This is a genomic window from Rathayibacter festucae DSM 15932 (assembly GCF_004011135.1).
GTDB classification, from domain to species: Bacteria; Actinomycetota; Actinomycetes; order Actinomycetales; family Microbacteriaceae; genus Rathayibacter; species Rathayibacter festucae.
In genome coordinates this window covers 1,125,243-1,182,449 of record NZ_CP028137.1, presented here as the reverse complement: position 1 = coordinate 1,182,449, position 57,207 = coordinate 1,125,243, and the positions used below count along the sequence as shown (strand labels likewise).

Here is a 57,207-nt window from a genome sequence, read left to right as displayed (position 1 = left end):
TCTGGCGCTCCTTCGGTGCCGAGGTGTCGATCGTCGAGGCGCTCCCCCACCTCGTGCCGAACGAGGACGAGAGCGTCAGCAAGCAGTTCGAGCGCGCCTTCCGCAAGCGCGGCATCTCCTTCACCCTCGGCTCGCGCGTCACCGGCGTCGTCCAGACCGACGACGGCGTCTCGGTCTCGCTCGAGAGCGGGGCGAGCGTCGAGGGCGACCTCCTCCTCGTCGCGGTCGGCCGCGGCCCGGTCACCGCGGGGCTCGGCCTCGAGGAGATCGGCGTCACGCTCGACCGCGGCTACGTGATCACCGACGAGCGCCTGCAGACCTCGGTCCCCGGCGTCTACGCCGTCGGCGACATCGTCCCCGGCCTCCAGCTCGCCCACCGCAGCTTCCAGCAGGGGATCTTCGTCGCCGAGGAGATCGCCGGCCTGAAGCCGCAGACGGTGGCCGACCTCAACATCCCGAAGGTCACTTACAGCGACCCCGAGGTGGCGTCCGTCGGTCTGACCGAGGCGCGGGCCGTCGCCGAGTACGGCGCCGACCGCGTCGCGAGCTACGACTACGGTCTCGGCGGCAACGCGAAGAGCACGATCATCGGCACCGCCGGCTCCGTCAAGGTCGTGCGCGTCGTCGACGGGCCCGTCGTCGGCGTGCACATGATCGGCGCCCGCGTCGGCGAGCTGATCGGCGAGGCCCAGCTCATCGTGAACTGGGAGGCGCACCCCGAGGACGTCGCCCCCTTCGTGCACGCGCACCCGACCCAGAACGAGGCGCTCGGCGAGGCGCACCTCGCGCTGGCGGGGAAGCCGCTGCACGCCCTCTAGGACCATCGCGGGACGGCGACCGGCCGTTCCCGCCTCACTAAACTGAAACCACGTACACAAGCGTCTTAAGGAGACAGGCTCATGAGCGAATCCGTCAGCCTCCCGGCACTCGGAGAGAGTGTCACGGAAGGAACGGTCACCCGCTGGCTGAAGAACGTCGGCGACCGCGTCGAGGTCGACGAGCCGCTGCTCGAGGTCTCGACCGACAAGGTCGACACCGAGATCCCTTCGCCCGTCGCCGGTGTCATCGAGGAGATCCTCGTCCAGGAGGACGAGACCGTCGAGGTCGGCGCCGAGCTGGTGCGCATCGGCGACGGCTCCGGAGCCGCGTCCGCGCCCGAGGCCCCCGCCGAGGAGCCGGCCGCCGAGGAGTCGCCCGAGGCCGAGGCCGCCGAGACCGAGCCGACCGACGAGGCCACCCCGTCCGTCGACGCGGAGACCGAGGAGGAGGCTCCGGCCCCCGCCGAGCCCGAGCCGGCCCCCGCCGCCGAGAAGCCCGCCGCTCCGGAGGCGTCCGCCCCCGCTCCGTCGGTCCCGGCTCCCGCCGCCGCCCCGGCCCCCGCTGCCGCCGCCCCCGCGCCGGCCGCGACCCCCGAGCCCACCGACTCGAACCCCGGCTACGTCACCCCGCTGGTGCGCAAGCTCGCCGGCGAGAACGGCATCGACCTCTCCACCCTCACCGGCACCGGTGTCGGCGGGCGCATCCGCAAGCAGGACGTGCTCGACGCCGTCGAGGCCGCCAAGTCGGCTCCCGCCCCGGTCTCGGCTCCGGCCGCCGCCGCTGCGAAGGCCGCTCGCACGCCGCTCGAGACCTCGCCCCTGCGCGGCACGACGCAGCCGATGACCCGCCTGCGCAAGGTGCTCGCGCAGCGCGCCGTCGAGTCGATGCAGTCGACCGCCCAGCTCACCTCGGTCGTCGAGGTCGACGTCACCGCCGTCGCCCGCTTCCGCGACTCGGTCAAGAAGACCTTCAACGAGAAGACCGGCGCCAAGCTGTCCTTCCTGCCGTTCTTCGCCCTCGCGGCCGCCGAGGCCCTCAAGGCCTACCCGGTGATCAACTCGACGCTCGACGGCGACTCGATCGTCTACCCGGACCACGAGAACATCAGCATCGCGGTCGACACCGAGCGCGGACTGCTCACGCCGGTCCTGAAGAACGCGTCGGAGCTCACCCTCGCCCAGATCGCCAGCACCATCGGCGACCTCGCGGAGCGCACCCGCAACAACAAGCTCAAGCCCGACGAGCTGGCCGGCGGCACCTTCACCCTGACGAACACCGGCTCGCGCGGTGCGCTGTTCGACACGCCCGTCGTGTTCCTGCCGCAGACCGCGATCCTCGGCACCGGCATCGTCACGAAGAAGCCTGCCGTCGTGCAGGTCGACGGCAGCGACGCGATCGCGATCCGCTCGACCGTGTTCCTCGCCCTCTCCTACGACCACCGCACGGTCGACGGCGCCGACGCGGCCCGCTTCCTGGTGGCCATCAAGGAGCGCCTCGAGGAGGGCTCGTTCGAGAACGACCTCGGCATCTGACGCCGCCACGCTGACGCGCCGCACTAGCGGCCGCCGTCGGTGAAGACGTCGCGGAGAAGCCATGCGGCCTCCGTCCTGATCATCAGGACGGAGGCCGTCGTCGTTCCCGGATCCGGACCGACGGCGACCACGGCGGAGGCGCCGTTCACGTCCACGCGCACCGCGGTGACGGCGGAGGCCGGCGTGCGGAGCGCGGCGAAGGCGGAGCCCCCGTCGACGCGGATCGGCGAGTCGGGGGTGGTCAGCGCCTCCGCGCAGGCGCTGTCCGAGCCTCCGCAGTGCCGGGCCGCCGCGAGCAGGGCCGTCGCCGCCTCCTCCGCCCCGAGCTCCGCGCCGGGCGGCCGCACCGTCGGTGGCGCGGCGCTCGGCGTCGCCGGTGCCGGTGGCCGTGCCGGCGTCGCCACGGCCGTCACCGGCGGTGGCGGTGTCGGTGTCGCTCCCGCGGTCGCCGGCGCGGTCGCGGCCGCCGGTGCCGGTCTCGTCGGCGCGACAGGACTCGGCGCCGGGGTCCGCGTCGACGGCACCGGCGCCGATGCCCGAGTCGACGCGGCCGTCTCCGCTCCCGTGCTCCGATCGGGGCCGAGACCCGTCATCACCAGCGCGCCGACGAGGACGACGGCCGCGGTCACGAGGGGGCCGCGGCGGCGGACCGCCGCCGTGCGCACCCGATCGCGCCAGCCGTCCAGCGGATGCGTCCGGCGGTGTCGTGCAGGCGGGCTCTCGACGACCCCGGTCGGCCGCTCCCGGCCCGCCGCCGTCTCGGGCCGCTGCGCCGCGCGGAGCGGCAGCGGCGCCGCGGAGCGGTAGAGGAGCGCCTCCAGCGCCGCGAGGTCGTCGTCGTCCCGCGGGCTCCCCCGCCAGGCGGGGCAGCTCCGACGGCAGCGTCCGAGGAGCCCGATCACCGCGGCCACGACCTCGGCCTCGGTCGATCCCGTCGGCGCCTCGGTGAGCAGCAGCACCGGACGCCCCTCCTCCGTCAGCCCGATCGCCTCCGCACCGGGGAGCGGGTGGACTCCCGCGGCCGCCGCGTCCCGCAGGGCGCCGACGACCGGGGCGAGGAGGGTGACGACGACCCCCGGCGGCAGCACCGCACCGGACTCGAGCACCTGCTCGAGGGTCGAGACGACGGCCGGGGTCGTGAGGAGGACGGCTCCGTCGGCGTGCACCCCGACGTCGACGAGGCGCTGCCGATGCTCGTGGGGACCGAGCCGCTCGATCCCCGCCCGCAGCGCGCCCTCCGCCCGCTCCCGCGAGAGCAGAAGAGCGTTCAGGAGCCGGCCGTCGTCGTCGCGGACGACCGGCCCGAGCGCTCCGGAGCCCACCACGGCGTGACCGGCGATCCCCTCGAGCGGCCGTCCGCCGCTCCGTTCGCTGTCGCCGCTCGCTGCCATGCTCCGAGAGTGCCGCTCGAGCCGGCTCGCCGGGGCGGCGGAGGTCTGATCGGTGGACGGATCGGCCGTCCTGTCGCTGGGGAGGAGGGGAGGTCCGGCGGATCCACTCGGATCGGTCTCCCCCACCGGGTCGGCTCGGTATCCTGGAGCAATGGCACGCAGCACGGAACCGTCGACGAAGGCGGTCAAGGAACCAGGACGTCTCAAGCAGATGTGGCAGGTGTTCCAGATGACCCGCCGCTACGACAGCAGCGCGGTCTGGATCATCCTGCTGGCGCTGCTGGTCCCGATCCTGATCGGGATCCTCCTCGGTGTCCTCCTCGGCGACGGCAACGGCTTCGTCATCGCGCTCTGGATCGTCGTCGGAGTGATGGCCGGACTCGTCGCCGGCCTCGCTGTCCTCTCCCGCCGCGCCGAGCGCGCCGCCTACGGGCAGATCGCCGGGCAGCCGGGCGCCGTGGGCGCCGTCCTGCGCAGCGGTCTCCGCGGCACCTGGACCGGCGGCGAGATGCCGGTCGCCGTCAACGGCAAGACGCAGGACGCGGTCTACCGCGCCGTCGGCCGCGGCGGTGTCGTGCTGATCGCGGAGGGGCCGACCGGCCGCACCAAGCGCATGCTCGAGGACGAGCGCCGCAAGGTGACCCGCATCCTCCCCAACGTCCCCGTCACCTTCGTGAACGTCGGCCCCGACGAGGGCGCCGTCCCGCTGCACAAGGTCCCCCGGGCCCTCGCGAAGACGAAGAAGGTGCTGACCAAGGCGGAGGTGCTCGCCGTCAAGAACCGCCTCGCCTCGCTGAACACCTCGCTGCCGATCCCCAAGGGCGTCGACCCCTTCAAGGTGCGGCCGCAGCGCTCCCGCTGACGCGCGGGACGAGCACACGAACGGGCCGGTCGGGATCACTCCCGCCGGCCCGTTCGTCGTTCCCGGACGACGGCCCGATCAATAGCGGACGAGCACCGTGCCGGCGACCTTGTCGTGGAAGCCGCGCTGGTCCGAGTCCCAGACGAGGGCGGGGACGAGCACGGCGAGGAGCACCGACCGCACCAGCGGACGCCAGACGCCGACCCAGCCGCCGCCGAGGCGGACGACGCGCAGACCCAGCAGCCGGTGGCCGATGCTCCCGCCGATGGTCGGGATGAAGACCGCCTGCAGCACCACGAAGAGGACGATGCTCGCCCAGCGGTCGTAGCCGAAGAAGACGAAGGACAGCAGCGCGACGATCGCGAAGTCGACGGCGAGGGCGGCGAAGCGGCGACCGGGCCGGGCGATCGACATCCGGCCGGTCTCGGGGAGCCCGAGCCGCTCCCCCGGCCGCGTGCTCGGGGCGACGTCGGCGAAGGTCCTGCGCTCGGGTGCTGGCATCCTCCGATGGTACCCGCGCAGCCCGCGCGCCCGCCGGGAGCGGAGGCCGGCGGCGACCCGCTCGGCGGGACCCCGTGTAACACGCCCGAAACACGAGGGACACGGCGGGGTAACCGCCGGTGACTACTGTGGAACGGCTGCGTCTGCAGCCACCCGTTACGCCATTGGAGACCTTTGCATGTTTAAAGATTCTTCCGAGGTGCTCAAGTTCATCAAGGACACGGACGTCAAGTTCCTCGACATCCGGTTCACCGATCTCCCCGGTGTCCAGCAGCACTTCAACATCCCCGCCTCGACGGTCGACGAGGAGTTCTTCTCCGTCGGCCAGCTCTTCGACGGGTCCTCGATCCGCGGATTCGCGAACATCCACGAATCGGACATGCAGCTGATCCCTGACGTGACCACCGCCTACGTGGACCCGTTCCGCGTCGAGCGCACGCTGATCATCGTCTTCGACATCTACAACCCGCGCAACGGCGAGATCTACTCGAAGGACCCGCGTCAGGTCGCCAAGAAGGCCGAGAAGTACCTCGCGTCGACCGGCATCGCCGACACCGCGTTCTTCGCCCCCGAGGCCGAGTTCTACATCTTCGACGACGTGCGCTACGAGGTCACCCAGAACTCCGCGTTCCACTCCGTCGACTCCGTCGAGGGCGCCTGGAACTCGGGCCGCGTCGAAGAGGGCGGCAACCTCGGCAACAAGACCCCCTACAAGGGCGGCTACTTCCCGGTCAGCCCGGTCGACAAGCAGGCCGACCTCCGCGACGACATCTGCCTCAAGCTGATCGACGCCGGCCTCATCCTCGAGCGCTCGCACCACGAGGTGGGCACCGGCGGCCAGGCGGAGATCAACTACCGCTTCGACACGATGGTCCACTCCGCGGACGACATCCTGAAGTTCAAGTACATCGTCAAGAACACGGCCGAGCAGTGGGGCAAGACGGCCACGTTCATGCCGAAGCCCCTCTTCGGCGACAACGGCTCGGGCATGCACACCCACCAGTCGCTCTGGAACGACGGCAAGCCCCTGTTCTACGACGAGAACGGCTACGGCGGACTCTCCGACGTCGCGCGCTGGTACATCGGCGGCCTGCTCAAGCACGCCCCCGCCGTCCTCGCGTTCACGAACCCGACGGTCAACTCGTACCACCGCCTGATCCCGGGCTTCGAGGCGCCGGTCAACCTGGTCTACTCGGCCGGCAACCGCTCCGCGTCGATCCGCATCCCGATCACCGGCACGAACCCGAAGGCCAAGCGCATCGAGTTCCGCGCGCCCGACGCCTCGGGCAACCCGTACCTCGCGTTCGCCGCGCAGCTGATGGCGGGCCTCGACGGCATCAAGAACCGCATCGAGCCGCACGAGCCCGTCGACAAGGACCTGTACGAGCTGCCCCCGGAGGAGGCCAAGCTCATCCCGCAGGTCCCCGCCTCGCTCGAGGAGGCCCTCGCCGCCCTCGAGGCCGACCACGACTTCCTGCTCCAGGGCGGCGTGTTCACCCAGGAGCTCATCGAGACCTGGATCGACTACAAGCGCGAGAAGGAGATCAAGCCCCTCGCGCAGCGCCCGCACCCCTTCGAGTTCGAGCTGTACTACGGCGTCTGATCCGACGCACCGCAGGGCTCGCGCACTGCACGAAGGGCCGTTCCTCTCCGGAGGAGCGGCCCTTCCGCGTTCCCGGCCCGTTCCGCGGGCGTCAGCGGTAGGTGGGCGCGTCGACCTCGACCGGGCCGTAGAAGCGGCGCTCGAAGACGGCGCGGGCCCGGCGGGTGACGCCGAGGTAGTCGTCCTCGAGCTGCGTGGCCGAATCGGCGGGGTACTCCAGGAGCCGCGCCACGCCGTCCAGCTGGCGGCGGTCGGCCGGCAGCACGTCGGCGGTGCGGTCGGTGAACAGGGTCATCGCCGAGCGCACCCGCGACGCGAGGAGCCAGGCCGCGCGCAGGCGCTCGGCGTCGGGCGGCGAGATCAGCTCCGCCTCCTCCGCCACGCTCAGCGCGGTCAGCGTCGAGGTGGTCCGCAGCGCGGGGATCGTCCGCGCGTGCTGGAGCTGCAGCAGCTGCACCAGCCACTCGACGTCGCTCAGCGAGCCGCGGCCGAGCTTGAGGTGGCGCTTCGGGTCGGCGCCCTGCGGCAGCCGCTCGCTCTCGACGCGGGCCTTGATCCGCTTCACCTCGCGGATGTCGCGGTCCGAGATCGCCGCGGGGTAGCGGACGCCGTCGGCCAGCTCCTCGAAGGCGGCGATCAGCGCCGCATCGCCGGCCACCCCTCGAGCGCGCAGCAGTGCCTGCGCCTCCCACGTCAGAGACCAGCGAGCGTAGTAGGCGCGGTAGGAGTCGAGGGAGCGCACCAGCGGACCGTTCTTGCCCTCGGGGCGCAGATCGGCGTCGAGGTCGAGCGGCAGGCGCGAGTCCTCGGTGAGGCGGACGAGCTCGGCGACCAGGAACTGCGCGTAGAGCTGCGCCTCATGCGGGTCCGCCTCGCCCGGTCGCTGCACGTACATCACGTCCGCGTCGGAGCCGAAGCCCAGCTCCGCTCCCCCGTAGCGCCCCATGCCGATCACGGCGAACTCCGCGGCGGATCCGCGGCGACCGGTGCTCGAGCGGCGGACGGCCGCGAGCACGCCGCCCAGGAGCGCGGAGATGATGTCGGAGAGGCTCGTCGCGATCTCCTCGATGGTGCTGAGGCCGAGGACGCCGCCCATCGCGGTGCGGAGCACCTCCCGGCGGCGCATGCCCCGCAGCGCCGTGGCGACGGCCTCGGGGGTGTCGTGGCGCGCGAGGACCGCGCGAACCTCCTCGGCCAGCCCCTCGGCACTGCGCGGCCGCAGCGCGTCGTCGTCCTCGAGCCAGGCCGCCGACTCCGGGATGCGGTCGAGGAGCTCGCCGACGAAGCGCGAGCCGGAGAGGACCGTCGTCAGGCGCTTCGCGGCCCCGGAGGAGTCGCGCAGCATCCGGAGGAACCAGGGCGTGCCGCCGAGGGTGTCGCTGAGGCGCCGGAAGGCGAGGAGCCCGTAGTCGGGGTCCGCGCCGTCCGCGAACCACTGCAGCATCACGGGGACGAGGTGGCGCTGGATGCTCGCGCGCCGCGAGACGCCCGAGGTCATCGCGGCGATGTGGCCGAGGGCGCCTCGCGCGTCGGCGAAGCCGATGGCCGCCAGCCGGGCCTCGGCCTGACCGGTCGACAGCTCGATCCCGCCGTCGGGCAGCGCCGCCACCGCGGAGAGCAGCGGGCGGTAGAACAGCCGCTCGTGCAGCCCGCGCACCCGGTGCTTGATGGAGTTCCAGACGACCAGCAGCTCCTCGGCGCTGCGGGCGAGTCCGCTCGCCCGCGCCAGGGTCCGCAGCTCGTGCTCGTCCCGCGGCATCAGATGGGTGCGCCGGAGCCGCCGCAGCTGGAGCCGGTGCTCGAGCAGGCGCAGCGCCCGGTAGTCCTGCGCGAACTCCTCCGCCGCCGCGCGGCCGATGTAGCCGCGGTCGGCGAGAGCACCGAGGGCCAGCAGCGTGCCGGGCATGTGGATCTCGTCGTCGGTCTGGCCGTGCACGAGCTGGAGCAGCTGGACCGTGAACTCGATGTCGCGCAGCCCGCCCGGCCCGAGCTTGATCTGGTAATGCACGTCGTTCTGGGGGATGTTCTCGGTGACGCGCTCGCGCATCCGCTGCACCGACTCGACGAAGTTCTCCCGCGACGCGCTCGACCAGACCTTCGGCGCGACGGCGTCGACGTAGGCGCGGCCGAGCTCGAGGTCGCCCGCGAGCGGGCGGGCCTTCAGCAGGGCCTGGAACTCCCAGCTCTTCGCCCAGCGGTCGTAGTAGGTGATGTGCGACTCCAGGGTCCGCACGAGCGCGCCCTGCTTGCCCTCCGGCCGCAGGTTGGGGTCGACCTCCCAGAGCTCCGGCTCGAGCGCGAGCGCGGAGGTGCCGCGCATCAGCAGGACGGCGAGCCGGGTCGCGATGTCGATCGCGCGGGCGTTCGAGAGACCGCGCTCAGGGTCGCCCTCGGCCACGAAGATGACGTCGACGTCGCTGACGTAGTTGAGCTCGGAGGCGCCGGCCTTGCCCATCCCGATGACCGCGAAACGGGTCGCCACGACCTCCTCGCGGGAGAAGCGACCGGGACCGGACCCCGCGATCAGGTCGGCTCGCGCCACCGCGAGCGACGCCTCCAGGGCCGCCCCCGCCAGGTCGGCGAGGGTCCGGGCGACCCTATCGATCGCCGCGACAGGATCCGCCTGGCCGAGATCGTGCACGACGACGCGTGTGAGCAGTCGGCGGTAGCGGACCCGCAGGGCCGTCCAGCCGTCCTCCTCGTGCAGCGCCGCGACGCCGTCGACGGCGCCGACCGAGTCGAGCAGCTCCTGCTTGAGCTCACCGCGACCCGGAAGAACGCGGACCGGCTCGAGGAAGCCGGCGAGCTCGTCGGGCCGGCGCTGCAGGAAGTCCGCGAGACCGGAGGACGCCCCCAGCACGAGCAGCAGGCGCGTGATCGCGGCGTCGTCCGCGAGGACGGCGTCCATCCGGTTGCGGTGGCTGCGCAGCAGATCGAGCAGCGCGCCGAGCGCCGCATCCGGATCGGCCACCGACGCGAACGCCGGGACGACCGACTCGAGCGACCGGCCCGCGAGCTCCTCCGCCTCCGCGAGCCGTGCCCCGGTCTCGCCGAGGGCGGCGAAACCGAGGCGGGCGACCTCGCTCAGCGTGCGTTCGCGGGGCATGGCGGGAGGGGTCAGAGCATCTCGAGGTTGCTGCGCAGCTCGTACGGGGTGACCTGGGCGCGGTACTCGGCCCAGTCCTTCCGCTTGTTGAGCAGCACGAAGTTGAACACCTGCTCGCCGAGGGTCTCGGCGACGAGCTCCGACTCCTCCATCAGCGAGATCGCGCGGTCGAGGCTCGCCGGCAGCGGGCTGTAGCCCAGGGCGCGGCGCTCGGCGTCCGACAGCGTCCAGACGTTGTCCTCGGCCTCGGCGGGGAGCTCGTAGCCCTCCTCGATGCCCTTGAGTCCCGCGGCCAGCAGCAGCGAGTAGGCGAGGTAGGGGTTGGCTGCCGAGTCGAGCGCGCGGTACTCGATGCGCGAGGACTGGCCCTTGTTGGGCTTGTACAGTGGCACGCGGACGAGCGCGGAGCGGTTGTTGTGGCCCCAGGACACGTAGCTGGGCGCCTCGTCGCCGCCCCAGAGGCGCTTGTACGAGTTGACGAACTGGTTCGTCACCGCGGTGATCTCGGGGGCGTGCTTGAGCAGACCGGCGATGAACTGGCGGCCGAGCTTGGACAGCTGGTACTGCGCGCCCTGCTCGTAGAACACGTTCATGTCGCCCTCGAAGAGCGAGAGGTGCGTGTGCATGCCCGAGCCGGGGTGGCCGGAGAGCGGCTTGGGCATGAAGGTCGCGTAGACGCCCTGCTCGATCGCCACCTCCTTGATGACCGTGCGGAAGGTCATGATGTTGTCGGCCGTGGTCAGCGCGTCCGCGTAGCGGAGGTCGATCTCGTTCTGGCCGGGTCCCGCCTCGTGGTGGCTGAACTCGACCGAGATGCCGAGGTCCTCGAGCATGCGGACCGAGCGGCGGCGGAAGTCGTGCGCCGTGCCGCCGGGGACGTTGTCGAAGTAGCCGGCGGAGTCGACGGGCTCCGGCCCCTCGGCGCCGAACGTCGACGACTTCAGCAGGTAGAACTCGATCTCGGGATGCGTGTAGAACGTGAAGCCGCGCTCGGCCGCCTTCGCGAGCGTGCGCTTGAGCACGTTCCGCGGGTCGGCGACGGCGGGCTGGCCGTCGGGAGTGGTGATGTCGCAGAACATCCGCGCCGTCGGATCGATCTCGCCGCGCCACGGCAGGATCTGGAAGGTCGACGGGTCCGGGTGCGCGAGGACGTCGGCCTCGAACGAGCGGGTGAGTCCCTCGATGGCCGAGCCGTCGAAGCCGAGACCCTCGGCGAACGCCCCCTCGACCTCGGCCGGAGCGATCGCGACCGACTTGAGCGTGCCGACGACGTCCGTGAACCAGAGGCGAACGAATTTGATCCCTCGCTCTTCAATGGTGCGAAGAACGAAGTCCCGTTGCTTGTCCATCAAGGCCCTTCCTGTTTCGCTCCCAGGCTAGTGGCTCCGCCCCTCCCCTGCTGGGCGCCCGGCCGTTCCCCGCGGAGCCCCGACAGGGCGCGGATAGACTCGACCGCATGTCAGCGCAGCCCGTGAAACGCGTGAGAACCCGCCACTTCCAGACCGCGAAGGACTCGGGGGTGCGGATCACCGGGCTCACCAGCTACGACGTGCTCACGGCCCGCATCTTCGACCAGGCGGGCATCGACTTCCTGCTCGTGGGCGACTCCGCCGGCAACACGGTGCTGGGCTACGACACGACCCTGCCGGTCACCGTGGACGAGCTGATCCCGCTGGCCCGGGCCGTCGCGGGCGCCGTCGAGCGCGCGTTCGTCGTCGCCGACCTGCCCTTCGGCTCCTACGAGTCGGGCGCGGACGACGCGCTGCACACCGCCTTCCGCTTCATGAAGGAGACGCACGCGCACGCCGTGAAGCTCGAGGGCGGCGTCCGCTCCGCGGAGCAGATCCGGCGGATCGTCGAGGCCGGCATCCCGGTGATGGCGCACATCGGCTTCACCCCGCAGAGCGAGCACGGCCTCGGCGGGCACATGATCCAGGGCCGCGGCGAGGGGATCGAGCAGCTGCTCGCCGACGCCCGCGCCGTCCAGGACGCCGGCGCGTTCGCCGTCGTGCTCGAGATGGTGCCGAGCGAGGCCGCCCGCCGGGTCACCGAGGAGCTGAGCATCCCGACGATCGGCGTCGGTGCCGGCCCGCACGTGGACGGTCAGCTGCTGGTGTGGACGGACTTCGCCGGGCTGACCACCGGCCGCGTGCCGCGCTTCGTCAAGCAGTACGCCGACCTGCGTGGTGTCCTCACCGGCGCGGTGACCGCGTTCCGCGAGGACGTCGAGGCCGGCGCGTACCCCGGAGCCGAGCACAGCTACGAGTAGCGGGGCGCGACGCGGTTCAGCGCGGGATCAGCGATCCTCCGCGTCCTCCTCGTCCCAGCGGCGGGTGTTCTCGCGCATCTTCTCGAGGGCGTGGGACGCCTCCTCGCGGGACGAGTAGGGGCCCGCGCGGTCGACGGACGGGGACTGGAAGCCCTGCTCCACCGCACCGGACTTGAGGTTGTACCACCAGCTGTTCGCATCACCGTCAGACATGTCGCGATCCTACGCCGGGGCCGGTCGCCGGTCGCTCCCCCTCGCGCCTCGCTAGCATGGCCGGTATGACTGCTGCTGCGACCGCGATCGGAATCGACATCGGAGGGACCGGCATCAAGGGGGCGTACGTCGACCTCGGCGAGGGCGCCCTCCTCAGCGACCGGATGAAGGTCGCCACTCCCGAGGGCGGACGCCCGAAGGACATCGTCGCCACGGTGCAGCAGATCCTGGGCATGCTCCCGGACGCACCGGCCGACACCCCCGTGGGGATCTGCTTCCCGGCCGCCGTGGTGCACGGGCGCACCATGTCCGCCGCGAACGTCTCGGACGAGTGGATCGGCCTCGAGGCCGAGAAGATGTTCGAGGACGCCATCGGCCGCGACATCTTCTTCGTGAACGACGCCGACGCCGCCGGGTACGCCGAATCGCGCTTCGGCGCGGCGAAGGACAAGAAGGGCCTGGTCCTGATGACCACGCTCGGCACCGGCATCGGCACCGCGCAGATCTACGACGGCGTCCTCATCCCCAACGCCGAGCTCGGCCACCTCGAGATCCACGGCGGCGACTACGAGAAGAAGGCGTCCTTCGCCGCGAAGGAGCGGGACGACCTGGACTACAAGCACTGGGCCAAGCGCCTGCAGCGCTACTACTCCCACCTCGAGGCGCTCCTCTGGCCGGACCTGATCATCGTCGGCGGTGGCATCTCCAAGCACCACGAGGAGTTCCTGCCCCTGCTCGACCTGCGCACCCCGATCGTGCCGGCCGCCCTGCGCAACAACGCGGGCATCCTCGGCGCCGCGGCCCTGGCAGGCGGCGGCGTCCGCCGCTGAGGCGGTGTCCTCTCCCGCGGCGGTCCCCGCCCGCCGCGGCGCAGTCGGCCTCGACAGGTGGCTGCGTTCCGCAGGGCGTGTCGCCTTCGGCTACGACGAAACGCTGGCACGCGTTTCGCCGGTGAGCCTCGCTTCGCGAGAGCCGTCTGCAGGGCCGGCGCCTCTGACGCCCGCCCCCTCCATGCTGGTCGAGTAGCCGCGCAGCGGCGTATCGAGACCCACGTCACCGAACGGTGGCCACACGCCCGCGTCCAGCCGGGGCGGATCTCGATACGCCCTCTCCGAGGGCTACTCGATCAGCATGAGTGCGGCGCTCCCTCCGGCATGAGTGCGGCGCCCCCTCCGGCATGAGTGCGGCGCCCCCTCCCGAGTGAGTAGCGCGGCACCCCGTCCCGCCTACACAAGGCCGCCTCCCTCTTGCTGGTCGAGTAGCCGCGCAGCGGCGTATCGAGACCCACATCACCGAACGGCGGCCCCAAGCACTCGTCCAGCAGGGGCGGATCTCGATACGCCCTCTGCGAGGGCTACTCGATCAGCCTGCGCGCGAGGACGGCGCTCGTCAGGAGCATGCGGAAGCAACGCCGAGGCGAGCCGGAGAAACGCGTGCCAGCGTTTCTCCGGAGCCGGACGCGAGACGCTCTGCGGAACGCGACCACGCACCCGGGCCGACCGCGGCGCGGCGGGCGGGGACCGCCGCGCAAAGGGGCGCAGCCGGCCACGAGACGCGAAAGGCCCCGCGGTGCGGGGCCTTTCGTGGCGAAGGGGCAGGCTAATACGCCGGGTTCTGTTCACGCCGCGCCTCTCGGCGGGCGCTGGACGGCCATCTCTCTCGGGGGCACGTCGCCGTGACCCTCCAGCGGTCTACCCGAGGACCCGACGAGCAGCCGCATCGTCCTCTGTCTGACCTTGCTCCGGGCGAGGTTTACCGAGCGGACCGGATCACTCCGGCCCCTGGTGGTCTCTTACACCACCGTTTCACCCTTACCGCGGACCGGGGCCCGTGGCGGTCTGTTCTCTGTGGCACTGTCTCGCGGGTCGCCCCGGGTGGGTGTTACCCACCGCCCTGCTCTGCGGAGCCCGGACGTTCCTCGGCGCCGGAGCTCTCACCCCGGCGACGCGACCGTCTTGCCGGCCCGTTCGCGCGTCCAGTGTACGGGCCGGGTCAGGCGAGCGTCGACTCGTCGCCACGGACGAGGATGCAGCCGCTGTCGGGGCAGAGCACGACCTGATCGGGCGCGGTGGTGCGGATCCAGGCGAGGTCGGACTCGGTGAGAGCGACGCCGCTCCCCTCCGACACCTTGCCGCGCAGGAGCGCCGCGCCGACGCCGTAGCGGGCGCGCTGCTTCTCGTAGAGCTCCACCAGGTCGGCCGGGATCCTCTCGACGAGCGAGGCGCGGTCACGGGCGAGCGCCTCCTGCTTGCCGGCGAGCTTCTCCGCCTGGGCGTCGCGCTCCTCGGCGAGGGTCGCGATGCCGGCGACGACCTCGTCGCGCTCGGCCTGGGCGGCGGCGACCTCGGCCTCGATGCCCTCGATCCGCTCCATCAGCGTCAGCTCGATGTCCTCGAGGTCGCCGCGGCGCTTGACCAGCGAGGTGATCTCTCCCTCGAGTGCGGCGATGTCCTTCGCGGACGAGGCGGTCTGCAGGCGGTCGCGGTCGCGGGCGAGGCGCTTGTCGACGACCTCGACGTCGGACTCGATGCGGCCGAGCTCGGTGCGGGCGTCCTCCAGCCGGCCGTTGCGCTCCGCGAGGGTGCGGCGGGTCTCGTTGTCGCGGGTCTGCATCGCCTTGATCGCCGCGATCTGCGGCAGGGTGGCGACGGCGTGACGGAGCTGGTTGCCCCTCGTGTCGAGACTCTGCAGAGTCAGGAGCTCTCGCTGGTCGGCGGGGCTGGCAATCACGTCGCGGTCCTCGTTCCCGGCACGGAGGGTGGGCGTGCCGGCTCCATTCTCGCGCGCTCGCGGAGCGTCAGTGGACGATCGCGAAATCCCAGGGGTCGGTGCGGGTCTCGCTGACGTCGACGACGACCCCGGGAAGCGCGGTGCGAAGAGCGGTCGCGGCGACGTCGAGCCAGAGCCACTCGCTCGCCCAGTGCGAGACGTCGAGGAGCGCCGGGCCGGTGCCGTGGCGGGCCTTCTCGCGCGCCTCCGACGCCGGGTGGTGCCGGAGGTCGGCCGTGATGTAGACGTCGCTCGTGCGGACGGCGGGGCTGTCGAGGAGGGAGTCCCCGGCTCCGCCGCAGAGCGAGACCCGGCGGACGGGCGCCTCGTAGTCACCGGCGGCACGGACTCCCCCGGCGGTCGCGGGCAGCAGCTCGGCCACGGCGCGGGCCAGGCGGCCGAGCGTGACCTCCTCGGCGAGGTCGCCGACGCGACCGAGGCCGACCGACGGGTCCTCGCCGGGGACCAGCGGCGTCGTGCCGGTGAGTCCGAGCCGCGTCGCGATCACGTCGGAGACGCCGTCCGCGACGATGTCCGCGTTGGTGTGCGCGGAGACGAGCGCGCAGCCGTGCCGGATCAGCTCAGCGAGCAGGCGGCCCTTGTAGCCGTCCTCCGCGATCGAGGTGACCCCGCGGAGCAGGAGCGGGTGGTGGGCCAGGAGGAGCTGGTAGCCGCCGTCGACGGCCTCGGAGACGGTGTCGGCGACGACGTCGACCGCGAGGAGGATCCGCTCGACCTGCGCGGCCGGGTCACCGGTGACGAGACCGGGAGCGTCCCAGTCCTCCGCGGCCCCCTCGGGCCAGAGACGGTCGATGACGGCGTGGACGTCGCGCAGCGTGGGCATGCGTCCAGGGTAGGGCCGCCGCTCCCCCGCCGGAGTGCACCTCAGTGCGCGTGGTCGGTCTCGACGGCGCGGATGGCGGCGTCGGAGCTGCCGACCTCGTCGTCGAGGTCCGCGGCGAGGAAGTCCTCCGACTCCGGGAGGCGCACGGTGAGCCCGGCGTACTGCTCGACCGCCAGCTCGCCGCTCAGCCCGGACGCTGCGAGGACGTGGCCGCCGACGGAGCCGCTCGAGTCGACGAAGTGGGTGTGCAGCCCGGCGACGCTGATCCCCTGGAACGGCTTGGGGCCGTAGAAGCCGACGATCGTGCCCTCGACGTCGCTCAGGTGCACCTCGCGCTGGTCGCGCATCGCGTCCGCCAGGCGGAGGTACGGCTTCACCTGGGCGATCGGCTGCCGCAGCGTCAGGTGCTCGACGCGGCCGCGGAGACGGACGCCGACGAACACGTTCGGGCTCGGCACGGTCCGCCGCACCGCCGTCAGCAGGGCGTCGAGCGACGGCACCGCCTCGACCGTCTCCGTGCTGTCCGGAGCGAACCGGGCCAGCTCGGCGAAGGCGATCGTGTCCTCCGGCTCGAGGACGACGACCGAGCCGTCGCCGCGGAACAGCCGGTGCACGCCGTCGAGCACGACCAGCTCGCCCTCCATGTGGTCGCCGCAGCCCAGTCCGAAGTCGCCGGCCTCGTCCGCCTCGGCGCGCGTGACGACGCCGTCGAACAGACCCGCCAGCAGTGCGTCGACGATGGAGAACTGGGTGATGAGGCCGCGCGGCGCGGTCGGAGTCGGCATCCCGCCATTCTGGCGGAGCACTCAGCTCTCCAGCGCCAGCCGGTACCGCTCGCGCGAAGTGCGGAAAGAGAGAAGCCCCGCGCTTCCGGAGAAGTGCGGGGCTCTCTGTCTTGCTGTGGATCCGAGGGGATTCGAACCCCTGACCCCCTGCATGCCATGCAGGTGCGCTACCAGCTGCGCCACGGACCCTTGGTGCGCTTCTCGGACTCGAGGTACCGGCCTTGCGGCCCGCTCCTCCGCCCGGCGGAAGCAACTCGAATAAACTACAACACGAAATGCCTGGAGTGAAATCGAGCGGCGACGCCGGGCGTGTTCCTCAGTTCGAGGAGGCTGCGGAGTCGGCGGGGACGGCGTTCGCCACCGTGATCGGGACGACCGGGCAGTCCTTCCAGAGGCGCTCCAGCGAGTAGTACATCCGGTCCTCCTCGTGGAAGACGTGGACGACGAGGTCGCCGAAGTCGAGCAAGATCCAGCGGCCCTCGGCGCGGCCCTCGCGGCGCAGGAGCTTGGCTCCGGACTCGTTGAGGCGGTCCTCCACCGCGTTGGCGATGGCGACGACGTTGCGCTCGGAGCGCCCCGTCACCAGGAAGAAGATGTCGACGAGCGGCAGCGGTCCCGAGACGTCTAGTGCGACGAGGTCCTCCCCGCCCTTGGAGTCGGCGGCGGTGGCCGCGAGGTCGAGCAGGGCGCGGGCGGAAGCGGTCGCAGTCATGAAGCCTTCAGTGTCGGTGGTGGATCAGAAGATGTTGAGGACGAAGCCGCCGATGAACAGCGCGATCGAGGCGACCAGCAGCACGGCGGCGGTGATGGCCAGCACGACGGGGACGCTGACGGCGCGGCGCTTCTGCGGGGCGATCATCGCGGTGCCCGCGGCGTGCGTGGAGACGGCGCTCGACGCCCGGACGGGCTCCGAGTCGGAGGCGGGCTGCTCGCGGTCGATGCGGTCGACGTAGCGGTCGACATCAGGCGAGTCGTAGAGGTTGGGGTGCTGACCGGTGGAGCCGAGGCTGCGCGGCAGGTCGAAGGAGCCCGTGACGAGCACCTCCCCCGTGTCCGTGCGGACCGGAGACGCGTCGCCCGCGGTCGGCAGGATCAGGGCGTTCGTCGTGGTGACGGCGCCCGTCGCGGCGACTCCGCTCGCGATGAGGGAGTCGAAGGAGGCGTCGACCTCCTCCTTGGACTTGCTGTCGAGCTCGTCGGTGATGGCCAGGTGCTCGATCGGCGGGTGGAAGCTGCCGGTGATCTCGGTGGCCTTCTCGTCCGCGATGTCGAGCGTGCCGACGGTGGCGAAGAGGGCGGTGTTCAGCTTGGGCTGCTCGGGCTCGTCGACCGGCTGCTCGGACTCGTCGGCCGGCTGCTCGGCAGCGGACGTCTCGGCAGCGGGCTCCTCGGGAGCGGACTCCTCGGGAGCGGACTCCTCGACGGGGGCGTCGGGCTCGGCCTTCGCCGGATCCTGCGCGGCGTCGGCGGGCGCGGCCTCGGGGGTCGCGGCGACCTGCTCCGCCTGCTGCTGGGCGAGCAGCGCGCGGAGCTCGCGGCGGGTGAGCGTGCTGCGGTCGACGCCCTCGGGCAGCACGACCTCGATCGCGGAGGTGCTCAGCTCGGGCTCGACGGCGGGGGTCGGCGCGACGACGGGGACGCGCAGGGCCTGGGTCGCGGTGAGGACGGGCATCTCGCCCGCGGCGGTGACGGACGCGGTCGCGGCGCGGCGGGAGGTCGTCGGTGCGGCGGCGGGCGCGGCGCCGGCCGCGGCTCGCTCGCGCTCGCGGATCTCGCGCCGGGTGAGCGGCGCGCCCTCGTGCTGAACTGTCATGGCGTGCTCCGATACAGGTGGTGCTTCGAGATGTACTGGACGACACCGTCGGGAACCAGATACCAGACCGGATCACCCCGGTTCACGCGGCTCCGACAGTCCGTCGAGGAAATCGCTAGCGCCGGAATTTCCAACAAGGATACGTCCTGAGCCGGCAATCCCGAAACGGACAGGGCGTGACCCGGCCGGCTGACGGCGACGAAGTGCGCCAGCTCCCAGAGCTCGTCGTAGTCCTTCCAGCTCAGGATCTGCTCGACGGCGTCGGCTCCCGTGATGAAGAACAGCTCGGCGTCGGGGTGCGCGAGGTGGATGTCGCGGAGCGTGTCGATGGTGTACGTCGTGCCGACGCGGTCGATGTCGACGCGGCTGACGGTGAAGCGCGGGTTGGACGCGGTCGCGATGACCGTCATCAGATAGCGGTGCTCCGGCGGCGTGACCGTCTTCTTGTGCCACGGCCGGCCGGTCGGCACGAAGACGACCTCGTCGAGGTCGAAGGACTGCGCCACCTCGGAGGCGGCGACGAGGTGCCCGTGATGGATCGGGTCGAAGGTGCCACCCATCACGCCGATGCGCGGACGCCGCGGGTCTCCGCTCGCGGCGGACGTCACGATCGGAGGGCCGCCGGACTAGTGGCCGTGGCCGTGGGAGTCGTGCGAGCCGGCACCGGTCTTGTGCGAGTGGCGGTTGGCGACGTCGCGGTAGCTCCACGTGACGAAGCCGAGCGCGGTGAAGGCGACGACGGCGATCAGCCCGTAGACGATGGTCGGCATCGGCAGCTCGGTGTGCGCTGCTTCAGCGAGGACGGTCGTCACGAGGGACATGCGGTGCTCCTTGGAATCGGGATCGCCCACTCAGGGCGTCGTCGAGTCTACCCGGACACCGCCGCGAGCCGGGTGCGGCGCTACGAGCGGACCTGACCGGACCCGCGCAGCAGCCACTTCGTGCTCGTCAGCTCGGGCAGTCCCATCGGGCCGCGGGCGTGCAGCTTCTGCGTCGAGATGCCGACCTCCGCTCCGAAGCCGAACTCGCCGCCGTCGGTGAAGCGGGTGGACGCGTTCACCATCACCACCGCGGAGTCGACCTCGGCGAGGAAGCGCTCGGCGCTGCGCAGGTCGTTCGTGACGATCGACTCGGTGTGGTGGGTGGAGTAGCGGGCGATGTGGTCCATCGCCGCGTCGAGATCGTCGACGACGGCGACCGCGATGTCGAGAGAGTAGTACTCGGCCGTCCAGTCCTCCTCGGTCGCGGGCACCGCATCGGCGATGATCGCGCGGACCCGCTCGTCGCCGTGCACGGTCACTCCGGCGGCGGCGAGGCGGCCGAGGACGGGCGGCAGGAGGCGATCGGCGGCGTCGCGGTGCACGAGCAGCGTCTCGAGCGCGTTGCAGGTGCTCGGGCGCTGGGTCTTGGCGTTGTGCACGATGTCGACGGCCCACTGCTCGTCGGCGCTGGCGTCGAGGAAGACGTGCACCACTCCGGCGCCCGTCTCGATCACCGGCACGGTCGACTCGGTCACGACCGACTCGATCAGGCCGGCGCTGCCGCGGGGCACGAGCACGTCGACGTAGCCGCGGGCGCGCATCAGAGCCTTGGCGCCCTCGCGGCCGAAGTCGTCGACCGTCTGGATCAGCTCGGCGGGCAGGCCGACGGAGGCGACCGCCTCCTGCAGCAGCTCGACGAGGACGCGGTTGGTGTTCTCGGCCGCGCTGCCGCCGCGGAGGATCACGGCGTTGCCGCTCTTCAGCGCGAGGGCGGCGATGTCGATCGTGACATTGGGGCGCGCCTCGTAGATGGCGCCGACGACGCCGAAGGGCACGCGCACCTGGGTGAGCGAGGCGCCGTTGGGCAGGTTCGAGCCGCGGACCGTCTGGCCCACCGGGTCGACGAGACCGGCGACCGCGACCACGGCGTCCGCGAGGGAGCCGAGGCGCGCCTCGTCGAGGCGGAGGCGGTCCTGCAGACCGGTGCTCATGCCGTTCTCCCGGCCGTTCGCGAGGTCGAGCTCGTTGGCCGGGACGATCCGCTCGACGGACCCGCGGACGGCGTCGGCGATCGCGAGCAGGGCGCGGTTCTTGAGGTCGGTCGTCGCGCTGCGCAGCGACCGCGAGGCCGTGCGGGAGGCGGCGAACCGCTCGGTCAGGACGGAGCTGTCGAGGGTCGTCTGCGGCATCCGGCCAGTGTATTCGCCGACGGCCCCTCGCCGAGGGCGGTGCCGAGGAGTCAGACCTCCTCGGCGTCGCCCACCAGGTCGTCCTCGTCGGAGACGCGCCAGACGCCGCCCTGACGCTCGCGATCGAGCTCGGCGCGGGCGGCCGCCTTGGCGTCCATCCGCTCGAGGTAGTTGTCGCGGCGCTCGGCGCGGGTCTTGCGGTTGTTCTCCTCGAGCCGGAGGTCGGTGCCGCGCGGGGCGGTGATCAGCTCCGCCGTCGAGGTGAGCGTGGGCTCCCAGTCGAAGACGACGCCGTCGCCCGGGCCGATGACCACGGTGGAGCCGGCGACGGCCCCGGCCGAGAAGAGGCCGTTCTCGACGCCGAGCTTCGCGAGGCGGTCGGCGAGGAAGCCGACGGCCTCGTCGTTGGTGAAGTCGGTCTGCGCGACCCAGCGCTGCGGCTTGGTGCCGAGCACGCGGTAGACGTTGCCGTAGGAGCCGCCCTCGACGCGGATCTCGTAGTCCTTCTCGTCGACGGCGCGCGGGCGGATCGTGATCCGCTCGACCTTGGGCTCGGCCGCGAGGGCGAGACGGTGCTGCTCCACGATCTCGCCGAGGGCGAAGGTCAGCTGGCGCAGTCCCGAGTGGGAGACGGTCGAGATCTCGAAGACGCGGTAGCCGCGGGCCTCGAGGTCGGCGCGGACGAAGTCGGCGAGCTCCTGGGCCTCCGGCACGTCGACCTTGTTCAGGGCGATCAGCTGCGGGCGCTCGAGGAGCGGCACCTGGCCGTCGCCGACCGGGTACGCGGCCAGCTCGCCGAGGATGATGTCGAGGTCGGTCAGCGGGTCGCGGCCCGGCTCGAGCGTGGCGCAGTCGAGCACGTGCACGAGAGCGGTGCAGCGCTCGACGTGGCGGAGGAACTCCAGGCCCAGGCCCTTGCCCTCGCTCGCCCCCTCGATCAGGCCGGGGACGTCGGCGACGGTGTAGCGCGACTCCCCCGCCTGGACGACGCCGAGGTTGGGGGCGAGGGTGGTGAACGGGTAGTCGGCGATCTTCGGCTTCGCTGCCGAGATGGCCGCGACGAGGCTGGACTTGCCGGCAGAGGGGAAGCCCACGAGCGCGACGTCGGCGACGGTCTTCAGCTCGAGGACGACGTCGCCCTCCCAGCCGGGAGTGCCGAGCAGGGCGAAGCCGGGCGCCTTGCGCTTGGTGGTCGCGAGCGAGGCGTTGCCGAGGCCGCCCTGGCCGCCGGGGGCGATGACGAAGCGGAGCCCCGGCTCGTCCATGTCGAGCAGCTCCTCGCCCGTGGGCGACTTGACGACGGTCCCGACCGGGACCATCAGCTCGAGGAGGTCGCCGTTGCCGCCGGCGCGGTGGTCGCCCATCCCGGGGCCGCCGTTGGCCGAGGAGCGGTGCGGGTGCCGGTGGAAGGCGAGCAGCGTGGTGGTCTGCGCATCGGCGACGAGGACGATGTCGCCGCCGTGACCGCCGTTGCCGCCGTCGGGGCCGGCCAGCGGCTTGAACTTCTCGCGGCGGACGGAGACGCAGCCGTTGCCGCCGTGCCCGGCGCGCAGGTGCAGCGTGACGTTGTCGACGAAGGTGACCATGGTGTGTTCCGTCCGATGGGGAGGTGGCGGCGTCGGAGTGTCCGACGCCGGGTGCCGAGGTGCGCGGCGCTCACGAGCACGGGGCTCGCGGTGAGGGTGCCGCAGCAACGCGCAAGGGGCGAGCCGAAGCCCGCCCCTTGCGTCCTGTGCCTGCTCGGCCGAGGAGAGCTGCCTAAGCGGCGGCCACCACGATGTTGACGACCTTGCGGCCGCCCTTCTGGCCGAACTCGACCGCACCGGCCGAGAGGGCGAACAGGGTGTCGTCGCCGCCACGACCGACGTTGACGCCGGGGTGGAAGTGGGTGCCGCGCTGGCGGACGATGATCTCGCCCGCGCTGACGACCTGACCGCCGAAGCGCTTCACGCCGAGACGCTGCGCGTTCGAGTCGCGACCGTTGCGGGTGGAGCTTGCGCCCTTCTTGTGTGCCATTTCTCATCTCCTCGAGACCGGGGGGCCGCAGCCCCGTGCTGATGCTCTGCGGAGCGATGGCTCCCGCCGCAGATCAGCGAAGTGTGGGTGTTACTTGATGCCCGTGACCTTGACGCGCGTGAGGTCCTGACGGTGCCCCTGGCGCTTCTTGTACCCGGTCTTGTTCTTGAACTTCTGGATGATGATCTTCGGACCGCGGAGCTCCTCGAGCACCTCGGCCGTGACCGACACCTTCTCGAGCGCCGCGGCGTCCGAGGTGATGGAGTCCCCGTCGACGAGGAGCACGGCAGCCAGCTGCACGGTGCCGTTCTCGTCGGCCTTGATGCGGTCCATCGTCACGATGGTGCCGACCTCGACCTTCTCCTGCCGGCCACCGGCGCGCACAACTGCGTAAACCACTTCTCGTACCTGTTTTCTCATCTGGACGGCGCGTGAGCGCTGTCCGGGGCTTGTAAGGACGGGGTCGGACCCCGGTCTTCCCGGTCGTACCCGTCTCTCGTACGAGACGAGGGGACCGGCACCGCGGCTCGCATCCCGTGAGGGACCGAGCGGCAACGGAAATCTGCGTGAGCACATGGATCGCGCCACACCAACGGTCAAGAGTACGGGATCCGTGCTCCCCGGTCAAACGCGCACCACCCCGGAGGGGATGCCGCCCGACCGACGACCCCGTCACGATAGTGCAGGCCGCGCCGCGGATCGGGCAGGCGCGCCGCCTACGATCGACGGATGGCGATCCTCCTCGACGCGGCGCGCTGGCCCGCCCACGACACGCTCTGGGCCCACCTCGTCAGCGACTCCTCCCTGGAGGAGCTGCACGCCTTCGCGCGCCGCGTCGGGCTGCCGGAGCGCGGCTTCGACCTCGACCACTACGACGTGCCCGCCGCGCGTCGCGAGGAGCTGCTGGCGGCGGGTGCCGTGCCCGTGGGCAGCCGCGAGCTGGTCGAGCGGCTCCGCGACAGCGGCCTGCGGGTGAAGGGCCGGGACCGGGACGCGGAGAGGGCCCGGCGCCGGCTCTCGCCGGGCACCGGGCCCCACTGATCGTCGCTGGTCGCGCTACTGCGCGCGGCGCGGCGTCTGCTCGGGCACGACCGCGATCCCGGTGAGCGCCGCCGTGGTGACCCGACGGCTCTTGGCGCGGCCCTGGCCGGGCTGCTTGGGTGCGGGCAGCGCGTCCAGGACGGAGTCGAGCAGGTGCTCGGCGACGGCGCTGGGCACCCGGCGCTCGGTCACGACCGGAGCGGGCGGGATCGGGATGTCGAGGATCGGGACCACCGGGGCCTGGGCCGCAGGAGCCTCGGCCGCGACGGGCTGAGCCGCGGGCTCCTGCGCTGCGGGCTCCTGGGCCGTCTCGCGGGCGGCGGGAGCGGACTCCTGCTGCTCGCCGGACTCCGGCGTCTCCTGGCGCGGCTCGCGGTCGCGGCCCCGGCGACGGCGCTCGCCCCGGGCGGGACGCTCGCGGCGGCCGGACGACTCGCCCTGACGCTCCGCGGACTGCTCGCCCGACTGCTCGGCGGACGAGTCGGCCTGCTGCTCGGCCGGCTGCGTCTCCGCGGTGGTCGTGGCCTCGTCGACGAGGGCGACGGCCTCCTCCGCGGCGTGCCGGACGGCGGCCGGGTGGATCGTGCTCGCGGCGATCTGCGCGAGCGCGTTCTTGGCGTCGTCGGTGATGGCGTGGGTGCTGACCGGCTTGGAGCCGTTCTGCGCGCCGGCGCCGTTCTGGGCGCTGTAGCCGTTCTGACCGGCCGAGCCGCTGCGGCCGTTCGAGGGCTGCTCGCCGGCCGGCTTGCCGCCGCGGCGGCGCTCCTGCTGCGGAGCAGCGGTCGAGCGGTGCTTGACCACGGGGTCGTGCTGGACGATGACGCCGCGGCCCGCGCAGACCTCGCAGTTCTCGCTGAAGGTCTCGAGGAGGCCGAGGCCGAGCTTCTTGCGGGTCATCTGCACGAGGCCGAGCGAGGTGACCTCGGCGACCTGGTGCTTGGTCCGGTCGCGGCTCAGGCACTCGACCAGGCGCCGGAGCACGAGATCGCGGTTGGACTCGAGCACCATGTCGATGAAGTCGACGACGATGATGCCGCCGATGTCGCGCAGCCGGAGCTGGCGGACGATCTCCTCGGCGGCCTCGAGGTTGTTCTTGGTGACCGTCTCCTCGAGGTTGCCGCCGGAGCCGACGAACTTGCCGGTGTTCACGTCGACGACCGTCATGGCCTCGGTGCGGTCGATCACGAGCGAGCCGCCGCTGGGCAGCCAGACCTTGCGCTCGAGGGCCTTCTCGATCTGCTCGGTGATGCGGAACTCGTCGAACGCGTCCTGCTCGCCGGAGTAGACCTGCACTCGCTCGAGCAGGTCGGGGGCGACCTGGCTGAGGTAGAGCTCGATGGTCTCGCGGGCGTCGTCGCCGGCGATCACCATCTTCTCGAAGTCCTCGTTGAAGACGTCGCGGACGATCTTGATCAGCAGGTCGGGCTCGCTGTGCAGCAGCGCCGGCGCCTGGCCGGTCGCGGCCTTGGTGCTGAGCGCGGTCCACTGCGCGGTGAGGCGCTCGACGTCGACCGTGAGCTGCTCCTCCGTGGCGCCCTCGGCGGCCGTGCGGACGATGACGCCCACGTTCTCGGGGAGGACCTCCTTGAGGATCTTCTTGAGGCGCGCGCGCTCCGTGTCCGGGAGCTTGCGCGAGATGCCGTTCATCGAGCCGTTGGGCACGTAGACGAGGTAGCGGCCCGGCAGCGAGATCTGGCTGGTCAGGCGCGCGCCCTTGTGGCCGACCGGGTCCTTGGTGACCTGGACGAGCACGCGGTCGCCGGGCTTGAGCGCGAGCTCGATGCGGCGGGGACCGCCGGCGTTGTTCGCGGCGTCCCAGTCGACCTCGCCGGAGTAGAGCACGGCGTTGCGGCCGCGCCCGATGTCGACGAAGGCCGCCTCCATGCTGGGCAGGACGTTCTGCACGCGGCCGAGGTAGACGTTGCCGATCAGCGACGCCTCCTGCGAGCGGGCGACGTAGTGCTCGGCGAGGACGCCGTCCTCGAGCACGCCGATGCGGATGCTGTCCTCCTTGGAGCGAACGACCATGACGCGGTCGACGGCCTCCCGGCGGGCGAGGAACTCGGACTCGGTGACGACCGTGCGGCGTCGGCCGGCGTCGCGGCCGTCGCGGCGGCGCTGCTTCTTGGCCTCCAGGCGGGTCGAGCCCTTGATGCGCTGCGGCTCGGTGATGAGCTCCGGCTCGCGCGCCTCGCGGGGCTCGCGCTGCTCGCGCGGCTGACGGACCCGGACGACGGTGTTCTCGGGGTCGTCGGAGCCGCCGCGGTCGCTCTCGCCGCTGCGGCGACGCGAGCGGCGGCGGACGGAGCCCTGCTCCTCCTCCGGCTCGTCGCGCTCCTCGCGGACGCCGAGCGGCGCGCCTCGGGGCGGCAGCGGGGTCAGCTGGACGTAGTCGGGCAGGATCGGCGCCTGGAAGAGCAGCGACGTGCTCGGCAGCGGCGGGCGGCGGGGAGCGGACTCCTCCGTCGCGGACTGCTCGGCGTCGGCCGGCGACTCCGGGCCGGCGGTGAAGAAGGCGGCGCCGGTCGAGGCCGGCCCTTCCGTCTCGCCGGGCTCGGCGCTCGCGTCCGGCGCGGTGGTCTGCTCGGTGTCCTGGGCTGCCGTGTCCGGGGCGGCGGTGTCCGACCCGTTCTGCTCGGCGTCGTTCGTGTCGATGATCGTTTCCCCTGTCGCTGATGCGCTCGATCCGGCCCGTCGGTTCGTCCGACGGCCACCGAAGAGGCGACTGATCTTCCTGGCCCCGCTGCGGGGCTCGTCGCGGTCCGGTTCGGATCCGCCCGTGCTGTTGTCTTCCACCATTCCTGGTGCACTCCTCGGCCGGGTCGTGCGCCGCGCCGTCGACCCGGATGCTGTTCTCGAGCGACGGGCCTCGGCCCGCCGCGAATCCTTCCGCTCCCCCGGTCCCGTCGCTCACGTGGCGCAGGACTCCGGTTGCAGCTTCTCCTCGGAACTGACTATCCGACACGTGGAGATGCGTCGCGCTCATTCGCGGAACGCTGTCGATCTCCTGTGGCCCGGTGCTCGCCCGGTAAACCTTCTTCGCGTCGGTGCGGGATCTTCCGGGCCGACGGCTCCGATTATCGCACGCATTCCCAGAGCCGCCGATTCACCGCGTGCCATAATCCCCCGGTGTCCAGCGATCCCGAGGTGCCGAGCGCCCCCACCCAGCAGCGTCCGGTCCTCTTCGCGGTGCTACTGATCGTTCTCGGCGTGGTCGGCTGGATCGCCGCGTTCACGCTGACGCTCGACAAGTTCACGTCGCTCAGCGGATCGTCGGAGGCCCTCGGCTGCGACTTCAGCCTGCTCGTGCAGTGCAGTGCCAACCTGAAGTCGGCGCAGGGCGCGATCTTCGGCTTCCCGAACCCGCTGATCGGCGTCGCGGCGTGGATCGCGCCGATCGTCGTCGGTGCCGGGCTGCTCGCGGGGGCGCGCTTCGACCGCTGGTTCTGGGCGCTGTTCAACCTCGGCTTCGTCTTCGCGCTCGCCTTCGTCGGCTGGCTGATCGCGACGAGCATCTTCGCCCTCGGGACGCTCTGCCCCTGGTGCATGCTCACCTGGGCCGTCGTCATCCCCGGCTTCTGGCTGGTGACCCTCCGCAACCTCCGCGAGGGCGTGTTCCCGGTCCCCGCCGCGGTCCGCCGCTTCGCCGGCGCCGCGTACGGCTGGGTGCCGTTCATCACCATCGTCTGCTACCTGGCGATCGCCGTGATGGCCCAGGTGCGACTCGACGTGCTGTCCTACCTCTGACGCTGCCGGGCTGACGGCCACGGCGCCCCCCGGAGGCGGAGGATCTCGATACGCCCGCTCCGCGGGCTACTCGATCAGCATGGTCGCCGACCGGCGCACTGCCGACAGCATGCGTGGGGGCCATCGCGCTGCCGACAGCATGCTTGGGGGCCAGGCAGCGGGGCGCGCCCTTCCATGCTGGTCGAGTAGCCGCGCAGCGGCGTATCGAGACCCACCGTCGTCAGGACGGGAGCCTGCAGACCCGCCTGCTGACCCCGGTGGATCTCGATACGCCCGCTGCGCGGGCTACTCGATCAGCATGTGCGCTCCCGTCCCCACCTGAGAGGACCAGCCCGCTCGGGCAGCTCTCGCCGAAGGACCTGAGCACGCGGGCGACCGCCTCGGAGGCGCATCCGGGAAAGCGCGTGTCAGCGCTTTCCCGTCGCCGAGCGCAGGACGCTCTGCGGAACGCGCCATTCACGAAAGCCGACTGCGGCGTCGCGGATTACCGCGGCGCAAGACGGCACAGGGCGGTTCGCCTCTCAGGCGAACCAGAGCGCGAGCTCGCGCTCTGCGGATTCGGCACCGTCGCTGCCGTGCACGAGGTTCTGCTGGACCTTGAGGCCCCAGTCGCGGCCGAGGTCGCCGCGGATGGTGCCGGGAGCGGCGGTGGTGGGGTCGGTCGTGCCGGCGAGGGATCGGAAGCCCTCGATGACGCGGTCGCCGGCGATGCGGAGGGCGACGATGGGGCCGCTCTCCATGAACTCGACGAGGGGCTCGTAGAACGGCTTGCCCTCGTGCTCGGCGTAGTGGGCGGCGAGCAGCTCGCGGTCGGCCTCGACGAGCTTGATGTCGACGAGCGAGTAGCCCTTCGCCTCGATGCGGCGAAGGATCTCGCCGGTGAGGTTGCGGGCGACGCCGTCGGGCTTGACGAGGACGAGGGTCTCCTGGATGGCCATGGTTCAGCGGTCTCCTTAGGTGGGGGTGGGGTCGGTGGGCCCGTCCGCCGCGCGGCGGTCCTGGGTGTCGAGCTTGGTGCCGGTGACCATGCAGTAGGTCCACAGGGCGACGAACGCCGCGCCGATGACGAACATGATCGGCACCAGGACACCGGTGGCCACGATAACGAACTGGAGGACCCAGCCGATCCGGAAGCCGACGGGCCGGTTCAGCAGGCCGAGCGTCGCGACGAGGGCGAGGCAGACGACCGCTCCCCCGACCAGGACGATCACCGGATCGGCGGCCTTCAGCCCGAAGGCGACGAGCGTCGCGAGGAAGACGATGACGGCCTCGAAGCCGAGGACGATCGAGCCGAGGCTCTCGCGGACCGTCCGGTTCCGGCGCGGGCGGCCGGCCCTCACGCGCCGAGCCAGTTCTCGTCGCGCGCGACCGTCATCGTCCGTCCGACGAGGGTGATCGATCCGGTCACGAGCAGGGCGCCCTTGTCCGTGCGGGCGGCGAGGAGGCGGCCTGCGGTGAGCGCGCCGTCCGGGTCCTCGGCGACGCGGACCGACTCCGCGGGGAACACGGTGCGCGCGAGGGCGGCGAGCTCCTCGGCCGGGACTCCGCGCTCGCTCGGGGCGGTGGTGACGATGAGCTCGTCGACGACCGGCAGGAGCGCGCGCAGGATGCCCTCCGCGTCCTTCTCGGCGAGGACGCCGAGGACCGCGGTGACGCGGTCGAAGTCGAAGTAGCGCTCGATCGCGGCGGCGAGCGAGGCGGCGCCGTGCGGGTTGTGCGCCGCATCGACGACCGTGCGCGGTGACTGGCCGACGATCTGGAGGCGCCCGGGCGAGGTCGCCGCGGCGAAGCCCTCGTCGAGGACGTTCCCGGTCAGCTCCTGCGTGCCGCCGCCGAGGAACGTCTCGACCGCGGCGATCGCGACCGCCGCGTTCTCGGCCTGGTGGTCGCCGAAGAACGGCAGCAGCAGCTGCTCGTAGCGGGTGACGAGACCGCGGACGGAGACGAGCTGGCCGCCCACGGCGACCGTGGTCGACTCGACGTCGAAGTCGGCGCCCTCGAACACGATCGTCGACTCGGTCAGCTCGGACGCCTGCCGCAGCACCGCCTCCGCCTCGGGGGTCTGCTTCGCCGACACCACGGCGGCAGCGGGCTTCACGATGCCGGACTTGGTGCGGGCGATCTCCTCGATCGTCGCTCCGAGCTGCCGGGTGTGGTCGAGCGCGATCGGCGTGAAGACCGCGACCTGCGCGTCCGCGACGTTCGTCGAGTCCCACTCGCCGCCCATGCCGACCTCGATCACCGCGACGTCGACCGGGGCGTCCGCGAAGGCGGCGTAGGCCAGCACGGTGAGCGCCTCGAAGAACGAGAGCGTGCTCTCGCCCCGGCCGACGAGCTCGGCGTCGGTCATGGTGAGGTAGGGCTCGACGTCGAGCCAGTTCGTGGCGAGGCTGAGGTCGGAGATCGGCGCGCCGTCGATGACGATCCGCTCGTTGAAGCGCTCGAGGTGCGGGCTGGTGAAGAGGCCGACCCGCAGCCCGTGGGCGCGGAGCAGGCTCTCGATCATCCGGCTGGTCGAGGTCTTGCCGTTGGTGCCGGCGACCTGGATGACGGGGTAGGCCTGCTGCGGGTCGCCCATGTAGTCGACGGCGCGCCGCGTCGGCGCGAGCCGCGGGCGGGGGCTCGCCTCGCCGAGCCGCTTCAGCAGCTTCGCGTAGACGGTGTCGGCCGCCTCACGCGCGAGCCGGGCGTCCTCCTCGGAGTAGCGGTCCTTGTCAGACATCGGAGGCCTCCACCTTCTCGACGCGGATGATGGCGGTGCCGGCGGGCCCGAAGGCGATCGCACCCTCGCCGCCCTCCAGCGCCGTGGTGAGCGCGGCGAACCCGAAGCCGGTCGCGAGGGTCTCCTCGGCGATCCAGAGCGCGTGCGGCTCGAGGGCCGCCATGCTCATCTCGTCGAGGACGATCTCGAGCTCGATGCGGTCGCTGACCTCGAATCCGGCCGCCTTGCGGGCGTCCTGCACGGCGCGGATCAGGTCGCGGGCCAGGCCCTCGGCCTCCAGCTCCGGCGTGGTCGCCGTGTCGAGCAGCACGAAGCCGCCGCGCGGCAGCAGCGCGATCGCGCGGTCGTCGGCACCCGAGCCGCCGACCTCCAGAGTCAGCTCGTACTCGCCCTCGACCAGCTCGACGCCGCCGGCGGTGACGACACCGTCGGTCTCGCTCCAGTCGCCGGCCTTCGCGGCCTTGATGACGGTCTGCACGCCCTTGCCGAGGCGGGGGCCCGCGGCGCGCGCGTTGACGGAGAGGCGCGAGGTGACGCCGTAGTCGGCGGCGCTGGACTCGACCAGCGGGACCAGCGACACCTCCTTGACGTTCAGCTCGTCGCGCAGGATCGCCTCGAACGGCGCCAGCTCGGCGGCGTCGTCGACGACGACCGTGAGCCGCGCGAGCGGCAGGCGGACCCGGAGGCCGGCCTGCTTGCGCAGCGACAGCGCGGTGGAGGAGATGCCGCGGACGGCGTCCATCGCGTGCACGAGCGACTCGTCGACCGGGAACTCGGCGGCGTCGGGCCAGTCGGCCAGGTGCACGCTCCGCCCGCCGGTCAGGCCCTGCCAGATCTCCTCGGTCATCAGCGGGAGCAGCGGCGCGGCGACCCGGCAGACGGTCTCGAGCACGGTGAAGAGCGTGTCGAACGCCTCCGTGCCGCGGCCCTCGGCGTCGACGCCCTGCCAGAAGCGGTCGCGCGAGCGGCGGACGTACCAGTTGGTCAGCACGTCGGCGAAGTCGCGCAGCGCGGCCGCCGCGAGGGTCGAGTCGAGCGCCTCGAGGTGGCCGGTGACGGTCTCGATCAGATCGTGCGTCTTGGCCAGCAGGTAGCGGTCGAGCACGTCCTCGGAGTCGGTGCGGCGGGTCGCGCTGTAGCCCTCGCCCGCGGCGTCGACGGACGCGTTGGCGTAGAGCGAGAAGAAGTACCAGGTGTTCCAGAGCGGCAGCAGCACCTGGCGCACGCCCTCGCGGATCCCCTCCTCGGTGACGACGAGGTTGCCGCCGCGCAGCACCGGGCTCGACATCAGGAACCAGCGCATGGCGTCGGAGCCGTCGCGGTCGAAGACCTCGGCGACGTCCGGGTAGTTGCGCAGCGACTTGGACATCTTCTGCCCGTCGTTGCCGAGCACGATGCCGTGGCTGACCACGTTGCGGAAGGCCGGCCGGTCGAAGAGCGCGGTCGAGAGCACGTGCAGTGTGTAGAACCAGCCACGGGTCTGCCCGATGTACTCGACGATGAAGTCGGCCGGGTTGTGCGAGTCGAACCAGTCCGAGTTCTCGAACGGGTAGTGCACCTGCGCGAACGGCATCGAGCCGGAGTCGAACCAGACGTCGAGCACGTCGCTGATGCGGCGCATCGTCGAGCGGCCGGTCGGGTCGTCGGGGTTCGGGCGGGTGAGCTCGTCGATGTACGGGCGGTGCAGGTCCTCCGGGCGCACGCCGAAGTCGCGCTCGAGCTCGTCGAGCGAGCCGTAGACGTCGATGCGCGGGTAGTCGGGGTCGTCGCTCTTCCAGACCGGGATCGGCGAGCCGAAGTAGCGGTTGCGGCTGATGGACCAGTCGCGCGCGCCGGAGAGCCACTTGCCGAACTGGCCGTCCTTGACGTTCTCGGGGACCCAGGTGATCTCCTGGTTCAGCTCCTCCATCCGGTCGCGGATCGCGGTGACGCGGACGAACCAGCTCGAGACGGCCTTGTAGATCAGCGGGTTGCGGCAGCGCCAGCAGTGCGGGTAGCTGTGCTCGTAGCTGGCCTGGCGGAGCAGGCGGTGCTGCGCCTTCAGGAGCTGCGTCAGCGGCTTGTTGGCCTCGAAGACCTGCAGGCCGGCGACCTCGCTGATCTGCGGCAGGAAGCGGCCGCCGTCGTCGACGGAGATGATGACGGGGATGCCCGCCGCCTCGCAGACCTTCTGGTCGTCCTCGCCGTAGGCCGGCGCCTGGTGCACGATGCCGGTGCCCTCGCTGGTGGTCACGTAGTCGGCGACGAGGATGCGCCACGCGTTCTGCGTGCCCCACTGCTCGGTGTCGGCGTAGTGGTCCCAGAGGCGGTCGTAGCTGATGCCCTCGAGCTCGCTGCCGCGGTGCGTGCGCGAGACGGCGGCCAGCGCCGACTCCGCGTCCTCGTAGCCGAGGTCCTTCGCGTAGGCGCCGACCTGGTCGATGGCGAGCAGGTACTCGGCCGAGAGCTCGCGCTCCTCCGGCTCGCCCTTGCCGTCGGCGGCGCCGTTCGGGCCGGCCGCCAGCACGGCGTACTCGATGTCGGGGCCGACGGCGAGCGCGGCGTTGGTGGGCAGCGTCCACGGGGTCGTCGTCCAGGCGAGGGCGCGGACGGCGGTGAGGTTCAGCGCCTCGGCGGTCTCGCCGACGAGGGGGAAGGTGACCGTGACCGTCTGGTCCTGGCGCATCTTGTAGACGTCGTCGTCCATCCGCAGCTCGTGGTTCGAGAGCGGGGTCTGGTCGCGCCAGCAGTAGGGCAGCACGCGGTGGCCCTCGTAGGCGAGGCCCTTGTCGTAGAGCCGCTTGAAGGCCCAGATCACGGACTCCATGAAGGTGGGGTCGAGGGTCTTGTAGTCGTCGTCGAAGTCGACCCAGCGCGCCTGGCGGGTGACGTAGTCCTGCCACTCCCCCGTGTAGCGCAGCACCGACTCCTTGGCGGCGGCGTTGAACGCGGCGACGCCCATCTCCTCGATCTGCGACTTGTCGGTGATGCCGAGCTGCCGCTCCGCCTCGAGCTCGGCGGGCAGGCCGTGCGTGTCCCAGCCGAAGCGGCGGTGCACCTGCTTGCCGCGCATCGTCTGGAAGCGGGGGAAGACGTCCTTGGCGTAGCCGGTCAGCAGGTGCCCGTAGTGCGGCAGGCCGTTGGCGAAGGGCGGGCCGTCGTAGAACACCCACTCCTGGGCGCCCTCGCGGGAGCGGATCGACTCCTGGAAGGTGTCGTCGGCCTTCCAGTAGGCGAGGACCTTCTCCTCGATCTGCGGGAACCGCGGCGACGCGGGGACGCCGCGGCCGAAGGCGGAGCCGGTGCTCGCGGGGACGCCGGTGCTCGGATCGTCTCCGGCGCTCTCGGCGTCGCGGGGGGTGGGCGGGGTCAGGGGGTAGGTCACGTGCGGTCTCCTGGCAGTGCTGCTGGTCTGCACGAGGACGGCCCGCCCGGATCTCAGACCCCGGGCCGGGTCGCGGTACCACCTCGCTTGAACCGCCCAGGACCGGCCCTCACGGGCTGTCCCTGGTCGCTCCCACTCGATCGGCTGTCACGGGCCGTACCCGTCCGGGTCTACTGGGCCGCGGCCGGGGCCGGGCTGTTCTTCCGGAGACTCACCGGTGATGGCCGGGTCGAAGTCGTCCAGCCGTTATCCTAGCGCGTCGGCGGTCGCCGGACAGGGGCGGAGGCGGTCATGGCGCGGACAGCGGGAGCGGGTCGCGGACGGCCGCGGGCGTCGTCGCGATCCATGCTCGAGGACGCGGCTCTCGACCTCTTCGTGGAGCAGAGCTACGCGGGCACGACGGTCGAGCAGATCGCCCAGCGCGCCGGCGTCTCACGCAACACCTTCTTCAACTACTTCGCCTCGAAGAGCGACGTCTTCTGGGTGCTCGTCGACGACCGGCTGGCCGAGCTGCCGGAGGCGCTCGAGGCCGCGTCTCCGGACGCGTCGACGATGGACGCTCTGCGCGGCGCGCTGCTCGCGGTCGGCGCGGGCTTCGGTCCGTCGAGCGTGCCGTGGGCGCTGACCCAGACCGAGCTGATCGGCAGCGTGCACGAGCTGCAGGCGTCGGCGCTCTCGCGGCTCGCTCGGCAGGCCGCGATCGTCGCGGAGTTCGTGCGAGTGCGGGCCGGACGTCCGCTGCCCGCGCACATGGCGCACGCCGTCGCCTACGCGAGCGTCGGCGCCGCGGTCGCCGCGGTGCAGGCCTGGGCGGCGGCGGGGCCGACCCGCGGCGAGCTGGTGCCCTACCTCGACGAGGCGCTGACGCCGGTCTGCCGCGGTTTCGCGCCCGTCGTCGGCTGACCGCGCCCGCCCGTCGCGGCTTCCCGGCCCCGCGGTAGGATCGTCGCGGCCGGTGAGCGACACGCTCCGAGAGCCCCCACCCAGGCATCATCACCACCGACGCGGTGCCGCCCATATCGAACCGGAGAACCATGACCGTCGCCGACCGCCTCCCCGCCAAGCCCGCCCTCGAGGGTCTCGAGAGCAAGTGGGGCCTCGTCTGGCAGACGGACGGCACCTACCGGTTCGATCGCACCGGGCTCTCCCGCGCGGACGTCTACTCGATCGACACCCCGCCGCCGACCGCCTCCGGCTCGCTGCACATCGGGCACGTCTTCTCCTACACGCACACCGACGTCGTCGCGCGCTTCCAGCGCATGCGCGGCAAGAGCGTCTTCTACCCGATGGGCTGGGACGACAACGGCCTGCCCACCGAGCGCCGCGTGCAGAACTACTACGGGGTGCGCTGCGACCCGACGCTGCCCTACACGCCCGACTTCGTGCCGCCGTTCGAGGGCGGCGACAACAAGAGCAGCAAGGCGGCCGACCAGAAGCCGATCTCCCGCCGCAACTTCATCGAGCTGTGCGAGCGCCTCACCGTCGAGGACGAGAAGCAGTTCGAGGACCTCTGGCGCACCCTCGGCCTCTCGGTCGACTGGACGCAGAGCTACCGCACCATCGGCGAGGAGTCGCAGGCCGCGTCGCAGCGCGCCTTCCTCCGCAACCTGGCGCGCGGCGAGGCCTACCAGGCGCAGGCGCCGACCCTCTGGGACATCACCTTCCGGACCGCGGTCGCGCAGGCCGAGCTCGAGGACAAGGACCAGCCCGGCGCGTACCACCGCATCGGCTTCCACCGCGACGGTGCGGAGGACGTCTTCATCGAGACGACCCGCCCCGAGCTGCTGCCCGCCTGCGTCGCCCTCGTGGCGCACCCGGACGACGAGCGCTACCAGGCGCTCTTCGGAACGACCGTGCGCACTCCGCTCTTCGACGTCGAGGTGCCGGTGCTCGCGCACCACCTCGCGCAGAAGGACAAGGGCTCGGGCATCGCGATGATCTGCACCTTCGGCGACCTGACCGACGTCGTCTGGTGGCGCGAGCTCGATCTGCCCAACCGCGCGGTCATCGGCTTCGACGGCCGCCTGATCTCCGAGGCGCCCGCCGCCATCGAGAGCGAGGCCGGCCGTGCCGCCTATGCGCAGCTCGCCGGCAAGACCGTGTTCTCCGCGAAGCAGACCGTGGTCGCGCTGCTCACCGAGTCCGGCGAGATGGTCGGCGAGCCCCGCCCGATCGTGCACCCTGTGAAGTTCTTCGAGAAGGGCGACAAGCCGCTCGAGATCGTCTCGACCCGCCAGTGGTACATCGTCAACGGCGCCCGCGACGCGGCGCTCAAGGAGCGCCTGCTCGAGCTCGGCCGCGACGTGCGGTTCGTGCCCGAGTTCATGCGCGTCCGCTACGAGAACTGGGTGAACGGCCTCGCCGGCGACTGGCTGATCTCGCGCCAGCGCTTCTTCGGCGTGCCGATCCCGGTCTGGTACCCGCTCGACGGCGACGGCAACCCGGTGTTCGACGCACCGATCGTCCCCGAGGAGTCGGCGCTGCCCGTCGACCCGTCCTCGGACGCCGCCCCCGGCTACTCGGAGGACCAGCGCGGCGTGGCCGGCGGCTTCCAGGGCGAGCTCGACGTGATGGACACCTGGGCGACCTCCTCGCTCACCCCGCAGCTCGCCGGCGGCTGGGAGCGCGACGACGAGCTCTGGCAGCTCGTGGCGCCCTACGACCTGCGCCCCCAGGGGCAGGACATCATCCGCACCTGGCTCTTCTCGACCCTGCTGCGCTCGCAGCTCGAGGACGGCCGCGCGCCGTGGAGCACCGCGACGGTCTCCGGCTTCATCGTCGACCCCGACCGCAAGAAGATGTCGAAGTCGAAAGGCAACGTCGTCACGCCGGCCGGCATGCTCGAGCAGCACGGCTCGGACGCGGTGCGCTACTGGGCCGCCTCCTCGCGCCTGGGCACGGACGCGGCCTTCGACCCGCAGAACCCGACGCAGATCAAGATCGGCCGCCGCCTGGCGATCAAGGTGCTCAACGCGGCGAAGTTCATCCACGGCTTCCCGCTGCCGGAGGGCGCGACGGTCAGCGACCCGCTCGACCTGAGCATGCTCGCCGCGCTCGACGGCGTGGTGGCGGACGCCACGACGGCGCTGGAGAACTACGACCACGCCCGTGCGCTCGAGATCACCGAGGCGTTCTTCTGGACGTTCTGCGACGACTACCTGGAGCTGGTGAAGGAGCGCGCCTACGGCGAGGACGGCGCGTCCGCGGCCGCCGCCCTGCACCGTGCGCTGGACGTCCTGCAGCGGCTGTTCGCGCCGTTCATCCCGTTCGCGGTCGAGGAGACCTGGTCCTGGTCGCACGACGGCTCGGTGCACGTGCAGCCGTGGCCGGAGCACGCCGCTCTCGGCGGCGACCCGGCCGTTCTCACCGCGGCCAGCACCGTGCTGACCGCGATCCGCCGGGCGAAGACCGATGCGAAGGCCTCGCAGAAGACGCCGGCCCGCTCGGCCGTCGTCACCGCTCCGGCCGAGCTGGTGGCGTCGCTGCGACTCGCCGCGGGCGACCTCGCAGCCGTCGGCCGGATCGCGGAGCTCGACTTCGCCGAGGGCGACGCGCTGGCCGTGCAGATCGAGCTCGAGACCGAGCCGACCGCCTGATCACCCCGGGGGGCGGGCCACGGTCCGCTCCCCCTCTTCTCGAGAGGAACACCTCATGCATCTCGGAACGCGCTGGCCGGTCGGCGGAGACACGCCGTCCACCCTGCCCGAGATCGTCGTCACCGCCGTCCGCGACGTGGAGGGCGAGCTCGCCGCCGCCGGCACGGACAGCTCCGCCTGGCGCTGGACGCTGACCTGGCTCGAGGGCAAGCCGGTGCTCGAGCTCGACGACGGCACCACCATCACCTACCGCCCGGACGAGGACGCCGCCTACATCACCCAGCCGCAGGGCCGCGTCGAGGGCGAGGACGACGACTGGGGCTGAGCCGCTGACGGCCTGGATCTCGATACGCGCGCTGCGCGCGCTACTCGATCAGCATGGGTGGGCCGCTGCGCGGGCTGCTCGATCAGCATGCTTCCGCCCACAGCGCACAGCGCCCGGACAGCCCCGCAGGCGCGCCCCCATGCTGGTCGAGTAGCCGCGCAGCGGCGTATCGAGACCCACCGTCTCCAGCAGGGTGGGACTGCGGATGCAGTGCGCAGCGGCGGCGCCCCTAGGCTCGCTGGATGAGCACTTCCGCCGCCGTCGCCGTCCTGATCGAGCCGAGCGCGCTGCCGCACGGGCTGCCCGACTTCGCGGCGGTCGAGCCGGAGGCGTACCGCCCGGCGTTCGACGAGGCGCTGCGGCGGCACCGCGCGGAGATCGAGGCGATCGCCTCCTCCCCTGACGAGCCGACGGTCGAGAACACGCTGGTGGCGCTCGAGCGCTCCGGGCGGGAGCTGCGCCGGGTCAGCGCGGTCTTCTTCACGGTGGGCGCGTCCGATCGCACGCCGCTGACCGACGCCGTCGAGGAGGAGCTCGCTCCGCTCCTCTCCGCGCACGACGACGCGATCACCCTCGACCCGCGCCTCTACGCTCGGGTGCGCTCGCTCGCCGACCGCGAGGCGACACTCGACCTGGACGACGAGACCGCTTATCTGCTCGAGCGCGTCCTCCTGCGCTTCGAGCGCGCCGGCGCCCTCCTCGACGACGCCGGCAAGACCCGGCTCAGCGCCCTGAACGAGCGGCTGTCGAGCCTGACCACCCGGTTCGACAAGAACCTGCTCGCCGATACCAACGAGCGGGCCGTGCTGCTGGAGCGCGCCGAGGAGCTCGACGGACTCGACGCCTCCGAGATCTCCGCCGCCGCCCGCGCCGCCGCGGATCGCGGTGCCGACGGCTACCTCGTGACGCTGCCGCTCTACTCCGGGCACCCGTGGCTCGCCCGCCTGCGCGATCGGTCCGTCCGCGAGCGGATCCTGCGCGCCTCCCTCGGCCGCGCCTCCGAGAGCGGACCGCACGACAACCGGGAGGTCCTGCTCGACATCGTCGCCCTGCGCGCCGAGCGCGCCGCGCTGCTGGGCCACTCGTCGCACGCTGCGTTCGTGATCTCGGGCCAGACGGCCGGCACACCCGAGCGCGTCCGCGCCCTCCTCGAGGAGCTCGCGATCCCCGCCGCCCGGAACGCCCGCGCCGAGCTCGAGCAGATGCAGCAGCAGGCCGACGCCGAGCAGGACGCGGCGGGACGGCCGCGCTTCACGCTCGAGGCCTGGGACCGCGCCTACTACGAGGAGCGCGTCCGCACCGCCCGCTACGCCGTCGACTCCAGCGCGCTCCGGCCGTACTTCGAGCTCGAGCGCGTCCTGCACGAGGGCGTCTTCGCCGCCGCCACCGGGCTCTACGGTGTCCGGTTCGCGGAGCGGCCCGACCTGGTCGGGCACAGCGCGCACGTGCGCGTCTTCGAGGTCGCGGAGGAGGACGGCACCCCGCTCGGTCTGTTCCTCTTCGACCCGTTAACGCGCGACTCGAAGCGCGGCGGCGCCTGGATGAACTCGCTCCGCACCCGGACGACGCTGCTCGGCGACTCCGCCGTCGTCGTGAACACGCTGAACATCTCGGCGCCCGGCGACGGGGAGCCGGCGCTGCTCAGCCTCGACGAGGTCGAGACCCTCTTCCACGAGTTCGGGCACGCGCTGCACGGCCTCTTCGCGACCACGCGCTACCCGCGCTTCGGCGGCACGAGCGTCTTCCGCGACTTCGTCGAGTTCCCGAGTCAGGTCAACGAGATGTGGATCCGGCACCCGGAGCTGCTGCCCGTGTACGCCCGGCACGTCGAGACCGGCGAGCCGCTGCCGGCCGCCGTCGTCGAGCAGCTCGAGGCGGCAGCGCTGTGGGGCGAGGGCTTCGCGACCACGGAGTACCTGGCCGCCGCCCTGCTCGACCTCGCCTGGCACGAGACACCCGCCTCCGCCGACCGCGCCGACGTCGTGGAGTTCGAGACGCGCGCGCTGGAGGCCGCCGGGCTGCTGGACCCCGCGATCCCGCCGCGCTACCGCAGCACCTACTTCAAGCACGTCTTCTCGGGCGGCTACTCCGCGGGCTACTACTCCTACATCTGGAGCGAGATCCTGGACGCCGACACCGTCGAGTGGTTCGAGGAGAACGGCGGTCTCGACCGCGCGGCGGGCGAGCGGTTCCGGCGGCGGATCCTCGAGATCGGCGGCTCGCGCGACCCGCTCGTCGCCTACCGGGAGTTCCGCGGGCGCGACGCGCGCACCGAGCCCCTGCTGCGGCGCCGCGGACTCGCCTGATCCGAGGGCGCGTCCCAGGGGTCAGGAGTGGCGGGCCACCCGACGCGGGTGCAGCCAGGCCAGCACGACCAGCCCCACCACCAGGCCCCAGAACGCGGAGCCGATCCCCGCGACCGCGATGCCGGACGCGGTGACGAGCAGGGTCGCCGCGGCGGGCAGACGCAGTCGCGCGTCCTCGACCGCGGCCTGCACCGACGAGACGAACACGCCGAGCAGCGCCAGCCCGGCCACCGCCTCGATCAGCAGCGGACTGGCGGAGGAGACGAGGGCGGCGGCCGCTCCGGCGACCGCGCCGAGCACCAGATAGGACGCTCCCGCCGAGACCGAGGCGATCCACCGCCGCTCCGGCTGCGGCGAGGCCTCCGGACCCGCGGTCAGAGCAGCACTCAGCGCCGCGTAGTTGACCGGCACTCCCCCGAACACCGCCGAGACGCCGGAGGCGAGGCCGCTCGACACGATCGCCGGACGGGAGTGCGCCTCGAAGCCGAAGCTCGACAGCACCGCGATGCCGGGGATGTTCTGCCCCGCCATCGTGACGACGTAGAGCGGCAGCCCGATGCCGACCATCGCGCCGACCTCGAAGACCGGCACGACGAACTCGGGGACCGGCAGCAGCGGCGCCCCGGCGAGGGCGGCGCCGTCCGTGACGAGCAGCAGCACGATCGCGAGCGCGATCGCCGCCGGCACCGCCCAGCGCGGCAGCAGGCGGAGCAGGATCAGCCAGAGCGCGATGACCGGCAGCGCGAGCAGCGGGATCTCGACCGCGGCCCGCACGGGCGCCAGCACGAGCGGGAACAGGATGCCGGCGAGCATCGCGTTGGCGAGCGGCCGCGGGATGCGCGCCACGAGCCTCCCGAGCGCCGGCCAGAGCCCCGTCACGACGATCAGCGCGGAGGCGACGAGGAACGCGCCGACCGCGCGGTCGAAGCCCCCGGGCAGGGTCGCGGTGGCGGCGAGCAGCGCGGCGCCCGGGGTGCTCCAGGCGAAGGTCATCGGCACCCGGTAGCGCACACTCAGCGCGATGCAGAGCACGCCCTGCAGGACGCAGACCGCGAGCAGACCCGACGCGGCCTGAGCATCGGTGGCGCCGACGGCGACGACGCCCGCGAGGACGATCGCGAAGGAGCTGGAGAAGCCGGTGAGCGCGGCGACGATCCCGGCGAGGAGCGGCTGGACGATGACGGTGCCTCCGGTCGCTGACCCGGCCGAGCGCTGGGCCGGCGGACGCATCGGCGATGCGCTCCGCCAGAGTAGGGAACCGCGTCCCGCCCGGGCGCGCGAACGCCGGGCCAATCAGCGCGAACTGGTCACGCGACGGCCCGGCGGAGGCGACTCAGGCGCTCTTCTCCTGGCGGCGCGGAGCGTGCGGCACGATGGTCGGCGCGGCGTTGTCCAGCACCGCGGCGCGGGTGACGACCACGCGGGCGACCTCGTCGGAGGACGGCACCTCGAACATGATCGGGCCGAGCACCTCCTCGAGGATGGCGCGGAGGCCGCGGGCGCCGGTCTGGCGCAGCACGGCGAGATCGGCGATCGCCTCGAGGGCGCCGCGGTCGAACTCGAGCTCGACCCCGTCGATCTCGAACATCCGCTGGTACTGCTTGACCAGCGCGTTGCGCGGCTCGGTCAGGATCTGCATCAGCGCGACCTGGTCGAGCTGCGTGACGGTGGTGACCACCGGGAGGCGGCCGATGAACTCGGGGATGAGCCCGAACTTGTGCAGGTCCTCCGGGAGCACCTCGCTGAAGATGTTGATCTCGTCCTGCTTGTTGTGCAGCGGGGCGCCGAAGCCGATGCCGCGCTTGCCGGCACGCGAGGAGATGATGTCCTCCAGGCCGGCGAAGGCGCCGGCCACGATGAACAGCACGTTCGTCGTGTCGATCTGGATGAACTCCTGGTGCGGGTGCTTCCGACCGCCCTGCGGGGGCACGGAGGCGACGGTGCCCTCGAGGATCTTCAGCAGCGCCTGCTGCACGCCCTCGCCCGAGACGTCGCGCGTGATCGACGGGTTCTCGGCCTTGCGGGCGATCTTGTCGACCTCGTCGATGTAGATGATGCCGGTCTCGGCCCGCTTGACGTCGTAGTCAGCGGCCTGGATCAGCTTGAGCAGGATGTTCTCGACGTCCTCGCCGACGTAGCCGGCCTCGGTCAGCGCCGTCGCGTCGGCCACGGCGAACGGGACGTTCAACCGCTTCGCCAGCGTCTGCGCGAGGTAGGTCTTGCCGCAGCCGGTCGGGCCGATCAGCAGGATGTTGCTCTTGGCGATCTCGATCTCGTCGTGGATCGCGTCCGCGGCGGTGATGGTGTTGCGCACCCGCACGCGCTTGTAGTGGTTGTAGACCGCGACGGCGAGGGCGCGCTTGGCCTGCTCCTGGCCGATCACGTACTCCTCGAGGAAGCCGTAGATCTCCTTCGGCTTCGGGAGGTCGAACTCGTGACTCGTCTCCTCGCTCGACTCGGAGAGGCGCTCCTCGATGATCTCGTTGCACAGCTCGACGCACTCGTCGCAGATGTAGACGCCGGGACCGGCGATGAGCTGCTGGACCTGCTTCTGGCTCTTGCCGCAGAACGAGCACTTCAGCAGGTCGGCGCTTTCGCCAATACGTGCCACGGGGATGCCCCACTTCCTTGTCGTGCGTCGGTGCTCTCGGGCGGCGGTGCCGTCGAGCGTCTCGCAGAGGGCGGTCATGCGGAACCGCCGAACTCAGGACCGAGCCTAGCCGCTGAGCCGAGGGGGCTCGGCAGGCGGGCCGGATCGGCGGACCATTGCCCCGTCCGTGTCGGTTTGCTACGGTCCGGCGGCGCGGATCCGCCCGCCGGCACGCGGAAGGGCCGGGCGGCGGATCGCTCCGCCTCCCGGCCCTTCGACGATCGGTCGGTCTCCCGAGGTCAGACCGTGAGGGCGGGAACGCCCTTGCGGCTGGTCAGGATCTGGTCGATCAGTCCGTACTCGAGCGCGTCGTCGGCGCCGAGGATCTTGTCGCGGTCGATGTCCTTCTTGACCTGCTCCGGCGAGCGGTTGGAGTGGAAGGACAGCGTCTTCTCGAGCCACTCGCGCATGCGCATGATCTCGGCGGCCTGGATCTCGATGTCCGAGGCCTGGCCGCCGCCCTGCTGCACGGCCGGCTGGTGGATCAGGATGCGCGCGTTCGGCAGCGCCAGGCGCTTGCCGGGCGTGCCCGCCGCGGTGAGCACCGCTGCGGCCGACGCGGCCTGACCGAGAACGACGGTCTGGATGTGCGGGCGGATGTACTGCATCGTGTCGTAGATCGCCGTCATCGCGGTGAACGAGCCACCGGGCGAGTTGATGTACATCACGATGTCGCGGTCCGGGTCCTGGCTCTCGAGAACGAGGAGCTGAGCCATGATGTCGTCCGCGGACGCGTCGTCGACCTGCACGCCGAGGAAGATGATGCGGTCCTCGAAGAGCTTCGCGTAGGGGTCCTGGCGCTTGTAGCCGTAGGCCGTGCGCTCCTCGAACGTGGGGAGGATGTAGCGGGAGGAGGGCGCGGCTCCGGAGCCGAAGGCCGTCCCGCTGAAGGTGGGTGTGTTCATTGTCTCTTCCTGATCTCTCGGCGCGTCGGGGTGCTCAGCTGTCGGTGGCGGTTCCGCCGCCGCCGGCGACGTCGGTCGCCGAGGAGCGGATGTGGTCGACGAAGCCGTAGGCCAGGGCCTCCTCGGCGCTGAACCAGCGGTCGCGGTCGCCGTCCTCGTTGACCTGCTCGACGGTCTTGCCGGTCGCCTTGGCGGTGATCTCGGCGAGGCGCTTCTTCATGTCGAGGATCAGCTGCGCCTGCGTCTGGATGTCGGACGCGGTGCCGCCGAACCCGCCGTGCGGCTGGTGCAGCAGGACGCGGGCGTTCGGCGTGATGTAGCGCTTGCCCTGGGTCCCCGCGGTGAGCAGGAGCTGACCCATGGACGCCGCCATGCCGATGCCGACCGTCACGATGTCGTTCGGCACGAACTGCATCGTGTCGTAGATCGCCATTCCCGCGGTGATCGAGCCGCCGGGCGAGTTGATGTACAGGAAGATGTCCTTCTCGGCGTCCTCGGCCGCGAGGAGCAGGAGCTTCGCTGCGATCTCGTTCGCATTCTCGTCGCGCACCTCAGAACCGAGCCAGATGATCCGGTCCTTGAGAAGGCGGTCGAAAACACTGTTGGGCATCGCCATATCGGCCATGTGTCGCTCCGTTTCAGTTGTCGCTTCGGAGGCGAATCTATCGGACGCCACCCGGGCGACCCGGCCGTGTTCGCCGGGGGCGGAGCCGGAGCGGCCGGTGTTCGCCCGGGGCGGACTGCGGGCGGGATGCGGGTGGGATGCGGGTAGGACCGTGCCGGGACTCGGGCCGGGACGACGAGAGCCGCCCCCGGTGATCCGGGAGCGGCTCCTGTCGTTCTGCGTCGAGGACTACTCGGCGGCCGGGGTCTCCTCGGCGGCCGGAGCCTTCTTCTTCGCGGGGGCGCGCTTCTTCTTGGGGGCCGGAGCGGCCTCCTCCTCGGCGGGCGCCTCGGCGGCGGCGGGGGCCTCCTCGACGACGGCCTCCTCGACGGCCTCGGCGGCGGGCGCGTCGACCTCGTCGGTCGCGGCGTCGTCGGCGGTCTCGTCCGCGTCGTCCCCGGGGACGGCGGTGAACGCGGTCAGGTCGACGGCGTTGCCCTCGGTGTCGGTGACCTTCGCCTTGCCCAGGACGATCGCGAGCGCCTTGTTGCGGGCGACCTCGCCGACCATCTGGCCGATCTGGTTGTTCTCGGAGAGGATCTTGATGAACTCGTTCGGCTCCATGCCGTACTGCGCCGCACCCTGGATCAGGTACTGCGTGAGCTCGTCCTGGCTGACCTGGACCTTCTCCTGCTCGACGACGTGGTCGAGGAGGATCTGGGTCTTGAAGGTCTTCTCGCTCGCCTCGGTGACCTCGGCGCGGTGCTCGGCGTCCTCGAGGCGGTTCTCGCCCTCGAGGTGGCGGTGCACCTCGTCCTCGACGAGCGCGGCGGGGACGGGGACCTCGACGAGGCCGAGGAGGGCCTCGACGAGCTTCTCGCGCGCCTGGCCGCCCTGACCGAAGGTCTTCTGCTGGGCGGCCTGCTCCTTGAGCGAGTCGCGCAGCTCGGCGATGGTGTCGAACTCGCTGGCGATCTGCGCGAAGTCGTCGTCGGCGTCGGGGAGCTCGCGCTCCTTGACGGCGGTGAGCGTCACGGCGATCTCGGCCTGCTGGCCGGCGTGGTCGCCACCGAGCAGCGGAGCGGTGAACGTGGTGCTCTCCCCCGCGGTGAGCGAGTCGAGCGCCTCGTCGATGCCCTCGATCAGCTCGCCCGAGCCGAGCTCGTAGGAGATGGCGTTGGCCGTGTCGACCTCGACGCCGTCGATGGTCGCGATGAGGTCGATCTGCGCGAAGTCGCCGGTCGTCGCGGGGCGATCGACGGTGACGAGCGTGCCGAATCGGCTGCGGAGCTTGTCGAGCTCGGTGTCGACGTCGGCGTCGGTCACCTCGGCCGCGTCGACCGTGAGCTCGAGGCCGTCGTAGGCCGGGACCGTGATCTCGGGGCGGACGTCGACCTCGATGGCGAGCTCGAGGTCGCCGGTGAAGTCCTTGTCGCTCGGCCAGGCGACGATGTCGGCCTGCGGGCGGCCCAGGGGGCGCACCTCGGTCTCGCGGACGGCCTCGCGGTAGAAGCCGTCGAGCCCCTCGTTGACCGCGTGCTCGAGGACGGCGGCCTTGCCGACCCGCTGGTCGACGATCGCCGGCGGGACCTTGCCCTTGCGGAAGCCGGGGACGTTGATCTGCTCGGCGATGTGGCCGTAGGCGTGGGTGATGCTGGGGCCGAGCTCGTCCGGGGTGACCGAAATCGCGAGCTTGACGCGGGTCGGGCTCAGCTTTTCTACCGTGGTCTTCACGTGAGGGGATCTCCTGTGCTGGTTGGTGTCGGCGCCGTGTGACCGGTCGTCACGGGTCGATGTCGTCACGATGAGTACTCGTGGTCGGGGCGACAGGATTCGAACCTGCGACCTCCCGCTCCCAAAGCGGGCGCTCTAGCCAAGCTGAGCTACGCCCCGGTTGCGCGGGCCGGTGCACCGTGCCGATGAGGACTCTCGTCGAGCCCTTCCTGCACGGTCACTGGCGCGACACGCCGAAATGGCCTTCGCAAGTGTACTGCACCGCACTCCTGCGGCCGGAACAGGCGCGCGGGGGCGGCTTCGCGGGTCGGCGTCGCGGCGGAATCCGGTCGTGTACTACAGTGTCAAGGTGCCCGGTCGAGACGACGGGCCCCGCCCGAGAGGGTGGCCCGCGGCGGGTTCTCCGGAATGCCGATTTCGGGGCTGTAGCTTAGTGGTAAAGCCTCTGTCTTCCAAACAGATGATGCGAGTTCGATTCTCGTCAGCCCCTCCGATTACTTCCTCCCCTTTGCTGGTCGAGTAGCCGCGCAGCGGCGTATCTAGGCCCGCCGTGCCCAGCAGGGCGGATCTCGATACGCCCTCTGCGAGGGCTACTCGATCAGCATGAGTCTCCACCCGGCATTCGGGCGGCTTCCTCATGCTGGTCGAGTAGCCGCGCAGCGGCGTATCTAGGCCCGCCGTGCCCAGCAGGGCGGATCTCGATACGCCCTCTGCGAGGGCTACTCGATCAGCATGAGTCTCCACCCGGCATTCGGGCGGCTTCCCCATGCTGGTCGAGTAGCCGCACAGCGGCGTATCGAGACCCACCGTCCTCAGCAGAAGTGGATCTCGATACGCCCTCTGCGAGGGCTACTCGATCAGCAGGGGGCGGGGATCCCTCAGCGGACGGTGACGGCGACCGGGGCGCTCGATGCGGTGTTGCCCGCGGCGTCCGTCGCCTTCGCCACGACCTGGTGCTCGCCCTTCGGGAAGCCCTTGGTGGAGACGGTCAGCTTCCAGGTGCCGTCGGCCGCCTTCTTCGCCGTCCCGATCCGCGTGCTACCCGTCCAGAAGATCAGGGACGTGGTGTCGGCGTCCGCGACCGCGACGAGGGTGACCGTTCCGACGACGGTGCTGCCCGCGGTCGGGCTGGTGATGCGCGAGGACGGTGCAGCCGTGTCTCGGGCCGGAGTCGGCGTCGGCGTGCGCGTCGGGGTCGGAGACGCAGTCGCGGTCTGAGACGGCGACGCAGTCGGAGTCGGCGACGCAGTCGGAGTCGGCGACGCAGTCGGAGTCGGCGACGCAGTCGGAGTCGGCGACGCAGTCGGAGTCGGCGACGCAGTCGGAGTCGCAGTCGGAGTCGGGGATGCAGTCGGAGTCGTAGTAGCAGTCGGAGTCGCGGTTGCAGTCGGACTCGGGGTGGCGATCGGAGTCGCGGTCGCACTCGACGTCGCGATCGGAGTCGCGGTCGGCGTCGCGGTCGGCGTGGCAGTCGGCGTGGCAGTCGGCGTGGCAGTCGCGGACGGAGTCGGAGTGGTGGTCGGGGAGGCGGTCGGGGTCTCGTCAGGATCGGTCGGCTCGGGGACGGCTGTCGGTGCCGGGGAGGTGCTGGGCGTCGGGACGCTCGTCGGCGCAGCGGTCGGCGGCGTGGAGGGCACGGGCGTCGACGTCGGCTCGGGCGCTGCCCAGTCGGGCACGGCCTCGGGGCCCCAGAGGAGGTCGGCGATCAGGGCCTGGCCGCGGGCGTTGGGGTGGAAGTAGTCGACGGTGGACACGATGTCGGGCGAGACGGTGGCGGCGGTGAAGGCGCCGTCGTCCCAGACGCAGTGGGAGCCGACGGCGGAGCAGGCCGCGGCGAGGGCGTCGTTGAACTGCCGGGTGCGCTGCGCCGCTGCGGTGACCGCCGCGGTGTAGGCGTCACCGGTCTGGACGACGTTGTCGGCCGTCGCCCCGCGGGTCGTGCGGCAGAGCCGGTTCGCGGGCCAGCCCGCCTCGGCCGGTCCCCCGCGCAGGCCCGCCCACTCGGAGGCGATGTCCGGCATCGAGCCGACGAGGACGGTCGCCTCCGGCCAGGTCGACCCGATCTGACGCAGCAGGCTCGACGCGGAGGCGCTGAAGGAGGCGGCGGGAGTCATCGCGTACTCGTCGGCGGCGCCCGTGAGGTCGGGGTGGCAGAGGTCGTTCCCGCCCACCAGGAGGGTGACGACGTCGGGGTCCGCGCCGGCCGAGGCGGCGGCGGTCACGGTGGAGGCGACGGCGTTGATCCGGCTCCCCGACTTGGCGTAGTTCGCCGTGGTGACGACGCTGCCCGGGTTCACCTCCTGGAGGCGGGTGGCGATCGAGCGGACCGCGCTCGCGGTCCCGGTCGACCAGGAGTTGACCGGGCAGTCGGCGCGGGTGCCGCAGCTCGACGCGCCGCGGGTGATCGAGTCGCCGAAGGAGACGACCGACAGGGTGGGGGCCGGCTCAGCAGCCGCGGCGGGTACCGCGGCCGCGCCGACGAGGAGGAGCACGATCAGGAGGAGGACGGACAGGGGGGAACGGCGGGCCGGGCGCGGGGGCATGACTCTGCTCTCGTGGGGCGACGTGGTGCCGCGACCGGGGAGCGAGGCGGGGGCCACGGGCTCCGTCGACCGGGCGACCGGGGGGACGGGGAGGGGAACCGCCGGATCCGCCCGGAGAAGTGCCGCTCAGGGAGCCCGGCCACTCCGGCGGTGCCGGCTGCTCAGAGCCTGGCCGACGGTGCAGCACCGCGACACCGCCTCACGATCGGCCTGCTCCCCCCATAGGTGAGGCGCGGCACGGGTCGAATCCTTCGGTGCGTCCTGCACTGCTCCGACGAGGACCGCCGTGGTCCTCCGGGCGCCTGACGGCCGCCCCTGCTGGTCAGCGGACGGTGACGGTGACCGCGGCGCTCGTCGACGTGTTGCCCGCGCGATCGACCGGCTTGGCGGTGACCGGATGCGACCCCTTCGTGAATCCGGCCGTCGAGACCGTGAGCGTCCAGCTGCCGTCCGCGGCCTGCTCGGCGGCGCCGATGCGTGTCCTGCCGGTCCAGAAGACGAGGGACGCGGTGTCCGGGTCGGACACGGCGACCAGAGTGACGGTTCCCACGACGGTGCTGCCCGCGGCCGGGCTGGTGATGCGCGCGACGGGGGCGGTCGTGTCGCGAACCGGCGTCGGAGTCGGCGTCGGCGTCGGCGTCGCAGAGGGTGCGCGAGTGGGTGTCGCGGACGGCGTGCGTGTCGGCGTCGGCGTCGACGTCGGCGTGCGAGTCGGCGTCATGGTGGCGGTCGGGGTCGAGGTCGGCGTCCGGGTCGGCGTCGGCGTGCTGCTCGGTGGCGGAGTCGCCGTGGGTGCCGTCGTCGCCGGAGGAGTCGTTGTCGCCGGAGGAGTCGTTGTCGCCGTCGGCGACGGAGCCGGAGTGGACGAGGGAGTCGGAGTCGGCACCGGCGTCGGCGTCGGCGTCGCGGAGGGAGTCGGCGCGGGCGTGGCGGGCGACGACGCGGAGGGAGTCGGCCGCGGAGTCGGCGCGGAGGTGGTGCCGGGCTCCGCCGGCGCTGTGGCCGTGGGAGTGGTCGCCGGAACCGGCCTGCCCGTCGGAGCAGGGCCGACGGTCGGCTGGGAAGTCGGCGTCGCCGTCGGCTCGGACGTCGGAGTCGCCGTCGGCTCGGAAGTCGGGATCACAGTCGGCTCAGGAGTCGAGGTGGCGGTCGGCTCCGGAGGGGTCGTCGGGAAGGGCGTGGGCGCCGGAGCGGCGAAGCGCGCGGCCCACGCCGGGACCCGCTCGGGACCCCAGAGCACGTCCGCTATCAGCGCCTGACCGCGCACGTTCGGGTGGAACCAGTCCAGGGTCGACACGATGTCGGGGGTGAGCGGCGTCGCGGTGAAAGCGCCGCCGTCCCAGACGCACCGCGGTCCGACCGCGGCGCACGCCGACGCCAGCGCGTCGTCGTACTGCACGGTGCGCTGCGCCGCCGCCGCCACGGAGGCGGTCTGCGCTGCGCCGGTCAGGACGCCTCCGGTGTCCGTGACTCCGCGGGTCGTCCGGCACAGCTTGCTCGCCACCCACACGGGCTCGGCCGGTCCCCCGCGCAGCCCCGCCCACTCCGACGCGACGTCCGGCACCGAGCCGAGCAGGATCGTCGCGGTCGGCCAGGTGCGGCCGATCTGCTGCAGCAGGCTCGAGGCGGAGGTCGAGAACGCCGCGGCGGTCGTCATGGTGTAGCCGTCGGCCGCCGGGTAGAGGTCGCCGTGGCAGAGGTCGTTGCCGCCGATCATGAGGGTCACCACGTCGGGGGACGCGCCCTCCGCCGCCGCCGTCGTGACCATCGCCGCGACGGCCCGGATCCTGCTGCCGGACTTCGAGTAGTTGGCCGTGCGGACCGTGCTGCTCGGAGCAGTCTCCTGGAGCCGGGTGGCGATCGAGCGGACGGCGGTCGCCGAGCCGGTCGACCAGGAGTTGACCGGGCAGTCGGCCTTCGTCGTGCAGCTCGCTCTCCCCTGGCTGAGGGAGTCGCCGAGCGCGAGGACGGTGACCGTCGCGGGCTCGGCCGCGGCGACCGGGACGGCGGCGGTCGCGAGGAGCAGAAGTGCGGCCGCGACGGCGACGATGCCGCGGAGGGGGCGGCGGTTCGGTCGCGCGCGCATGACGGTGCCTTCGTGGAGCGTCGGTGCGCAGGCACGGGGCCGGGCTGCGCCGGACGTGGTCCGCTGCGGAGCGGAGCAGGACGAGGGACTCGACCCGGGACGAGCATGGCGTGGCGGCGGTCGGCTGGCAAGGCCACCGCACCTGCCCGATCGCGACCGGCCCCCGTTCGCGGAGGCACCTCCGGCTCGCGGAAGCGCGGTGCTTCGGCGAGCCGGAGGTGGTGTCACGAGCCGGAGCGGCTCGGAGGCCGGATCAGCGGACCGTGACGGCGACGGGGGCACTCGTCCCCGTGTTGCCCGAGCGGTCGGTCGCGGTGGCGACGAGATCGTGCTCGCCCTTCGGGAAGCCCCTGGTCGACACGGTCAGCGTCCAGCCGCCGTTCGCCGCGTGCTTCGCCGAGCCGAGGCGACGACCCTCGCTCGAGAAGACGAGCGAGGCGGTGTCGTCGTCGGAGACGGCGGCCAGGGCGACGTTCCCCGAGACCGAGGCGCCGGCGAGCGGGCCGGTGATGCGCACCGTCGGCGCGGTCGTGTCCTTCGCGCCGGCGAGGCCTCGGCTCGGGGCCGTGCTCGGCGTGGAGCCGGGCGCCGGAGCGCGGGTCGCTGCGGGTGCCGGGGTCGTGGGCCGCGCAGGAGTCAGGGTCTTCGTCGCTCGGCGCGCGCCGGCCGGGGCCGGAGTGGTCTTCGGCGCGGGGGTGGTCTTCGACGACGGGGTGGTCTTCGGGGCGGGAGTCGTCGTCGGAGCGGGAGTCGTCACCGGTGCGCCGGTGACCGCCGGCGCCGGCGGGGAGACCGGAGCGCCCTGGGTGAGCCGCGCGGCCCAGGCGGGGACCGCCTCGGGACCCCAGAGCACCCGCGCGATCAGGGCCTGGCCCTGGACGTTCGGGTGGAAGGAGTCGACGCTCGAGACGATCTCCGGGCTGAGCTCCGTGCGGCTGAGGGCGCCGCCGTCCCAGACGCAGTGCGGGCCCTCGGCCGCGCACGCCGAGGCGAGGGCGTCGTCGTACTGCCGCGTGCGCTCGGCCGCGGCCGCCACCGTCGAGGTGAAGGCGTCACCGGTCTGGACGACGTTGTCGGCGAGGGCTCCTCGCGTCGTCCGGCACAGCTTGGCCGACGGCCAGTTCCTCGTACCCGCGCCGCTCTGCACCGCGGCCCACTCGGACGCCACGTCCGGGACCGACCCGACGAGGACGGTCGCCTCCGACCAGGCGGACCTGATCCGCTGCAGCGCACTCGTCGCCGACGCGGCGAACGCGTCGGCGGGCGTCATCGCGTAGCCGTCGGCGGCGGCGCGGAGATCGGGGTGGCAGAGGTCGTTGCCGCCGATGAGCAGCGTCACGACCTCGGGCCGGGCTCCGGCGGCCGCCGCGGCGGACACCGCCGAGGCGACTCCCGCGATCCGGCTGCCCGACTTGGCGTAGTTCGTCGCGGTGACGGTGCGCCCCGGGTTCAGCTCCTGGAGGCGGGTGGCGACCGAGTGCACCGCGGGTGCGGAGCCGGTGGCCCAGGAGTTGACGGGGCAGTCGCCCCGGCCTCCGCAGGTGGTGGCGGCGCGGGTGATCGAGTCGCCGAACGAGGCGACCGAGAGCGCGGGGGCCTCGGCGGTAGTGGCGGACGGGGCGGCTGCTCCTCCGGCGAGGAGCAGTGCCGCGAGAGCGACGGTGGACAGGCGGGAACGGAGGGACATGGCTCTTCTCAAGGACGGTGATGAAGGAGGGTGGAGCACGGTCGTCCGACCGTCGGCTCCAGCGGTCGATCGACCGCGGGGAGGCCCGCGGACGACGCCGGCGGAACCTCGTGGTGAAAGGTATTTCCGCTCCTCCGCAGACCGCCAACTTGTGGCACGGATCGACTCGACTGGCATTCATTGAGCAGTTGTCGGCGTTTGATCACCTGGCGCACTCTGACAATCAGTGCGCCTCCCCTGAGCTAGCGGCCGACGGCGGCGGTCTGCCGGAGGTCCGCCGGAGACGGACTCCCCTCGGACGGCTGCGCTCCGGCCGAACGGTCGAGCGCCACCCGCTCGGTCACGTTCTCGCGCATGCCGACCCGGGTCCTCGAATCGTCCGGGGCGCCGCTCGTCGAATCGGCGATGCCGATCTCGTCGAGCGTCGGGAGGTCCGCCGGAGCCGGAGCCGGAGCGCCTGCGGAGTGCGGGACCGCCCACGCGGGAACCGCGTCCGGGCCCCACAGGACGCTCGCGACCAGCGCCTGGCCGGCGACGTTCGGGTGGAAGTAGTCGACCGTCGAGAGGACGTCCTTCGTGATGGGCGTCCTGGTGAGGGCACCGCCGTCCCAGACGCACTGGGGGCCCGCTGCGGAGCAGGCCGCGGCCAGAGCCTCGTTGTAGCGATCCGTGCGCTCCTCGGCTGCGGCGACCGCCGCCTCGAAGGCGGCTCCCCTCTGGACGTGGTTGTCAGCCTTCGCCCCGCGCGTGGTCCGGCAGATGCTGAACAGTCCCCAGATCAGCTTGCCCGGTGTGCCCTGGACGACCTCCCATTCGGACCCGATGTCCGGCATCGATCCGAGGAGCACGGTCGCCCGGGGCCAGGCCGAGCTGATCTGCCGGAGCAGGCCCGATGCCGACGCGGAGAAGTCCGCGGCGGGCGTCATCGCGTAGCCGTCCGGCCCGGCCGGGACGTCGGGGCTGCAGAGGTCGTTGCCGCCGATGAGGAGCGTGACGACGTCCGGAGCGGCCCCGGCCGCCTGCGCCGCCGTGACCGCCGCGGAGACCTCGGCGATGCGGCTGCCGGACTTCGCGCGGTTGTCGGTCGTGACCGTGCGCTGCGGAGCCACCTTCTGGAGGCGGGTCGCGATGGAGCGGACCTCGGGGGCGGAACCGGTCGACCAGGAGTTGACCGGGCAGTCGTCCTCCGTGCCGCAGGTCGCGGCGCCTCGGGTGATCGAATCGCCGAAGGCGACGACGGACAGCTCGGACGGTGTCGCGGCGGCGGCGGCGGGGGCGATCGCCCCTCCCGCGAGCACGGCCGCGGCGAGGCCGAGGACGATCAGGGGGGAACGGCGGGGTCGGTGCGGGGACACGATTCTCCTCGGGAAGAGTGGGACGGAGACAGAGGTGTCCGATCGACCGGCGAGCCGTCGATCCGAGGGCGGCGACCGCGCACCGGGAGTGCCGCGGCGGAACCTGTTCCCGAACGGTAGAGACGCTCACCCCACAGGCGGAAACTTCTGGCGCCGATCGGTCCCCTGGCGCTCCCTGACCGCCTCAGTCGGTCCCGGCGCCGGCCGCTCCCCGGTGCAGCTCGGCCAGGACGAGGTAGGACGCGGCGTTGCGGCGGATCCCGTCCCGCTCCTGCTCGGACAGCTCGCGGCGCACCTTCGCCGGAACGCCGGCGACGAGGGAGCCCGGCGGCACGACGGTGCCCTCGAGCACCACGGCGCCGGCGGCGACGAGCGACCCGGAGCCGATCACCGCCCCGTTGAGGACGGTCGCGTTCATCCCGACGAGCACGTCGGACTCGAGGGTGCAGCCGTGCAGCACGGCGTTGTGCCCGACCGAGACACCCGAGCCGAGGGTCGCGTCGAAGCCCTCGTCCACGTGCACGATCACGCCGTCCTGCAGGTTGCTGCCGCGGCCGATCCGGATGCGCGCCCTCTCCGCGCGGAGGACGGCGCCGTACCAGACGCTCGACTCCTCCTCCAGCTCCACCGCCCCGACGAGGGTCGCGCCCGGGGCCACCCAGGCCGAGTCGGCGACGACCGGGGATCCGCCCGGCAGAGCGATCAATCGGGCGTCCGGGTGCGCTCCTGCTGCCATGCGATCGGTCCTCCTCCTCGGCGGACTCCGCGGTCGCCGGATCCCGGTGTCGCAGGGGCGTCGGGCACCGCCCGGGCGGCGATCCTGGCCGGTCGTCGGACTCCGATCACGATCTGTCCCCGTCCGGGGCACGCGCGGAGGAGGCGGCACGACCTAGGCTGACCCCGGTCCGGGGGGATTTCCGTGACCGACGGAACAAGGGGACGGCAATGCGACGACGTACCGCACGGGCGACGATCATGGGAGCGCTCGCAGCCCTCCTCCTGGTGCCGATGGTGGCCACCGCGCCCGGCAGCTCGGCGAGCGCCGCCGCCGACACGGTGAAGCCGGTCGTGAGCATCACCGCTCCGGTGAGCGGATCGACGGTCGCGGGGACGATCTCCCTCGCGGCGACCGCGACGGACGCGGTCGGGACCACCCAGCTCTCGTTCTGGGAGGGCACCCGCCGTCTGGGCTACGCCACCGTGCAGGCGGGCGTCTGGACGCTTCCGCTCGACACGCGGACGCTGGCCGAGGGCTCGCACGTCTTCGTGGCCAAGGGCAAGGACGCGGCGGGGAACATCGGCAACAGTGCCGCCATGCGCGTCACCGTGCAGAACACCGGCTCGACCCCCGTTCCGACGACGAGTCCCTCCCCCACGCAGACCCCGGTCCCGTCGGCGACGCCCACCGCGACGACCACCCCCTCGCCGACCGCGAGCCCGACGACCGCGCCGAGCCCCAGCGCCACGCCGACCGCCACGGGCTCGCCGAAGCCCGACACGACGAAGCCGACCGCGCGCATCACCTCGCCCGCCACCGGGAGCACCGTCCCGCGGACCGTGACGCTCGTCGCCACCGCGTCGGACGACATCGGAGTCACCGCTCTCTCCTTCTGGTCCGGCTCCACCCGGGTCGGGAACGCCGTGCAGCAGGCCTCCGGCGACTGGTCGCTCACCACCTCGAGCCTCGCCGTGACCTCGCACGTGATCATCGCCAAGGCCCGCGACGCCGCCGGCAACATCGGCAGCAGCGGCTCGATCGCGCTGACCGTCTCGGCCACGGCACCGACGACGACGCCGACCGCGACTCCGACTCCCACCGCGACCCCGACGAGGACCCCGACGCCCACGGCGACGCCGACCGCCACCGCGACGCCGACCGCGACCCCCACGGCCACTCCGACCGCGACCCCCACGGCCACTCCGACCGCGACGCCGACCCCCACGGCGACGCCCACCACTCCCCCCACCGTGCCCGGCGTCCCGGCGCCGCTCGCGCAGTGGGACTTCACCCAGTCCGCCGCGCCGTACTACTCCACCGCGAACGACCTGCCGCTGCTCCAGGCGGGCAAGACCAAGGCCACGACCACCTCGACGCCCTGGGGCTCCGGGATCTCGATGACCGGGACGAGCTTCCTCCGGGTGCCGCAGGAGTCGGCGGGTCGCCTGACGATCGGCGCCACGGGCAACGCGGTCACCGTCGCGAGCTGGGTCTACATGACCGACGACAGCACCGGCTACGTCGCCGGCGCCTGGAACGAGCACGGCGAGCGCGCGGGCCGCTCCTACGGTCTCTTCTACGACCTCGGCCTCTACGGCGGCGACGAGCGATCGGCCTTCCACGTCTCGCGCACCGGTGGGCCGACGCCCGGCTACCCGTATTCGCGCGACTACTCGGCCTCGGGGAACAAGTTCACTCGGTACACCTGGCAGCTGCACGTGGGCACGTACGACGGCACCTACGCCGTCTCCTACCTGGACGGCACCTCCGTCGCCTACCCGCGCTTCGTGGACAACAAGGGCGCGACCTACGCGAAGAACCCCTACCTCTTCACCGAGGGCCTGAACCCGAACGCCGGCGACTTCACGGTCGGCGCGGTCGAGCTCACCTCCGGCCCCGGCAACTACGCGAAGGGCACCTTCGCGAAGATCCGGGTCTGGGACACGGCCCTCACCGCCGACCAGGTCAAGGCGCTCTACGACACGGAGCGCGCGGCACTGAAGTAGGCGCGGGGACTGTCTCTTCCGCGTCGGAGGCCCGTGCTGATCGAGCAGCCCGCGCAGCGGGCGCATCGAGATCCACCAGCGTCAGGACAGGAGTCTGCAGACCCGCCCTGCTGACGACGGCGGGTCTCGATACGCCGCTCCGCGGCTACTCGACCAGCATGGAGGGGCCCACCGGCGAGACGCGGTGCGACTGATTGCCGGCTCAGCGGGCGGCGCGGAGCCAGGCCAGGACGGCGAGCACGCGGCGGTGGTCCGAGCCGGAGTCCTCGAGTCCGAGCTTCTGGAAGATCGAGGTGACGTTCTTCTCGACCGCGCCGACGCCGATGAAGAGCGCGGCGGCGATGCCTGCGTTCGTGCGCCCCTCGGCCATCGCCTCGAGCACCTCGCGCTCGCGCGGGGTCAGGAGCGCCAGCGGGTCGCGGTTGCGCTGGAGCAGCGAGGCGACGACCTGCGGATCGAGCACCGTCCCGCCCGCGGCGACGCGCTCGACGGCGTCGCGCAGCTCCTCCACCGAGGCGACGCGGTCCTTGAGCAGGTAGCCCATGCCGCCCTCGCCCGAGCCGAGCAGCTCGTGCGCGTAGGTCACCTCGACGTACTGGCTGAGCAGGAGCACGGCGATCCGCGGGTGCAGGCGCCGGAGGTCGAGTGCCGCGCGGACGCCCTCGTCGCGGAAGGTGGGCGGCATGCGGACGTCGAGCACGGCCACGTCCACCGAGGACGGCTCCGCGGCGACGGCCGCGAGCAGCCCCTCAGCGTCGCCGTGGGCTCCGACGACGGAGAAGCCGGCGTCCTCGAACAGTCGGACCAGGCCCTCGCGCAGGAGGACGGAGTCCTCGGCGAGGGCGACACGGATCGGTGAGGCGGGCGGCACGCCCTCAGGATAGGGCGGGCGGCGGTGCGGGCAGGAACGGCACGTGCACACCCACCGTGGTCGGGCCGCCCGGGGGCGAATCGACGGTGAACAGCCCGCGCAGCCCGCTGACGCGCCCGGCGACCCCCTCGAGACCGTGACCGGGCAGGGGCGAGGCGCCGCCGACGCCGTCGTCGACGACCCAGACGTCCAGCCAGCGCTCCGGTCCGCCCGTCCCCCGCACGTCGAGGTGCACGCGGATCGAGCGGGCCGAC

Annotated in this window: 46 protein-coding genes, 3 tRNA genes and 1 other RNA gene (2 of these 50 running past the window's edge); 14 read left to right on the top strand and 36 right to left on the bottom strand. The window is 72.1% G+C overall.

The window, feature by feature from the left end; genetic code table 11:
* Together lpdA and sucB are read left to right on the top strand one after the other, a co-directional pair.
* Positions 1 to 818: the 3' portion of a dihydrolipoyl dehydrogenase gene (gene lpdA, locus C1I64_RS05595; RefSeq protein ID WP_127886481.1), read on the top strand. The gene continues 556 nt to the left of window position 1, outside the view; 818 of the gene's 1,374 nt are visible here — the last part of the coding sequence; its start codon lies beyond the left edge, outside the window; the stop codon is at positions 816 to 818.
* Between the two features lie 81 nt (positions 819 to 899).
* Complete coding sequence (sucB, locus tag C1I64_RS05590; protein ID WP_127886480.1) at positions 900 to 2,351, top strand: 2-oxoglutarate dehydrogenase, E2 component, dihydrolipoamide succinyltransferase; 1,452 nt, start codon at positions 900 to 902, stop codon at positions 2,349 to 2,351.
* Between the two features lie 23 nt (positions 2,352 to 2,374).
* On the opposite strand, the gene C1I64_RS05585 is transcribed toward sucB, so the two are convergent.
* Positions 2,375 to 3,742, bottom strand: coding sequence for a hypothetical protein (locus tag C1I64_RS05585; RefSeq protein ID WP_127886479.1), 1,368 nt, complete (start codon positions 3,740 to 3,742; stop codon positions 2,375 to 2,377).
* Between the two features lie 151 nt (positions 3,743 to 3,893).
* Here C1I64_RS05585 and C1I64_RS05580 point away from each other — a divergent pair, with 151 nt between their 5' ends.
* Positions 3,894 to 4,604, top strand: a complete 711-nt coding sequence (locus C1I64_RS05580; protein WP_123445841.1) for a DUF4191 domain-containing protein — start codon at positions 3,894 to 3,896, stop codon at positions 4,602 to 4,604.
* A 78-nt stretch (positions 4,605 to 4,682) separates the two neighbouring features.
* Here C1I64_RS05580 and C1I64_RS05575 read toward each other — a convergent pair whose 3' ends face one another.
* The gene (locus tag C1I64_RS05575) at positions 4,683 to 5,105 is read right to left on the bottom strand and encodes an RDD family protein (protein WP_123703545.1); all 423 of its coding nucleotides are present in this window, start codon (positions 5,103 to 5,105) and stop codon (positions 4,683 to 4,685) included.
* A 178-nt stretch (positions 5,106 to 5,283) separates the two neighbouring features.
* Between C1I64_RS05575 and glnA the strand changes: the two genes are divergently transcribed.
* Positions 5,284 to 6,708 carry a type I glutamate--ammonia ligase gene (gene glnA / locus C1I64_RS05570; RefSeq protein WP_123445839.1) on the top strand — a complete coding sequence of 475 codons (1,425 nt, stop codon included), beginning with the start codon at positions 5,284 to 5,286 and terminating at the stop codon, positions 6,706 to 6,708.
* 91 nt (positions 6,709 to 6,799) lie between these two features.
* Here glnA and C1I64_RS05565 read toward each other — a convergent pair whose 3' ends face one another.
* Together C1I64_RS05565 and C1I64_RS05560 are read right to left on the bottom strand one after the other, a co-directional pair.
* Positions 6,800 to 9,814 (bottom strand): bifunctional [glutamine synthetase] adenylyltransferase/[glutamine synthetase]-adenylyl-L-tyrosine phosphorylase, encoded by a 3,015-nt coding sequence (locus C1I64_RS05565; protein WP_127886478.1) that lies wholly within the window; start codon positions 9,812 to 9,814, stop codon positions 6,800 to 6,802.
* A gap of 11 nt (positions 9,815 to 9,825) precedes the next feature.
* Positions 9,826 to 11,163 carry a glutamine synthetase family protein gene (locus tag C1I64_RS05560; protein ID WP_123445837.1) on the bottom strand — a complete coding sequence of 446 codons (1,338 nt, stop codon included), beginning with the start codon at positions 11,161 to 11,163 and terminating at the stop codon, positions 9,826 to 9,828.
* A 107-nt stretch (positions 11,164 to 11,270) separates the two neighbouring features.
* On the opposite strand from C1I64_RS05560, the gene panB reads away from it, so the two are divergent.
* Positions 11,271 to 12,083: a 3-methyl-2-oxobutanoate hydroxymethyltransferase gene (gene panB / locus C1I64_RS05555; protein ID WP_123445836.1), complete on the top strand. Its 813-nt coding sequence runs from the start codon at positions 11,271 to 11,273 to the stop codon at positions 12,081 to 12,083.
* 27 nt (positions 12,084 to 12,110) lie between these two features.
* On the opposite strand, the gene C1I64_RS05550 is transcribed toward panB, so the two are convergent.
* Positions 12,111 to 12,296, bottom strand: coding sequence for an SPOR domain-containing protein (locus C1I64_RS05550; protein WP_123445835.1), 186 nt, complete (start codon positions 12,294 to 12,296; stop codon positions 12,111 to 12,113).
* Positions 12,297 to 12,361: 65 nt separating this feature from the next.
* On the opposite strand from C1I64_RS05550, the gene ppgK reads away from it, so the two are divergent.
* Positions 12,362 to 13,126 (top strand): polyphosphate--glucose phosphotransferase, encoded by a 765-nt coding sequence (gene ppgK / locus C1I64_RS05545; protein ID WP_123703533.1) that lies wholly within the window; start codon positions 12,362 to 12,364, stop codon positions 13,124 to 13,126.
* 757 nt (positions 13,127 to 13,883) lie between these two features.
* Here the strand turns inward: ppgK and rnpB are convergent.
* The 13 genes from rnpB to rplU all read right to left on the bottom strand — a co-directional run bounded on the left by rnpB (position 13,884) and on the right by rplU (position 23,092).
* Positions 13,884 to 14,262: RNase P RNA component class A (gene rnpB, locus C1I64_RS05540), an RNA gene on the bottom strand.
* 26 nt (positions 14,263 to 14,288) lie between these two features.
* Complete coding sequence (locus C1I64_RS05535) at positions 14,289 to 15,026, bottom strand: zinc ribbon domain-containing protein (RefSeq protein ID WP_127886477.1); 738 nt, start codon at positions 15,024 to 15,026, stop codon at positions 14,289 to 14,291.
* Between the two features lie 67 nt (positions 15,027 to 15,093).
* A complete protein-coding gene (locus C1I64_RS05530) occupies positions 15,094 to 15,909 on the bottom strand; it encodes a Nif3-like dinuclear metal center hexameric protein (protein WP_123445832.1) in 816 nt (271 codons plus the stop codon).
* Between the two features lie 41 nt (positions 15,910 to 15,950).
* Complete coding sequence (locus tag C1I64_RS05525; protein WP_127886476.1) at positions 15,951 to 16,694, bottom strand: acetolactate decarboxylase; 744 nt, start codon at positions 16,692 to 16,694, stop codon at positions 15,951 to 15,953.
* A 116-nt stretch (positions 16,695 to 16,810) separates the two neighbouring features.
* Positions 16,811 to 16,883 (bottom strand) — tRNA-Ala (locus tag C1I64_RS05520).
* 127 nt (positions 16,884 to 17,010) lie between these two features.
* The gene (rsfS, locus tag C1I64_RS05515; RefSeq protein WP_127886475.1) at positions 17,011 to 17,406 is read right to left on the bottom strand and encodes a ribosome silencing factor; all 396 of its coding nucleotides are present in this window, start codon (positions 17,404 to 17,406) and stop codon (positions 17,011 to 17,013) included.
* Positions 17,407 to 17,430: 24 nt separating this feature from the next.
* Positions 17,431 to 18,507, bottom strand: coding sequence for a hypothetical protein (locus C1I64_RS05510; protein ID WP_127886474.1), 1,077 nt, complete (start codon positions 18,505 to 18,507; stop codon positions 17,431 to 17,433).
* Positions 18,504 to 19,115: a nicotinate-nucleotide adenylyltransferase gene (gene nadD, locus C1I64_RS05505; RefSeq protein WP_123445827.1), complete on the bottom strand. Its 612-nt coding sequence runs from the start codon at positions 19,113 to 19,115 to the stop codon at positions 18,504 to 18,506. The genes C1I64_RS05510 and nadD overlap by 4 nt, the downstream gene beginning before the upstream one ends.
* Positions 19,116 to 19,133: 18 nt before the next feature.
* On the bottom strand, positions 19,134 to 19,328 hold the full coding sequence (locus C1I64_RS05500) for a hypothetical protein (protein ID WP_123445826.1): 195 nt from the start codon (positions 19,326 to 19,328) through the stop codon (positions 19,134 to 19,136).
* A gap of 80 nt (positions 19,329 to 19,408) precedes the next feature.
* Entirely contained in the window at positions 19,409 to 20,677 is a 1,269-nt protein-coding gene (locus C1I64_RS05495) for a glutamate-5-semialdehyde dehydrogenase (RefSeq protein ID WP_127886473.1), read from the bottom strand.
* Between the two features lie 50 nt (positions 20,678 to 20,727).
* Positions 20,728 to 22,263: a GTPase ObgE gene (gene obgE, locus C1I64_RS05490; protein ID WP_123703517.1), complete on the bottom strand. Its 1,536-nt coding sequence runs from the start codon at positions 22,261 to 22,263 to the stop codon at positions 20,728 to 20,730.
* 172 nt (positions 22,264 to 22,435) lie between these two features.
* Entirely contained in the window at positions 22,436 to 22,693 is a 258-nt protein-coding gene (gene rpmA, locus C1I64_RS05485; RefSeq protein ID WP_123445823.1) for a 50S ribosomal protein L27, read from the bottom strand.
* A gap of 90 nt (positions 22,694 to 22,783) precedes the next feature.
* Entirely contained in the window at positions 22,784 to 23,092 is a 309-nt protein-coding gene (gene rplU, locus C1I64_RS05480) for a 50S ribosomal protein L21 (protein WP_123445822.1), read from the bottom strand.
* Positions 23,093 to 23,422: 330 nt separating this feature from the next.
* On the opposite strand from rplU, the gene C1I64_RS05475 reads away from it, so the two are divergent.
* On the top strand, positions 23,423 to 23,734 hold the full coding sequence (locus tag C1I64_RS05475) for a DUF4031 domain-containing protein (protein ID WP_123445821.1): 312 nt from the start codon (positions 23,423 to 23,425) through the stop codon (positions 23,732 to 23,734).
* 15 nt (positions 23,735 to 23,749) lie between these two features.
* Here the strand turns inward: C1I64_RS05475 and C1I64_RS05470 are convergent, their stop codons facing one another.
* Entirely contained in the window at positions 23,750 to 26,533 is a 2,784-nt protein-coding gene (locus C1I64_RS05470) for an Rne/Rng family ribonuclease (protein WP_127886472.1), read from the bottom strand.
* Positions 26,534 to 26,863: 330 nt separating this feature from the next.
* Here C1I64_RS05470 and C1I64_RS05465 point away from each other — a divergent pair, with 330 nt between their 5' ends.
* Positions 26,864 to 27,481, top strand: a complete 618-nt coding sequence (locus tag C1I64_RS05465; protein ID WP_243586729.1) for a vitamin K epoxide reductase family protein — start codon at positions 26,864 to 26,866, stop codon at positions 27,479 to 27,481.
* A 521-nt stretch (positions 27,482 to 28,002) separates the two neighbouring features.
* Here the strand turns inward: C1I64_RS05465 and ndk are convergent.
* The 4 genes from ndk to ileS are packed head-to-tail and all read right to left on the bottom strand — an operon-like array spanning position 28,003 to position 33,567.
* Entirely contained in the window at positions 28,003 to 28,419 is a 417-nt protein-coding gene (ndk, locus tag C1I64_RS05460) for a nucleoside-diphosphate kinase (protein WP_127886471.1), read from the bottom strand.
* A 15-nt stretch (positions 28,420 to 28,434) separates the two neighbouring features.
* Positions 28,435 to 28,821 carry a DUF4233 domain-containing protein gene (locus tag C1I64_RS05455; protein WP_243839916.1) on the bottom strand — a complete coding sequence of 129 codons (387 nt, stop codon included), beginning with the start codon at positions 28,819 to 28,821 and terminating at the stop codon, positions 28,435 to 28,437.
* On the bottom strand, positions 28,818 to 30,203 hold the full coding sequence (locus tag C1I64_RS05450) for a bifunctional folylpolyglutamate synthase/dihydrofolate synthase (RefSeq protein ID WP_127886470.1): 1,386 nt from the start codon (positions 30,201 to 30,203) through the stop codon (positions 28,818 to 28,820). The genes C1I64_RS05455 and C1I64_RS05450 overlap by 4 nt, the downstream gene beginning before the upstream one ends.
* Positions 30,196 to 33,567, bottom strand: coding sequence for an isoleucine--tRNA ligase (gene ileS / locus C1I64_RS05445; protein ID WP_425272894.1), 3,372 nt, complete (start codon positions 33,565 to 33,567; stop codon positions 30,196 to 30,198). The genes C1I64_RS05450 and ileS overlap by 8 nt, the downstream gene beginning before the upstream one ends.
* A 345-nt stretch (positions 33,568 to 33,912) precedes the next feature.
* On the opposite strand from ileS, the gene C1I64_RS05440 reads away from it, so the two are divergent.
* The 4 genes from C1I64_RS05440 to C1I64_RS05425 all read left to right on the top strand — a co-directional run bounded on the left by C1I64_RS05440 (position 33,913) and on the right by C1I64_RS05425 (position 39,794).
* Complete coding sequence (locus C1I64_RS05440) at positions 33,913 to 34,470, top strand: TetR/AcrR family transcriptional regulator (RefSeq protein ID WP_244209405.1); 558 nt, start codon at positions 33,913 to 33,915, stop codon at positions 34,468 to 34,470.
* 131 nt (positions 34,471 to 34,601) lie between these two features.
* Positions 34,602 to 37,163: a valine--tRNA ligase gene (gene valS, locus C1I64_RS05435; protein ID WP_127886468.1), complete on the top strand. Its 2,562-nt coding sequence runs from the start codon at positions 34,602 to 34,604 to the stop codon at positions 37,161 to 37,163.
* 55 nt (positions 37,164 to 37,218) lie between these two features.
* A complete protein-coding gene (locus C1I64_RS05430) occupies positions 37,219 to 37,488 on the top strand; it encodes a hypothetical protein (RefSeq protein WP_127886467.1) in 270 nt (89 codons plus the stop codon).
* Between the two features lie 242 nt (positions 37,489 to 37,730).
* On the top strand, positions 37,731 to 39,794 hold the full coding sequence (locus tag C1I64_RS05425) for a M3 family metallopeptidase (RefSeq protein WP_127886466.1): 2,064 nt from the start codon (positions 37,731 to 37,733) through the stop codon (positions 39,792 to 39,794).
* A 21-nt stretch (positions 39,795 to 39,815) separates the two neighbouring features.
* Here C1I64_RS05425 and C1I64_RS05420 read toward each other — a convergent pair whose 3' ends face one another.
* The 6 genes from C1I64_RS05420 to C1I64_RS05395 all read right to left on the bottom strand — a co-directional run bounded on the left by C1I64_RS05420 (position 39,816) and on the right by C1I64_RS05395 (position 45,846).
* Entirely contained in the window at positions 39,816 to 41,024 is a 1,209-nt protein-coding gene (locus C1I64_RS05420) for a benzoate/H(+) symporter BenE family transporter (RefSeq protein WP_127886465.1), read from the bottom strand.
* 103 nt (positions 41,025 to 41,127) lie between these two features.
* Entirely contained in the window at positions 41,128 to 42,405 is a 1,278-nt protein-coding gene (gene clpX / locus C1I64_RS05415) for an ATP-dependent Clp protease ATP-binding subunit ClpX (RefSeq protein ID WP_123445812.1), read from the bottom strand.
* Between the two features lie 278 nt (positions 42,406 to 42,683).
* On the bottom strand, positions 42,684 to 43,349 hold the full coding sequence (locus C1I64_RS05410; RefSeq protein ID WP_127886464.1) for an ATP-dependent Clp protease proteolytic subunit: 666 nt from the start codon (positions 43,347 to 43,349) through the stop codon (positions 42,684 to 42,686).
* A gap of 34 nt (positions 43,350 to 43,383) precedes the next feature.
* Entirely contained in the window at positions 43,384 to 44,025 is a 642-nt protein-coding gene (locus C1I64_RS05405) for an ATP-dependent Clp protease proteolytic subunit (RefSeq protein ID WP_260321495.1), read from the bottom strand.
* Between the two features lie 177 nt (positions 44,026 to 44,202).
* Complete coding sequence (tig, locus tag C1I64_RS05400; RefSeq protein ID WP_127886463.1) at positions 44,203 to 45,687, bottom strand: trigger factor; 1,485 nt, start codon at positions 45,685 to 45,687, stop codon at positions 44,203 to 44,205.
* Positions 45,688 to 45,768: 81 nt separating this feature from the next.
* Positions 45,769 to 45,846 (bottom strand) — tRNA-Pro (locus C1I64_RS05395).
* A 260-nt stretch (positions 45,847 to 46,106) separates the two neighbouring features.
* Between C1I64_RS05395 and C1I64_RS05390 the strand changes: the two genes are divergently transcribed.
* Positions 46,107 to 46,177, top strand: a tRNA-Gly gene (locus C1I64_RS05390).
* 388 nt (positions 46,178 to 46,565) lie between these two features.
* Here the strand turns inward: C1I64_RS05390 and C1I64_RS05385 are convergent.
* The 5 genes from C1I64_RS05385 to C1I64_RS05365 form a co-directional block, all read right to left on the bottom strand.
* Positions 46,566 to 48,230, bottom strand: a complete 1,665-nt coding sequence (locus C1I64_RS05385) for a GDSL-type esterase/lipase family protein (protein ID WP_127886462.1) — start codon at positions 48,228 to 48,230, stop codon at positions 46,566 to 46,568.
* A 322-nt stretch (positions 48,231 to 48,552) separates the two neighbouring features.
* Positions 48,553 to 50,316: an SGNH/GDSL hydrolase family protein gene (locus C1I64_RS20725; RefSeq protein WP_127886461.1), complete on the bottom strand. Its 1,764-nt coding sequence runs from the start codon at positions 50,314 to 50,316 to the stop codon at positions 48,553 to 48,555.
* Positions 50,317 to 50,569: 253 nt separating this feature from the next.
* Complete coding sequence (locus tag C1I64_RS05375; protein WP_164874452.1) at positions 50,570 to 52,003, bottom strand: GDSL-type esterase/lipase family protein; 1,434 nt, start codon at positions 52,001 to 52,003, stop codon at positions 50,570 to 50,572.
* Positions 52,004 to 52,245: 242 nt separating this feature from the next.
* Positions 52,246 to 53,358 (bottom strand): SGNH/GDSL hydrolase family protein, encoded by a 1,113-nt coding sequence (locus C1I64_RS05370; protein WP_164874451.1) that lies wholly within the window; start codon positions 53,356 to 53,358, stop codon positions 52,246 to 52,248.
* Between the two features lie 184 nt (positions 53,359 to 53,542).
* Entirely contained in the window at positions 53,543 to 54,094 is a 552-nt protein-coding gene (locus C1I64_RS05365) for a gamma carbonic anhydrase family protein (RefSeq protein ID WP_127886458.1), read from the bottom strand.
* 209 nt (positions 54,095 to 54,303) lie between these two features.
* On the opposite strand from C1I64_RS05365, the gene C1I64_RS19980 reads away from it, so the two are divergent.
* On the top strand, positions 54,304 to 56,082 hold the full coding sequence (locus tag C1I64_RS19980; RefSeq protein WP_164874450.1) for an Ig-like domain-containing protein: 1,779 nt from the start codon (positions 54,304 to 54,306) through the stop codon (positions 56,080 to 56,082).
* A 202-nt stretch (positions 56,083 to 56,284) separates the two neighbouring features.
* Here the strand turns inward: C1I64_RS19980 and C1I64_RS05350 are convergent, their stop codons facing one another.
* A complete protein-coding gene (locus tag C1I64_RS05350; RefSeq protein WP_123703482.1) occupies positions 56,285 to 56,953 on the bottom strand; it encodes a response regulator transcription factor in 669 nt (222 codons plus the stop codon).
* A 4-nt stretch (positions 56,954 to 56,957) separates the two neighbouring features.
* A protein-coding gene (locus C1I64_RS05345) for a sensor histidine kinase (RefSeq protein WP_164874449.1) crosses the window boundary here: on the bottom strand, positions 56,958 to 57,207 show its end. Its footprint extends 1,100 nt past the window's final position; only the last 250 of its 1,350 coding nucleotides appear in the window; its start codon lies off the right edge, out of view; it ends in the stop codon at positions 56,958 to 56,960.

Coding starts and splice junctions, on each gene's coding strand:
- valS (WP_127886468.1), top strand. CDS start 34,602: ATGACCGTCGCCGACCGCCTCCCCGCCAAGCCCGCCCTCGAGGGTCTC.
- C1I64_RS05510 (WP_127886474.1), bottom strand. CDS start 18,507: ATGACAGTTCAGCACGAGGGCGCGCCGCTCACCCGGCGCGAGATCCGC.
- C1I64_RS05530 (WP_123445832.1), bottom strand. CDS start 15,909: ATGCCCACGCTGCGCGACGTCCACGCCGTCATCGACCGTCTCTGGCCC.
- C1I64_RS05580 (WP_123445841.1), top strand. CDS start 3,894: ATGGCACGCAGCACGGAACCGTCGACGAAGGCGGTCAAGGAACCAGGA.
- C1I64_RS05575 (WP_123703545.1), bottom strand. CDS start 5,105: ATGCCAGCACCCGAGCGCAGGACCTTCGCCGACGTCGCCCCGAGCACG.
- C1I64_RS05525 (WP_127886476.1), bottom strand. CDS start 16,694: ATGCCGACTCCGACCGCGCCGCGCGGCCTCATCACCCAGTTCTCCATC.
- glnA (WP_123445839.1), top strand. CDS start 5,284: ATGTTTAAAGATTCTTCCGAGGTGCTCAAGTTCATCAAGGACACGGAC.
- ppgK (WP_123703533.1), top strand. CDS start 12,362: ATGACTGCTGCTGCGACCGCGATCGGAATCGACATCGGAGGGACCGGC.
- C1I64_RS19980 (WP_164874450.1), top strand. CDS start 54,304: ATGCGACGACGTACCGCACGGGCGACGATCATGGGAGCGCTCGCAGCC.
- C1I64_RS05440 (WP_244209405.1), top strand. CDS start 33,913: ATGCTCGAGGACGCGGCTCTCGACCTCTTCGTGGAGCAGAGCTACGCG.
- C1I64_RS05425 (WP_127886466.1), top strand. CDS start 37,731: ATGAGCACTTCCGCCGCCGTCGCCGTCCTGATCGAGCCGAGCGCGCTG.
- C1I64_RS05450 (WP_127886470.1), bottom strand. CDS start 30,203: ATGTCTGACAAGGACCGCTACTCCGAGGAGGACGCCCGGCTCGCGCGT.
- C1I64_RS05560 (WP_123445837.1), bottom strand. CDS start 11,163: ATGGACAAGCAACGGGACTTCGTTCTTCGCACCATTGAAGAGCGAGGG.
- C1I64_RS05585 (WP_127886479.1), bottom strand. CDS start 3,742: ATGGCAGCGAGCGGCGACAGCGAACGGAGCGGCGGACGGCCGCTCGAG.
- ndk (WP_127886471.1), bottom strand. CDS start 28,419: ATGGCCATCCAGGAGACCCTCGTCCTCGTCAAGCCCGACGGCGTCGCC.
- C1I64_RS05565 (WP_127886478.1), bottom strand. CDS start 9,814: ATGCCCCGCGAACGCACGCTGAGCGAGGTCGCCCGCCTCGGTTTCGCC.
- panB (WP_123445836.1), top strand. CDS start 11,271: ATGTCAGCGCAGCCCGTGAAACGCGTGAGAACCCGCCACTTCCAGACC.
- rpmA (WP_123445823.1), bottom strand. CDS start 22,693: ATGGCACACAAGAAGGGCGCAAGCTCCACCCGCAACGGTCGCGACTCG.
- C1I64_RS05470 (WP_127886472.1), bottom strand. CDS start 26,533: ATGGTGGAAGACAACAGCACGGGCGGATCCGAACCGGACCGCGACGAG.
- C1I64_RS05550 (WP_123445835.1), bottom strand. CDS start 12,296: ATGTCTGACGGTGATGCGAACAGCTGGTGGTACAACCTCAAGTCCGGT.
- C1I64_RS05365 (WP_127886458.1), bottom strand. CDS start 54,094: ATGGCAGCAGGAGCGCACCCGGACGCCCGATTGATCGCTCTGCCGGGC.
- C1I64_RS05375 (WP_164874452.1), bottom strand. CDS start 52,003: ATGTCCCTCCGTTCCCGCCTGTCCACCGTCGCTCTCGCGGCACTGCTC.
- rsfS (WP_127886475.1), bottom strand. CDS start 17,406: ATGACTGCGACCGCTTCCGCCCGCGCCCTGCTCGACCTCGCGGCCACC.
- C1I64_RS05385 (WP_127886462.1), bottom strand. CDS start 48,230: ATGCCCCCGCGCCCGGCCCGCCGTTCCCCCCTGTCCGTCCTCCTCCTG.
- C1I64_RS05420 (WP_127886465.1), bottom strand. CDS start 41,024: ATGCGTCCGCCGGCCCAGCGCTCGGCCGGGTCAGCGACCGGAGGCACC.
- C1I64_RS05475 (WP_123445821.1), top strand. CDS start 23,423: ATGGCGATCCTCCTCGACGCGGCGCGCTGGCCCGCCCACGACACGCTC.
- C1I64_RS05500 (WP_123445826.1), bottom strand. CDS start 19,328: ATGTCCCTCGTGACGACCGTCCTCGCTGAAGCAGCGCACACCGAGCTG.
- C1I64_RS05430 (WP_127886467.1), top strand. CDS start 37,219: ATGCATCTCGGAACGCGCTGGCCGGTCGGCGGAGACACGCCGTCCACC.
- C1I64_RS05495 (WP_127886473.1), bottom strand. CDS start 20,677: ATGCCGCAGACGACCCTCGACAGCTCCGTCCTGACCGAGCGGTTCGCC.
- sucB (WP_127886480.1), top strand. CDS start 900: ATGAGCGAATCCGTCAGCCTCCCGGCACTCGGAGAGAGTGTCACGGAA.
- C1I64_RS05410 (WP_127886464.1), bottom strand. CDS start 43,349: ATGAACACACCCACCTTCAGCGGGACGGCCTTCGGCTCCGGAGCCGCG.
- obgE (WP_123703517.1), bottom strand. CDS start 22,263: ATGGTCACCTTCGTCGACAACGTCACGCTGCACCTGCGCGCCGGGCAC.
- C1I64_RS20725 (WP_127886461.1), bottom strand. CDS start 50,316: ATGCGCGCGCGACCGAACCGCCGCCCCCTCCGCGGCATCGTCGCCGTC.